Origin of the sequence: Emticicia sp. 17c (assembly GCF_037153985.1) — a bacterium.
Classification (GTDB): domain Bacteria; phylum Bacteroidota; class Bacteroidia; order Cytophagales; family Spirosomataceae; genus Emticicia.
The window spans coordinates 403,699-461,369 of sequence record NZ_JBBAYI010000003.1 but is presented as its reverse complement, the minus strand read 5'-3'; the positions used below and the strand labels follow the sequence as shown (position 1 = coordinate 461,369).

Sequence of the window (57,671 nt, the reverse complement as noted above, 5' to 3'; positions counted from 1 at the left end):
TAACTGAGGCAGGCTATGTGGGCGAAGATGTAGAAAGTATTTTAAGCCGATTGCTTCAGGCAGCCGACTTCAATACTGAACTGGCCGAAAAAGGAATTGTATACATTGATGAAATTGATAAAATTGCCCGTAAAAGTGATAATCCTTCTATCACCCGCGACGTAAGCGGCGAAGGCGTGCAACAAGGGCTTTTAAAACTACTTGAAGGATCAATCGTGAATGTGCCACCACAAGGTGGACGAAAACACCCTGAACAAAAACTGATGCAGATTAATACTGAGAATATCCTGTTTATCTGCGGCGGTGCTTTCGATGGTATTGACCGACACATTGCCAAACGTATTAACACACGCCCGATTGGTTTTTCAAATGATGCCAAAATGATGGACCTCTGGGATAACACCAGCCTCTTACGGTTTGTTACTCAGCAGGATTTAAAATCTTATGGGCTTATTCCTGAATTGATAGGTCGTTTGCCTTTGCTTACCTACCTCAATCCGCTTGACCGCGATGCCTTGAGACGTATCCTGACGGACCCTAAGAATGCCTTGATAAAACAATATAAAAAACTCTTTGCTATGGAAGACGTAGTGCTTGACTTTGCACCAGAGGTATTGGAATATATTGTTGACCGAGCAATGGAATATAAACTCGGCGCGCGTGGTTTACGCTCAATATGTGAGGCTATCATGACCGATATTATGTATGAATTGCCTTCTAATAAAGATATTAAGACTTTTACCGTAACACTTGATTACGCACAAAATAAATTCGAACGCTCGGCGTTCTATCAATTAAAACTGGTAGCGTAAGTGCTTAGGAACAAAACACAAGCCCTATAAATCTGCTTCGGTTTATAGGGCTTGTGTTTTTTATGCTGCTCAAACTTATTTGTGCCATTCACAGGATAACGACCAAAATGCTTAAAACCTTAAAGTTTGCTTGTATACTGTTGGTAGCAATGGGCTGCCGACGTGAGTATGCGTATTTTCAAAAAACTACCGCCGAAAACTTTAGCCAACCTAAGCCAAAAGCTACCGCTCAAAAACAGCCAATAGCGCAAGAAATGCCTGCAAACAATATGGCTGAAAATGAGCATATAGCAATACCTGCCGAACCGTTAATGGCTGATATGATAGCTACTAACGAAACGGAAGTGCTGGTTAATAATGGCTTGGGTAACGACCCTGTCGATTTGTTTCCGAAGGGGCTATTTAAGAAAAAAAGTAAAGTAAGTGCTAAAACCGAGCGAACAGGCGTTTTCAAAAAAGATGAAAACAGGCTTTTTCCTAAGAAGAAAGCTAAAAAAAGACGAGATAGTTTTGGTCACAAATTTAATGAGCGGCTAAAAATTGGGCTGGTTCTGTTAGGAATTGCTATAATTTTTGCTTTGCTTCACATTACTGTTCTGACAATTATTTTCGGCATTTTAGCGGCATTTATGATAATAAGAGGACTTCGAAAATTATTTTAAGAAATAGTTATACCTAACTAAACACCATAGGATATGAATATTATATTGATACACGGCTTTGGAGAAGACCATTTCGTATGGACCCAGTTCATGACTTTATTACCTGCAAAACATACTTATTACACACCTGATTATGCCACTTTTACGGATTGTGAATCGATTGATGACTATACCAAATGGTTGAAACAGTTCCTGAAAGAACGTGACGTCGACAAGTGTGTCCTTGTTGGCCATTCAATGGGTGGTTATATCGCTTTATCGTTTGCAGAGCAAAATCCTGAAATGGTTCAGGGCTTAGGGCTTTTCCACTCATCGGCCTATGCCGATGACGAAGAAAGAAAGGCTTCCAGATTAAAAACAATTGATTTTATAGATAGGCACGGGGCAGAGGAGTTTATAAAGGATTTTTATCCTAAAATGTTTACGACTCACTTTAAAGATTCTCATAAAGAGCTTATCGATAGCCAGATTAAACGATACAGCTCACTCTCTAAAAGGTCGTTAAAAAATGCCCAACTGGCCATGAGAAACAGGAAGGATACAACTCAGGTGCTGAAAAACGCTAATTATCCGATTATGATTATTGCGGGTGAGGAAGATAAGTTTGTGCCGCTTGAGGCTTCTAAAGAGCAGATAAAACTTTTAAAGAAAGGCCATACCAAGATTCTAAGCGGGGTAGCTCATGCTGGTATGTTTGAACAACCCGAGGTATGTGCTAAAGTGGTGGAAGACTTCATTGGGGCTTGTAAAGCGTAACACGGATTGGTAATCCGTGGGTTATTAACATAGCAATGGGCAATAGCCACAACTATTGCCCATTGCTATAAACGCCTATCATAATAGCTTATTTTACTACTTTCAGAACCCCCTGCATAACAGTATAATGCCCCGGATACGTACATACAAAAGTATAATCGCCTGGGGTTGTAGGAGCAATAAAATAGATTGACTCCTGTGTTTCTGGCTGCATCAACGACGTATGAAATAATACTTCGCTCAACTCAGGTACATAGGCTTTGCTTTCACCTTCAAGTCCCATTTTAAAGGCTGCTTCGCCAACTTTACCCACAGTACCCGGTTTCACAATTACCAGATTATGCAGCATATCGTCGTTATTATTAAATACCAGACGAATCTTGCTACCTGCTTTTATCTGTACTTTATTAATATCAAATTTCAAACCCGGCTTGGTAGCAATAGAAATCGATTGGTCTACTTGTCCGTTCCAACTGGCAGGCATTTCGGTTACTCTTTTTGCACTTGCTTTTAACTCGGTTTTAGGCATATTCGTCATCGAATGTCCGGCGTGTTCGTCTGTTTTTTTCTCAACTACTGCGTATTTGCTTATATCCATCAAAGGAGCTGCATCATTAATATTATTTAGCGTATAGTAGCCGAAATTATGCAAGAGTGGCCTGTCTTCGTTGTTTTTTATGCCTTCAAGGCGTAACTCATGAATATACCCCAATCGTAAAGAGTCTATCGCTAAACGCACGCTCATGCCATCAGCGGCTACCTCAATAGCCTTTATCTTTAACGCTTTTGCATTAATAATGGGGCTACCATAATTGTGATGATACTTGTAGGTAAAACTGTTAATTTTATAAGAGCTAACATCTTGTGCTGTTTCTTTATTCACGGGCTGTGTAAACTCTACCAGAAAACCATCTGGCATTGATTTAATCGTTTTCATTTCAAATGGAGTCCTGCCTGTCCATTCTAGCCTTTGTAAGCCAAATTCATCTTTTCCGGTTGATGCCCACCCACGACTGGTCATCCCCACAAACATAGAGGCATCAAGCCCCCAGCGCATACGTAAAATACCTGATTGAAACCCTTCACGAAACGGAAAACAAACGCCCTGACTCTTTCCTTTAACTTTTTCCAGAAAAACCCGCATGATTTTGCTGTGGCCCTGGTCACCCACAAAAAGCTGACCTTCAAATGGTCCGAATTTCCCATTCGATAAATCCTCTACAATGTCGGAGGTCGAAATCCCCATTAATGTGTGAGGGAACCAAACCGCCGGAATTTTAAAATTAGGTACACGCTTGGCTACTTCATACATAGGTTCACCGGTATCAGGTACATCCGATGCTTTTATTTTCAATGGCGAATTTGCTTCCGAAGTCCAGATTAAACCTTCTGGATTACCCGCAAAATCGCCTTTTTCCAGTTGTGTCATCCGTCCTGAACCTACCCAGTCACCTTGATTTTCAGTATAATAAATATCTCCGTTTTTTAACACGCCAAAGCCCGCCGGAGAACGCAAACCCGTTGCCCATGGTGTCATTTTGCCATCAGGCGTTAAACGGAGCATCCATCCACGCCATTTCGACAAACTGGCTCCATGACCAATCCACCCAAGATTCAAAGTAATAAGCATATCGTTATCAGGCAATAAAACAGGCCCATACGAATACTCATGGTAATTACCCGAAAGCGGAAACTTGTAAAATGCTGTATAGTCATCGGCTACTCCATTCCCATCATTATCTTTCAGGATGGTTACTTCTCCGCGTTGGGTAGCCCATAAATTACCATTAATGTAATTTAGCCCCAGAGGCTCGTGCAAACCCGAAGCAAAGCGTTTATAAGTAGGAGTAGTACCGTTTTTCATATAAGGGTTGGCTATTAGCCATACATCGCCGCGTCTGGTACAAACACCCAAGCGTCCATCTGGTAAAACGGCCAATCCACCTACTTCCAGCTGAATTCCCTCAGGCACAGGCAGGGTTACAATGCGATAAAAATCTTCTTCGGTTAAAGGGCGGTTCTGTGCAAATACTCCCGAAAAAGTAACGAGTAATAAAATGAATATTTTTTTCATTTTTAATATTTTGGTTGAATATATGCTGGCTTTACCAGTAATTCTATGATTAATTTATTGTATAACTATTACCACAAAACAGCGTAAGTAAGGCTTCCGGTACTAGGCACAATTAGCTCTTGTCCGGCTTTACTATTTCTGATAAGTGGCTTTGTTTTTTCATCAAGACGCACATAGCTGGCGTTTCCATCATTATTATCCAGCAAATAAAACCCTTTGTTAATCATGGTAATACTTTTAGCTTCACCTAGTTTGGTATATAAGCCTGTTGTACCGTTGGCCGTAATAGTAATATTTATACCGCCGTCATTGGCAGGTACAATTTTCTGGGTAATGTCTGCACCTTTGTATTGATATTTATAAGTAGGTAAGCCTTCTGGCCCCAACGTGTAGCCCTTAAAAATAAGGTCGTTATAATCATCAAGCGAATCAGGCATGGCCGCGTTTACATCGCTAAGGCTAGCTACAACTGGTTTCCCTGAAAAACTCACCTTTACACCTTTCGGCTTAAGTAACTGAGGCTCGCCACGTTCATGAAACATCTCTGTTACATCGGCAAACTCACCTCGCCAAGCATAAAGTAAAGCTCCCTGATCTAAATCGAAAGAATAATGCGTGCCTGCCGGAGTACCCACCGAAATAGCATGTGTACGTTTTTTGCCATTAAACATTACAAATGAACGAATCAATTCTACGTCGCTTCTAGGGGTAATGTCTATTTCCCCCACTGCTTGTGGCGAAGGCAACGATGTTTCTGCATGCAAAGCGTAAGGTCTTATTTCGGGGCCAGCAGCAAACAGACCTAACTCGGCTTTCCACCATACTTTATTGTAACGAAGCTCGAATGGATGTTTACCTTTTTTAAGGTCGATATAAGCCGTTCGGGGCTTTCTGTAACTTTCTCCTTCCATAGGCAATATTTCTTTCCCATCTACTTTTAACGAGCCTTTGCCTGCATAGTCGGCAATGAGCGAGTAACTACCATCTTTTTCAACATCAATATTACCTCTGAATATCAGCAAAAAACGATTAAAACCTGCGCCAAAGTCTTTGGTGATAGTGGCAGTAGTACCTTTGTCGTTCGGAGTCTCACTTTTAGGCGCAAACTGCTGATTCCAGTCGTAAGTTTCATACATTTCATAGCTTAAATCACTCACTTTTAGTGGCTTTTCTTTGCTATATTTCAGATATGCCACATTTTTTACGGCTATGGTGCCTGTTTTGTTTTCAAATACCAGTGGCCCTTCATTTTTGCCATCGGTAGGTAACACATATCCCTGATGAATAACTACATCGTTTAAAATAATTTTCTCTATGGTTAACGCATTTCCGAATGACGCATCCGAAAAAGTTACTTCCAGCTTTTGCCATAGCCCAACGGCCTTTCCTGCTTGTTGTTCGGGTAATTGTAATGAGCCATCGGTTTTGATAATAGCCCCTATGGGCCTTGTGTTACTCAGTACAATCCCGTGCCGCCCTTGTATATAAAAAACGCCATCACTATTATTACCAAGCATAAACTCAAAACTCACTTTGGCATCAGCAGTTGTGAGTTTTGATGTCATTTTTCCTGGTGTGTTCGAAAACAACATTTTGTTGCCGACCGTAAAACCTGCTTTTTTCTGAAACGGATTAGTAACATTTTCTGCCTGTTTCCAGTTGTTTAAATCCCAATTATCGACTGCCAACTGATTTAAAGGAAACTCTTGTGCAAACGATTGAAAACAAAGAAAAAATGCCCAAAATACAGACAATAAACGTAGATACATGGTTGAATAAATTAGAGTTTCTACAAAACTAGCCGATTAATTGTATTTTATACAATTAAAATCGAAAAAACTTTTTGATGAGTACCGAAACAGTTTTGTACTTTTGTTGAGAAAATTAAGAAACTAAATAATTTATGTCAAAACCAACTTTATTGATTTTAGCAGCCGGAATGGGTAGCCGTTATGGTGGAATAAAACAGCTAGATAAATTCGGCCCGAACGGCGAAACAATCATTGACTATTCTATTTATGATGCCATTAAAGCTGGCTTCGGAAAAATAGTGTTTATTATCAGAGAAGAACTTAAAGCAGATTTTCAGGAAATATTCGGCCCTAAACTTGAAGGGAAAATCGACTATGATTTTGCTATTCAGAGCGTTCAGAGCTATGTGCCTGCCGACTTAGGTACCGTTGAACGTACCAAGCCATGGGGTACAGGTCATGCAGTTTTATGCGCATGGGAGCAAACCTCAACACCTTTTGCCGTTATCAACGCCGATGATTTTTATGGCTATGAAGGCTTTCAGATAATGGCTGATTTTCTGGCTAATAATCAGGACCCAACCTGCCATGCAATGGTGGGCTACCAGATTAAAAATACCTTGTCAGAAAACGGCTCGGTTTCGAGAGGGGTTTGTGAACTGGATAAGGATGGTTTTCTGGAAGTAGTAACCGAACGCACAAAGATTTACCGCCAGCCTGAGGGGCAAATTGTATTTGAAGAAGGAGATACCTTGACTAATCTTGACGATAACACTATTGTATCGATGAATTTCTGGGGTTTTATGCCTAACGTATTTCCGGTTATACATGAAATGTTTAAAGAATATGCCACAAAGAACCTGCATTCTCCGAAAGCAGAATTTTACATTCCAACAGTCATGACACACCTCATTCAACATAATTTAGGCAAATGTAAGGTGTTTTCTAACGAATCAGAGTGGTTTGGCGTTACATACCCTGAAGACAAACCAACAGTAACCGAAGCACTCAGAAAACTTTCTGAGCAAGGTAAATACTCTGCTTAATTTGTGCATTTATAAGCAAGATAAGATAAAAATATTTCTTGAACCTCGTCGCTTTCATCTGAAAGGGCGAGGTTTTTATAATTGTATTTTTGCCACACAAAAAAGTACCGCAAAACCTAGTCATATTTTTGGAGTAGATTTTGTATTTATTCGGTAAAATAGGCAGATTTGTGACTAGTTTTAAACAATTCGTCTTTAGTATGCTTACCAATATTGTATGCTGAAAAACTGGTATTGAAACCCACCCTGACTATGAATGTAGCTTACCGCCGCGCCACCCTTGCCGATATCGACGACCTTACCAAATTAAGAATTGCTTTCTTGAAAGAAGTGCAAAGCCCTGAAACACATTTAATTGATGAAAATGGGCTAGCTGAAATATTAAGAGCCTACTTTCAGACTCATCTGGCTAATGAAGAATTTGTGGCATGGCTAGCCATTGTCGATGGCCGCGTTGTAGCTACCAGCGGCCTTTGCTTTTTTAAAATTTGTCCCGGGTTTACGCTACTCGATGGCCGCGTTGCCTACATTATGAATATTTATACACTTACCGAATGGCGAAAAAAAGGTATCGGAAAGCAGGTGTTTATGCATATTCTGGAAGAAGCTAAAAGCAGAGGTTACAAACGGGTTTCATTACATGCAACGGAAGATGGCCGACCTGTCTACGAAAAATTTGGTTTTCGTTTTACTAATGACGAAATGGAGTTAAGACTCAGTTAAAAAATCAATTATCCATTTATTTACCTAAAATTACAGATGATAATTATAGATGCCCACCTTGATATGGCCATGAACGCGATTGAATGGAATCGTGATTACAGACGAACAGTTGAGGAAATCCGCTCAATGGAAGCAGGAATGACTGATAAAATTGACCGAGGCAAAGGTGTGGTTTCGTTGCCAGAACTTAGAAAAGGAAAAATAGCCGTAATAGTGGCTACTCAGCTAGCCCGATACAGCGAACATAATGGTAATATGCCCGGTTCGGGTTGGAATTCGCCTCATCAGGCATGGGCCATGACACAGGCCCAACTAGCATGGTATCAGGCAATGGTTGAGGCAGGCGAAATGGTGCAGATTACTACTGCCAGCCAATTGGATAAACATATTGCCCTTTGGGAAGATACCTCGCAGGATGATACTAAAAAACCTATCGGTTTTATTCTGAGTCTGGAAGGGGCTGATTCGTTGGTTAACCTTTCTTACCTCGAAAAAGCATATAACTATGGATTAAGAGCTATTGGCCCTGCCCATTATGGCCCGGGTCGGTATGCGCCCGGTACAGGTATGACTGGCGGACTAACTCAGGCCGGACGTGAACTGGTAAAAGAAATGGATAGGCTAGGCATGGTACTGGATGCCACGCACCTGACCGATGAGGGCTTTGACGAAGCACTTGATTTATTTCAGGGGCAGGTATGGGCAAGTCATCATAACTGCCGTAGTCTGGTGCCGCATCAACGGCAGTTAAACGACGAGCAAATTAAACGTCTGGTTGAACGCGGGGCCGTAATAGGTGGCTGCCTTGATGTCTGGATGTTAAAACCGGGCCTTATTCAAAGACAAATAAACCCTGAGGCCATAGGGGCTAATCTGGAAGTGCTGATTGACCATTACGACCACATCTGCCAGATTACCGGCAATAGTTTACATATTGCTATCGGCAGCGACCTCGATGGTACTTTTGGTCAGGAACAATCTCCGTATGATTTGGACACCATTGCCGACTTGCAGAAATACCAGCATTTATTGGCTAAAAGAGGCTATACAAATGCCGATATTGAAAACATTTTTCATAAAAACTGGCTACGTATTATGCGTAAAGCGTTGGCCTGATTCCGGATTATATCCTCCTACTTTTTACTTTTCAAAAGAATTTTATTGAGTAGGGCCAACTACGCTTGGTACTTAGCGCCATCTTTATTCTAAAGCAAAGTAATGTTTTCAAGAAAATACAATTATATTTGATAAAATTATTATTAAGAAATATGACAAAATGGGTAAAGGTTTTTGAAACCCCCAATGTTTTTAAAGCCGAAATACTCAAAAATGAGTTGTTATCGCACGAGGTAGCGGCAGTAGTTTTAAATAAAAAAGACCGTAACTATCTTATAGGATGGTGCGAAGTGCATGTGCCTGACAATCAGGAAAATATTGCAAAAGTGATTATCGATATATTTAACCAAAATGACCCGGAAACTGAATCAACTCTCTAACCTGAGCCAACGAATTATTGCTGCTGTAATCGGAGTATCTATTATCCTTGTAGGAGTATTATATAATGAATGGACATCATGGGTTTTGTTTCTTACAATAAGCGTTCTAACTCAATGGGAGTTTTATAAACTGTTGAAGCTCGATGCTAACTCGCCGCTCGCATTTTACGGAACTTTCTGTGGTGTGGTTTTAAATGTACTTACCTTTTTTATAGAAAAAGACCTGATTCCTTTTAAATTTTATTATCTGGTAGTACCTTTATTAACGGCAACATTTTTTATTAAATTATACAAAAAGAAAGATTCAAAGCCATTCGCTAATCTGGGCTATACCTTTTTGGGTATAATTTATGTAGCTGTACCATTTGCCCTTATTAATGAACTTGTACTGACCGATACAGGCTATGAACCTAAATTAATTCTGGGGTGCCTCTTTATTTTATGGTCAAGCGATACCGGTGCTTACTTTGCCGGAAGGTTTCTCGGGAAACGCAAACTCTTTGAACGTGTATCTCCAAAAAAGACTTGGGAGGGCTTTTTCGGAGGGGCAATATTATCATTAATTGTAGCGTTTATTTTAACAAAGTATTTCAATTGCATTTTGCCATGGCAATGGTATATAGTTGCTGTTATTATTGCCATCACAGGAACACTCGGCGATTTGGTAGAATCACTATTTAAGCGTAGTATTGCTATAAAAGATTCGGGAAGTTTAATTCCGGGCCATGGTGGATTCATGGACAGATTCGACGGGCTTTTACTTTCAATGCCTTTTATCGTAACTTTTCTGAAGATATTTGGCTGATTTTTTTGAACCTACTTGACACAAAAAAATGTTTTAAAAACAGCGAGTCTGTACCTTTACTAACGAGACAATGAAAAAAAATATTACATATCTGTTTATTTTTATATGCTTGATAATTAGCCACTTAGCGCATTCTCAAGGCGAAATAAAGTATATTACATTTTCGGGGTTAGTAATCGATAGCCAGACCAAAGAGCCTCTGCCCGGGGCTTACATTACCATTCCACAAGCGGGTAGGGGAACCCTCTCAAACAATAAAGGATACTTTGTGTTAGGAGTCTTTCCGGGTGATACGGTAGTGTTTAGTTATGTAGGTTTTAAGAAACAGTTCCATATTATTCCGAAGAAAACAGATGTTGATTATTCGGTATTTGTAGAGTTACAGGTAGATGCCAAAATGTTAAAAGAAGTTAAAGTTTACCCGTTCAATACCGAAGAAGAGTTTAAGCAGGCACTTGTTGATATGAAACTGCCCGATGAACGCGAACGGCAGATTTTGCAGGAAACATACAGCCCCGAAAATATTGCTAAAATGGCCTCAGTGCATGGCATGAGTGCCGATGCCAATTTCAGGTATGCCAATAACCAGTTTGTAAAACAGATAGAAAGTAGAGGCTCAGTTACTACAAACCCGTTGTTGAATCCGTTTTCATGGGTGAATTTTGTAAAATCAATCAAAAGCGGGGCATGGAAAGACAAATCTTGGAAGGCAGGAGCAGAGGCTGCGCCGAGGGATAACGTCACGCGGGACCAGTATTTTAGAGATAACATGAAAAAGAATGATTAAGCCTCCACAGGCTTAATCAGATGTTTATATAACTTTATTTGATTATAATTGCATTTTTAAAAGAAAACAGTCTTAACGTTCGATATTCTACTTAACGTATCTGTTTTTTTCCTAACTTTGTTCTCCGATACTGTGCTTGAACCAATTGCCCTCAGGTAATAATTCAAGCGGTTTTTTAAATATTTATCGGAAAACAACATTCTTCTTTCAATGACTCATACACCTTCTGACGCCATTTTACTCCTTGAAGATGGTACTTATTTCAAAGGTAAAGCTCTTGGTAAAATTGGTACTTCGGCTGGCGAAATCTGTTTCAATACAGGCATGACTGGCTACCAGGAAATTTACACGGATCCTTCTTATTTCGGTCAAATTATTGTAAATACTACCTCCCATATCGGAAACTATGGCGTAGTACTTGATGACGAAGAAGAATCGAAAAGTGTAACAATAAGTGGTATGGTTTGTAATGCGTATGCGAATCATTATTACTCACGCACAACTGCCGATTTCTCTTTGCAGGAATACTTTGAACGTGCCGGTATTGTAGGTATCTGTGATGTAGATACCCGCCAGATTGTAAGACACATCCGCAATGCAGGAGTAATGAACTGTATTATTTCTTCTGAGATTCTTGACCCAGAGGAACTAATGGCAGAATTGAAAAAATGCCCTTCGATGGAAGGTCTTGAGCTTTCGTCGGTGGTAAGTACTCCAGAACCTTATGCCATGGGTGAAGAAAACGCTAAATACAAAGTTGCCGTACTTGATTTTGGCGTGAAGAAAAGTATCCTTAAAAACTTTACTTCAAGAGACTGTTACTGTAAGGTTTTTAATGCCAAAACCAGTTTTGAAGAACTAAAAGCGTTTAATCCAGATGGCTTCTTCCTATCGAATGGCCCGGGTGACCCCGCCGCCATGCCGTATGCCGTAGAAACCATTAAAGAGGTAGTTGAAACAGGCAAACCCGTATTTGGTATTTGTCTGGGGCATCAGTTACTGGCTTTGGCTAGTGGCATTGATACCTATAAAATGAAGAATGGGCATCGTGGCCTGAACCATCCGGTTAAAAACCTTATTACTGGCTACTGCGAGGTTACATCTCAGAACCACGGTTTTGCCGTAAGACCTGAACAGGTAAAAAATAATGAAAATATAGAACTGACACACGTGAATCTGAACGATGATACCATTGAGGGTATCCGCCGGAAAGATAAGCCTGCATTCTCGGTGCAATACCACCCTGAGGCTTCACCAGGCCCACACGATTCAAGATATTTGTTTGATGATTTCGTGAAAATGCTCGAAAAATAATAGGTTTATCGCCTGTTATTAACGACCAGAAGATAAATTGATAGGACGGTTTTTTTTAATCGTCCTATATTTATAAAATACGGATGATACATTAATCTATCTTTCGTAAAGTATCTCATTTAGTCGTGCGCTACATCAACTAGCGAGGTATTTAAGGATTACAGTTAACCGAATGAAACGGTTGTGCCTAGTTTAAAAAAATCTGACGACCATTCTTATGCAGCTATATAGTACCAGACACCAAAGCCCCGATGTATCTTTAGAGGAAGCTATTTTTCGTGGGTTACCACCCGATAATGGCTTGTACATGCCAACCTTTATTCCAAAACTACCAGAGTCTTTCTGGGAGAATGTCGAGAATCTGAGCTTGCAGGAAATAGCCTTCGAGATTGCTCATGCCCTGATAGGGGAAGATGTACCTGCCAACGACTTAAAGGCACTAGTTGAGAAAGCCATTGATTTTCCGGCACCTTTGGTAGAAGTTGAAGACGATACTTATTGTCTCGAATTGTTTCATGGCCCGTCAATGGCATTCAAGGATTTTGGAGCCAGATTTATGGCCGCACTGATGTCATACTTCCTGCAAAAATCAGAGAAACAGATTCATATTCTGGTTGCTACTTCGGGCGATACCGGAGGGGCAGTCGCACAAGGATTCTACCAGACGCCCAACATTGACGTAACCATACTTTACCCTAGTGGCAAAGTAAGCGATATTCAGGAAAAACAGTTAACAACACTCGGCAAAAATGTAAGCGCACTGGAAGTAGAAGGTACTTTTGACGATTGTCAGAAACTGGTAAAGCAGGCGTTTCTGGATAAAGACCTGACGGCACAGTTTTCACTGGCTTCGGCCAATTCTATCAATATAGCCCGCTTGATTCCACAGGCGTTTTACTATGTAAACGCTTATGCCCAACTAAAGAAAAAAGGATTAGGTGAAAATATAGTGATTGCAGTACCAAGTGGAAACTTTGGTAATTTAAGTGCCGGAATTATTGCATGGCGTATGGGTATGCCTGTAAAACAGTTTATAGCAGCCACTAATGTAAATAAAGTGGTACCAGTTTACCTTGAGTCGGGGGTTTATGAGCCAATCAGCCCATCATTATCAACTATTTCCAATGCGATGGATGTAGGAAACCCAAGCAATTTTCCACGTATGCAAGCATTGTTCGATAATGATTTGACACAAATGCAAAAAATGGTTACGGGCTGTTTCTATACCGATACCGAAACCCGTACAGCTATGCGCACAGTTTATGAACGTACTGGTTATGTGATGTGCCCACACACTGCTGTGGCGTATTTAGGGCTGAAAGATTACACAAAATCGCTCGAAGAGCCTGTGGCTGGGGTATTTTTATCAACGGCACATTATGCCAAGTTTCTGGATGTGGTAGAAGAAGTAATAGGCGAGCAAACAATTCCTGAAAGGCTTTCGGTATTATTAGATAAGGGAAAGCAGGCTACCAAAATAAGCACTGATTACGAAGAGTTTAAGCAGACAATTACAACGGCTTATGCAAAAGCCTGACGTGGAATGTCAAATAAATATCAGAAAAAAGCCTTGTTGTATTCTTGCAGCAAGGCTTTTTTATTTAATTTAGCCCATCATTTATAACCTTTCTTTATTAAACTACCATGATTAACGTAGCCTTAGTAGGTTTCGGACTATCGGGCAGATACCTGCAAGCTCCTTTCTTTGAAGCTTATCCGAATTTCCGTTTAAAGACCGTCGTTTGCAACAGCCAGAATCCTCAGGCTATTTTTCCAAATGTAGGAGTAGCAAAACATATAGATGAAGTGCTGGCCGACGATGAAATTGATTTAGTAAGTATTTGTTCGCCAAGTTCAACTCACCATGAGCTAGCCATCAAGAGCCTGCAAGCCAACAAACATATTCTGGTCGAAAAACCCTTTACCTCTACCGTGGCTGAGGCAGAAGAAATAATTGCATTAGCTAAAGAGAAAAATAAAGTGGTGTATATATTTCAGAACAGGCGTTTCGACGGAGATTTCAGAACAGTAAGAAAAGTGGTAGAAAGTGGTGTATTAGGTGAGTTAATCAGTTATGAAGCACATTATGACAGATACAAGCCTGTTTTAAACCCTAAGAAATGGAAAGAAGCCGTTAGCCCTGCTAATGGTATTCTGTATGATTTAGGTGCTCATATCATTGACCAGACCATTACACTTTTTGGCGCACCCAAAAATATATGGGGTGAAACCTATACCCAGCGCGAAGGCTCCGAGATAGACGACGCTTTTGATATAAGACTAGATTACGGAAAACTGAAGGTTACCCTTAAGTCGAGCCTTTTAGTGCGGGAAGAAGGGCCAAGATACGTACTACATGGTACAAAAGGTTCATTTGTTAAATATGGGCTTGATGTACAGGAAGATAACCTGAAAGCCGGATTAATGCCCGGTATGGAAGGTTTCGGAGTAGAATCAAAAGCAAATAGTGGCCTACTGAATGCCGAAATCAATGGTGTATCGTTCAGGGGGCATGTCGATACAGAACCCGGCAATTGGGGTATTTTATTTCAGAATCTCTATGAAGTAATAGCCGAAGGCAAAGAGCAATTTATTAAACCCGAACAAATAGTAGAGCAAATGAAAATCATTGAGGCTGTTAAGAGAAGCTAACTGGTAAAACACTAAGAATAAAAAAGGTTAACAAGTGCTAGATTTTCTGTTAGAACAACTAAAACACTCGTTAACCTTTTATTTATTTGCCAATTTGATTTCTATCAAGGTAAGCCTAACAAGAAACCAATAGTAAAGTTAGCATCCCAGTCAAAAACAAATTGTTCACAGCCCGTAGCATCTTTAATAGCTTTGTAAATGTTTACTCCTGCTTTGTCTTTTGCATCTTTCAGATCTTTGTAGAAAGCTGGTTCTTTAAGAACGGTATAGCGTTCTTTCCCCACTCTCACTTTCTTAGCCATTGAAAATGGCACACCGCCAATAATAAAACAGGTTTTACGTTTCATGCTTGGTACAGACGAGGCTTTTGCTTTTACTTCGTCATAGACTTTGCCGTCGTCAACGCCATTCTGGAAATATTTTGCACCGTAAGTTTCCAGCGCAGAAACGCTGCCATTTGTCGACCACGATATTTTAGTATTTCCTGAGCCGATATCAGTTACAAATCCTTCATCTTCAAAATCTTCTGGCAACACACATTTTAGAGCCAAAGCACCTTCCTGTTCTGGGGTAACAGTATTAACAAAATAGTTTAAAGCCTTCAGGTTTTTAATGATTTTCTGGGTAACATCAGCTTTAACAGCTCCTGAGCTTACTACAAAGTGAATATCGCGGCCACTAACTCCAAAATCGAGCATACTACCGATATATTTTTTTAATCCGGCTCTGATGTCTTCATCGGTAGCCATATTTTCAGTAACAAGGCTATTTCCAAATTCCGATTTTTCCAGTTTCCAGTTTTTGTCCTTATCAATTCTAACAATAAAAGAATTAAAACCACTGGCACCTAATTCAACAACCCCTTTTAACTTGCCATTAATAGGTTCTTTGGCAACATAATTAAAAGAAGATGAACCTGTTGCAGTAGCTTCGTTGTCGCTGCTCGACGAAGTGCTACCCGATGATTCAGAGGTAGGCCCTGGCTCTGGAGCTTTTGTATTAGTTGTATCTTCGCTTTGCGCGCTTTTATTCATTAAAGATTTTCCCCAGCTTGTATTATCCAGAATATATTTGCCGCCAAAGAATAATCCTGCCAGAATAGCAAGCGTAATCAGGAATCTGGCAAATGGTGTGAGTGTTGTTTTCATTTTTTGTCAGTTTATAACCTATTAAGTTTTGTGTAAATATTAGATGCTTGATACCTATGCAGGCTTTGCCTGCGGGTGTTTTATTCAAAAAGTTTATCGTACTGGTTACCCGACGGTTTACTTGAAGAAACTTGTTTGCCTGCAATAAGGGCTTTTTTATCGTCTCCCAAAAGAAGTGATACGCCTTCTGTTTCCCATTTTTCAAGCATTTTCAGACCTTCTTCTTCAAATACGCCATTTTGCAGGTCAATAGAATCCATAAAGTTAGACGACATCTCCATGAAGCGTTCCATTTCTCCTACTTTCTGGCTTACATCATCTGCTATTGATTCCATAGCCATGTCAAACATCTGGCGTTGGTCTTTATTTCCGCTCAGAATATTCATAGCCGAACGCATAGCCGAATGGCTGGCACGAATGGCTTTTCTTTCTTGTTCTTTTACGGTTACTTGGTCTTTAATATCTTCGAGCATTATTTCAGAGTTCTCATACATTTTGCCTAAAACTCTGTATAAAATCTCCATTTTTTTATAGAGGTCTTCCAGTTTGATGTTCGATTCCTGCAAACGGCCAGCTTTACGGGCTTTCAGTACCATCATGGCCTGTTTGTCGGTTTCTTTGGCTTTGCTGGCAAGGTTGAGGTCGTTCTGAATTTGTTTTTTATTGTTTTCAATAATGGTTTTCAGGTTATACATCTGCCCCTTGAGTGTCGAAATTTGTTGATTCATTTTGCTCAGGTTATTTCTTAACTCATCAACATAGGTTTTAAGAATACCAATTGGGTCAAGCTGCACAAAAAGACCAGTAATCCACCGCATGATACTTTTATAAATGTAGAAAATGAGATTTCTCATTTTAGGGTCAAGTATCATATAAATAAGGGCTGCCAGAGCAATAAGCAAGCCAGCCAGATATAAGGTGTTTTGGGCTAAAGAAATTAAAACAGGTAGAGCTTTGTATAAAAGATACCCACCACCTAGCAATATACCTGCGGCGAATAGAGTCCCTGTTTTGCCTTCTGGGCGTTCCCAAAACGATTTGGGTTTTGATTCTTGAAGTTCCATTGGTTATTTGGGTATTCCCTCTGCCCCCGCGAGGAATTTGATAAAATTTATAATGTATGTTTATTATTCTATCAGAGTAAAGGGGCTTTCTCTTTTAGAATCAGGGTTTATTTACTTTAAGTATTTACTGATGTTTTCCATGTCTTTCCCTATTTGGCCTGTTAGCTCTTCGTAGGTAGCATGAAAATCACTCAACGTTGTTTCAATTTTTACTACGGCATCAGATATCTCTGCTTTCATTTGTTCCATATCATTCTGGTGTGCCTGAATTTCTTCGGTTAGTCGGGCTATTTGTTCGCCTTTAGCTTTAATGGTGGCTTCCATGTCGGCAATGGCTTTTTCCTTGTTACCAATTTGCTTCTGGCGTTGGGTGTTTACAGATTCCTGAAACTTGGTATCTTCTGATTGCAAAACTTTCAGGTAAAAACCAGCCGACTCGCTTAGCTTCTGAGGTGTAACACCCATAGCCTGTGCCGCAGCAAACGCCGAAAGATAACGCGTTTGTTCATCCATGGGCATTTTGGCTAGGGTCTGCAAAGATTTTTTATATTCCAGATAATCAAAACCTTCCTGATTGTTGGTCTCCATTGCTCCTAGCAGAATATCATAAAATTTCTCTGATGCTTTTCCGGCAGGAACGCTGACGGTTGGCGTAGGAGTGGGTGCAGGAGCAGGCTTGCTGCCCGATGTTTCAGACTTGGCTGTTGCATCGGCTTCGGTTGCTTGCCCATCGGTAGGGGATTCTACGATAAAAATACCCTTTAGTTTTTTTAGAAAATCGCTCATTTTTAATTCTAAGCTATGGTTTTAGCGTGAATAAAATTAAAATTAGGTTTATGTGAAATAATTTCGATTCAAATTTTGAGGTATTATCAAGAATCTACAAATGATAATCATACAATACAAGCAAACGGAGTGTCGAATGGTTAAATTTAGTGATGATTTTTGAAAACTTACAAATCTGGTCAGATTTTTATGTAAATATCTTATCTGATAAAAACCAATGCTATTCTAATGAATTTATTCGCTAAAAAATAAGGCTGTAAAAATTCTAATGTATAAATTTGTAAAGAATATATGTTGTATAGACAAGTTTATGACAAATACCGTTAAGATTTCCATAGCCGGACTAGCAGCCTTAGGTATTGCAGGCATGATGGCATTCAGCTTTAATCCTTTTTCAAGTCAGGTCGATTTCAATACCGAAATCAAACCGATTTTGAACAAGCATTGTGTGTCGTGCCATGGAGGTGTAAAAAAAGCAGGAGATGTTAGTTTTCTGTTTTCGCACGAGGCAATCAATACCAAAGGGAAATCAGGTAAAGTGGCTATTTTACCCGGCGATGCCGAACACTCGGAGTTCTACAAACGACTTGTTACAAAAGATACCGAAGAGCGTATGCCTAAAGGCAAAGACCCTTTAAGCCATGAAGAAATAACGCTCTTGAAAAAATGGATTGACCAAGGCGCGCCTTGGGGAGACCATTGGGCTTATAAAAAGCCAGCAAAACCAGATGTGCCTTCGGTAGGTGGTTTTTTTGCGCGTTTAGGTCTTTATAAAGATGATGAAACCCGATTTGCCAAAAACGAGATAGATAACTTTGTGTTACATAAACTCAAAGAAGAAGGCTTGCGCCACTCGCCACAGGCTGATAAGGGTACCTTGTTACGGCGCGTGTATTTAGACCTCACGGGCCTGCCTCCCACAGAACAACAATTACAGGCATTTCTGCAAGATAATTCTGAAAATGCTTACGAAAAAGTAGTCGACCAGCTACTGGCTTCATCGGCTTATGGTGAGCGTTGGGCCGCCATGTGGCTTGACCTTGCCCGATATGCCGACACAAAAGGATATGAACGGGATGTATACAGAAATATCTGGCGATACCGTGATTATGTCATTGAAGCCTTTAATAAAGACAAGCCATTCGACGAGTTTACAATTGAGCAATTAGCCGGCGATTTACTCCCAAACCCAACCAAAAACCAACTGATAGCTACGGGGTTTCATCGTAATACCATGAATAACGATGAAGGCGGTACCGTTGATGAGGAGTTCAGGGTGGCGGCAACTATCGACCGCGTAAATACTACTTTTGACGTATGGCAAGGCACTACCATGGGGTGTGTGCAGTGTCATACGCATCCGTACGACCCCTTTGTGCATGAAGAATATTACAAAGTAATGGCGTTTTTTAATAATGCCCGCGACGAAGACGTTGTTAGCGACACTCCTTATTTAAGATTCTATAAACCAGAAGATTCTATAAAAATAGAAGAAGTAAAAAAATGGATTCTGGCGAAGGGAAGAAACGAAAAAGATTTTGAAAAATTTGTGGAGGTTCTTGAGCCTAAATTTAATTCTCATGCCATTGAACCCCTTTCAGAAGGAACCTCATCTTTGCTCGATGCCAAGTATCTTGGTTTACAGCATACAGGGTATGGCCGTCTGAAAGGAGTAACACTTACTGATAAAGACCGGCTGGTGATGAACTTTAATACAGGTACTGAAAAAGGAACCTTGTATATCAGAGACACTGACGTAAACGGTAAAAACATTCTGACTATTCCTATTCCGAAGGCAGGTGATACGGTTATGTTTTACCCTTTGCCCAAAATGGTGGGTAAACACGATCTATACTTCGTTTTTAATAATCCCAAAAAGCCTAAAGATTGGTTACAGATTAAATGGTTGTCGTTTCAGAAAACTTTCGGGGAAGGAAAAGAATACGAATCAGTTGAATTACAATATAAGCAGATATTAAACGCCAAAGCCGATTTTACGCCCATTATGAGTGAAGGAGAAGGCGATTTGGCTCGTGAGCAACACATTTTTGAACGCGGCAACTGGTTAGTACATGGAAAGGCAGTTAAACCAGATGTGCCGAAGTATTTATCAAAAATGCCCGAAAACTATCCTAAAAACCGTTTAGGTCTAGCAAAATGGTTGGTAGACGGCAATAATCCGCTTACGGCACGGGTGACTGTGAATCGGTTCTGGGAACAAATTTTCGGAACAGGTATTGTAGAAACCGTTGAAGACTTCGGTACACAAGGCTTTAGTGCAAGTAACCCCGAATTGCTCGATTATCTGGCAGTTAGCTTTCAGAATGATATGAAATGGAGCATTAAGAAGCTACTCAAAATGATTGTGATGTCGGGCACTTATCAACAATCGTCAGAAGTCAATAAAGAGCTTCTCGAGAAAGACCCTTACAATCGTTACTTGGCTCGTGGGCCACGTATCCGCCTCACAGCCGAACAGGTACGAGACCAAGCTCTTTTGGTAAGCGGGTTGCTATCAAAAAAAATGTATGGTAAAAGCGTAATGCCATACCAGCCTGAAGGGTTATGGCAGTCGCCGTGGAGTGGCGAATCTTGGAAACTTTCACAGGGTGAAGATAAATATCGTCGGGCTATTTACACTTTCTGGAAACGTACAGCACCGTACCCGTCAATGATGTCGTTCGATGCCCCAAGCCGCGAATTCTGTCAGCTGAGACGCTTGCGCACTAATACTCCCTTACAAGCTCTTGTAACCCTCAACGACCCCGTATATGTAGAGGCCGCGCAGGAATTGGCAAAAAATATGCTCAAAAAGGGCAAAACTCCCGAAGAACAGATACAGGCAGGTTTTAACCTGATTATGATGCACGACATCGACATTAAAAAATTACAGGTACTTGCAAAGCTTTATAAACAAACCGAAAAAGAATATAGCAAGAACCCTGTGGAAGCCTATAAATTCTTTGGGAGGTCAGACACCTCCCCTAAACTGGCAGCAATGGCCGTTACTGCCAATGCCATGCTGAATCTGGATGAAATTGTAACAAAAGAATAGAAAACGTATATTTCTGGGCGAAGCAACAAACACTTAATAAATTTTCAGGTTTAATTCAGGTCTGGAAATACTAATAATCAGGAATATTTGTTTATTAGAAGTGTCATTTAAAAATACATTAGAACCATGAAAAAAATATTTTCGATTCTTGTCGCGCTTACGCTTCTACTGAACTTCAATACAGCCTTTTCGCAAGATTGTGGCGGTTATTTCAATTTCAAGAAAGGAATGAAAGTTGAAATGACTTCTTACGACAAAAAAAATAAACCAACGCTTACTACTAGATATGAAGTGCTGGAGTATAGCCCCGATGCCGGAGGTATGTCGGTAAAATTTGCTCATGAAATATATGATGCAAAAAACAAACTACTTTCAAAAAGTGAATCGACAGGGAAATGTGTAGACGGCGATTATTACACAGATATTCGGAACATAAGTGCTGATATGATGCCTAAGTCGCCCGATATTAAAGTGAGTGTCACCGGCGACCAGATGGTATACCCCAGAGATTTAAAAGTGGGAGATACCCTAAAAGATGCCAGCGTAAATATTAAGTCAGGTTTTGAAGGAGGCATGACTATCATGAATATGAATGCCAACATTGCTAACCGTAAAGTTGAAGCCTACGAAACAATAGAGACTCCTGCCGGAAAATTTGAATGTGCAAAACTGACTTATGATTTGGCTATGAAATTCATGGGTAATCGTAAATTAAAATGTGTTGAATATCTGGCAAAAGGGGTAGGGCTGGTAAAATTGGAGCAGTTCGATGAAAAAGGCAATCGCCAGAGCTATATGGAATTAACTAAAATTGAGGGTCAATAAGTTAATTGTTAGTATAATAGTTTTACCACGAGGGTTTGCCAGATTTTCTATACGATTGTACTCCTCGGGGTGGTTATATATGAAATCTTGTGTTACGTCGTGGTAATTTGTTTTTCAGTGTTAACATAAAAAATATATCATCCTGTAAAGCGTTCTTTAACGACGATTTTGAAGAACGCTTGAAGTTCTTTGCTGATAAATCTGTAAATTGCGTAAAAATTCATCCCTGACATAACAATGCAACGACGAGCGGCCTTAAAAACATTTGCCCTGAGTATTGGTAGTACTCTTGTTTTACCTTCCTGGGCTAATGCCTGGAGTAAAGAAACCCTCCAGCAATCTTCTATTATTCTTACACCTTTACAAGAAACCCTGTTAGCCGAAGTAGTAGGAACCATTATTCCGAAAACAGATACCCCTGGTGCCAAAGACCTGAACGTAGATAAATTCGTTACCCTTATGGTTGCTGATTGCTACGACACCAAAGCGCAGGATACCTTTGCCAAAGGGCTGGTAGCAGTTGACGAAATAGCCAGAAAAGAATATAATAAAACTTTTATTTCTTGCGAACCCACACAAAAACTGGCAGTATTAAACAAAATGGATAAGGCTGGCAATGATACCGAGAAAGGGTTTATCAGGTTGGTAAAAAATCTTACTATTCAAGGCTATCTGAACTCAGAGTATGTCATGACTAACCTACGTGTGTACGAGTTTATTCCGGGGCGTTATCATGGTTGTGTGCCTGCCAAAACGCAGGCTGGTAAGTAAAAAATCCTAACTGTTATTAAATTTAATTTACAAATTATGTCATATTTTAATATAGATGCTGTTGCGGCACAAACTTTCGATGCCATTGTTATTGGTTCGGGCATTAGCGGAGGTTGGGCTGCCAAAGAATTAACCGGAAAAGGGCTTCGTACGTTGGTACTGGAACGTGGCCGTGAAGTAAAACACGTAACTGATTACCCAACAACCATGATGCAACCTTGGGAGTTTGAGCATCGCGGGCAATTGAAAAAAGAAGTAAGAGATGCTAACCCGATTGTGAGTAAATGTTATGCTTTTTATGAGGGAACAGAGCAGTTCTTTGTGAAAGATGCCGAACACCCGTATGTACAGGAAAAACCTTTCGACTGGATTCGCGGCTATCAGACGGGTGGTAAGTCTTTGCTTTGGGCCAGACAAACCCAACGATGGTCAAAATATGATTTTGAAGGCCCTGCCCGTGACGGTTTCGCGGTAGAATGGCCTATTGGTTATGATGATATTGCTCCGTGGTATAGCTATGTTGAGAAATTCGCGGGTATTTCAGGCAATAAAGATGGCTTGGCAAGTTTGCCTGACGGAGAGTTTCTACCACCTCATGAAATGAACTGTGTCGAAAAGTATTTCAGCCAACAGGTTGCTAAAAACTATACCGACCGCCATATTATTATGGGCCGTTGTGCGCACATTACTGACCCTAAACCAGTTCATCTTGCGCAAGGGAGAGCCAAATGCCAACACCGTACCATTTGCGAACGTGGCTGTCCGTTTGGTGGTTATTTCAGCAGTAATGCCTCTACATTGCCGTGGGCGGCTAAAACCGGAAAAATGACACTTCGCCCTGACTCGGTGGTGCATTCAATCATTTATGATGAAAAGAAAGGCAAAGCCACAGGCGTAAGAGTAATTGATGCCAATACCAAACAAATGACCGAGTATTATGCCCGCATTATTTTTGTAAACGCCGCAGCATTAAACTCAAATCTGATTCTGTTAAATTCTGTTTCGAGTCGTTTCCCGAATGGTTTGGGTAATGATAATGGTTTGTTGGGTAAATACATAGCTTTTCATAATTATACAGCTACCATCAGTGCTGACTACGAAGGTTATCTGGATAGTACAACCGATGGTCGCCGTCCGAACTCCCCTTATATTCCACGTTTTCGTAATGTATTCAAGCAAGAAACTGATTTCTTGCGTGGGTATGCTTCTGGTTTTCAGGCAGGCAGATATATGCGTGATGATAGAAGCGGTATGGGCGAAGATTTGAAAAAAGGTTTATTGAACCCATATTTGAATAATGTATGGAATGTAGGTTCGCACATGATGGGAGAGACCATTCCGAAAGAAAGTAACTATGTAAGATTAGATAAATCGAAACTTGACCCTTGGGGTATTCCACAATTGAGCATTTCGGTTGATTATGATGATAACGACCGTAAAATGGTGAAAGATTTCTTTGAGCAACTCACAGAAATGTATACCAAAGCAGGTTTCAAAAATATTCGTACCAATGATTCAAACCGTACTCCCGGGCTTGATATTCACGAAATGGGTGGCGTAAGAATGGGTAAAGACCCTAAAACTTCCTTACTCAATAAATGGAATGCCCTGCACGAATGCAAAAACGTATTCGTAACCGATGGTGCTTGCATGACCTCAACCTCAACCCAAAACCCATCGCTCACTTACATGGCCCTAACAGCCCGCGCTGCTGATTATGCTGTGAAGGAATTGAAGAAAGGGAATTTGTAGGATGGATTTTGAATGTATAAGTGGGCCTTGTAGGTGAGAACCTTCAAGGCTTTGCTTTTGGAATTTAATTAATCACTTATATACCTTAAATATAAATGATTGCTGTTAAGCTGACTAAAGAAGAAGTTATTAAAGCCTATGCTTCTCATACCAAAGAGAAAACCAGAGTATTATTGCTAATAAAATTTAAAGACGAAACTTAAAGCCTAATTATTGGTCTCAATACCCATACCACTCAGCCCACCACGCCTGCAATTGCCTACGAATTTCGTTCTCACGGGCATTGTTGCTGGGTTCGTAAAGTTTGGTGCCTTTCAGGTCGTCGGGCAAAAAGTTGAGTTTCGTAAAATTACCCTCGTAATTGTGGGCATATTTATAATCTTTACCATAGCCAATTTGCTTCATTAGTTTGGTAGGCGCATTGCGCAGAGCTAATGGCACGGGTAGGTGTGAGGTCTTTTCTGCCAGTGCAATAGCATTTTCAATAGCCATATAAGACGCATTCGATTTGGGCGAAGTGGCCAGATAAATAGCCGTCTGCGACAAAATAATTCTACTTTCAGGGTAGCCAATGGTCTTAACTGCCTGCATACAGTTATTTGCCATAATTACCGCAGTAGGGTTAGCATTGCCAATATCTTCCGAGGCCAGAATCAGCATCCGTCGGGCTATAAATTCCACATCTTCTCCGGCTATAATCATACGAGCCATCCAGTATAAAGCTGCGTTAGGGTCTGAACCCCGCAATGATTTTATAAAGGCCGAAATAATATCATAATGCTGCTCGCCCGATTTATCATAGCGGGCTATGTTGCGTTGTGCTACTTCTTCCACCAAGTCATCAGTAATCACAATGGGCGCATCAGGCGGGAAAGAAAAAGTGATAATTTCGAGCAAATTTAAAAGTTTACGACCATCACCTCCCGAAAGACGCATCAGCGCGTCGTAAGAGTCTACTTTTATGTCTCTTTCTTTTAAAACTATGTCTTCCCTTATAGCCCTGTCGGTAAGTTCTTTTAATTCTTTTTCTCCGAAAGATTCCAGCACATATACCTGACAGCGCGAAAGCACCGCACTATTAATTTCAAAAGAAGGATTTTCGGTAGTCGCCCCAATAAGGGTAATCTGCCCTTTTTCTACGGCTGCCAGTAGTGAATCCTGTTGAGATTTGTTATAACGATGAATCTCATCAATAAATACAATTGGGGGAAATAACCCCGATGGCCTTCCGATTACTTCGCGCAGTTCCTTAACACCAGAGCTTACAGCATTGAGTTGATGAAACTGCCTTTTGGTCGTTTCGGCAATTAGTAGGGCTAAAGTAGTTTTTCCGGTACCGGGTGGGCCCCACAAAATCATTGAAGGCACAAGGTTTGCCTCAATAGCCTTACGGAGAGGCTTGTTTTTGCCCAGAATATGTTCTTGCCCGATATAATCATCTAATTTCTTTGGGCGTAATCGTTCGGCGAGGGGTGCAGTCATCAGGTAAATGTTATGAGATTTTGCAATAAAGTATTCGTAGCGTTATTCTGACAGAAAGAAATATTTTCAATGACAAATATAGTTGGCTTCTTGGAATTGTAGAACCACTCTTCTATTTTTACCAATCGGAAAAAACAAAACCTGATTTACTTCGACCTATGGCAAAGAAAACTACTTCTACCAAGCACCAAGAAGAAACTCAACCAAGCATTCCTACTTTCAAAAACGTCGAACCCTTTAGTTTATTCACTGATTTTGACATTAATCTTTTCAAAGCTGGTAAACACTACCGCCTTTATGAAAAGATGGGGTCTCATGTGATCGAGAATCAGGGCGTTGTAGGAACTTATTTTGCCGTATGGGCGCCTAATGCGCGTTATGTAGCGGTTATTGGAGACTTTAATGGCTGGACTCGCGGCGCGCACCCTTTAGCTTCTCGTTGGGATGGCTCGGGTATCTGGGAGGGCTGGATTCCGAATATTGGAAATGGCGAAGTATATAAATATTTTATTTCATCCAATACAGGTGCTGATATTGAAAAAGGTGACCCCTACGCTCTGCATTGGGAGCACCCACCCAAAACGGCATCAATCATTTGGGATACTTGGTATGAATGGAAAGATAAGGAGTGGATGCAAACCCGCCGCCAGAAAAATGCTTTAAATGCGCCAATTTCGGTGTATGAAGTTCATTTAGGCTCATGGCAACGCGACCCCTCAGACCCTGAACGCAGGTTAACTTATCGTGAGATAGCTAATTCGTTAGTGCCTTACGTAAAAGAAATGGGCTTCACGCACGTAGAATTTATGCCCATCATGCAACACCCTTACGAACCATCATGGGGGTATCAGATTACAGGTTATTTTTCGACTAGCAGCCGTTTTGGAACACCTCAGGACTTTATGTATCTGGTTGAGCAACTCCATATAAATGGTATAGGTGTATTGCTCGACTGGGTTCCTTCTCATTATCCTGGCGATGCACACGGGTTATTCAGGTTTGATGGCACCGCTTTATATGAACATGAAGACCCACGTCAGGGTTACCACCCAGACTGGAAAAGCTATATCTTTAATTATGGACGTTATGAAGTGCGCTCTTTTTTGATTAGTAATGCACTTTTCTGGCTTGACAGGTTTCATGCTGATGGCTTACGCGTTGATGCGGTGGCCTCGATGCTCTACCGAGATTACTCACGTAATGCAGGCGAATGGGTGCCAAATATATTTGGCGGTCGCGAGAATCTGGAAGTTATTTCGCTTTTTAAAGAACTTAACGAAGAAATATACAGAAGTTTCCCTGATACCCAAACTATTGCCGAGGAGTCAACGGCATTTCCGGGGGTCTCACGCCCTGTTTATACAGGGGGGCTAGGCTTTGGAATGAAATGGATGATGGGTTGGATGAATGATACTTTACGATACTTTGCTAAAGACCCAATGTATCGTAAATGGCACCAGAATGACATTACCTTCAGTCTGGTATATGCTTTTTCAGAAAACTTTATGTTGCCGCTTTCGCACGATGAAGTAGTGTACGGAAAAGGCTCATTGATAGAAAAAATGCCGGGCGACCAATGGCGTAAGTTTGCTAATCTGCGCTTGTTGTTTACTTATATGTTTACGCATCCGGGTGCTAAACTTTTGTTTATGGGTGGCGAATTTGCACAATATGCTGAATGGAACTTTGAAAAAAGCCTCGACTGGCATCTGTTAGAACAAAAACCAAACAGAGGGATTAACGAACTAATAAAGGGGCTTAATAAACTTTATAGTAACGAAGGGGCTTTGTTTGATAAACAGTTTTCGGCCGATGGCTTTGAATGGATTGATACCAGCGACCGCGAAAATGCCGTGATAGTATATGCCCGCAAAGGATTCAACGAAAAAGAAAACATTATAGTTGTCTTAAACTTTACTCCGATTCCGCAAAGTCGTTACAGAATAGGTGTACTTGGGGCTGGTACTTATGAAGAAATATTTAACAGCGATGCCCTTGAGTATTGGGGTACAGGCGTGCTAAATGGGGAAGTGAATACTGAGAAAATCAGTTCTCATGGAAAAGAAAACTCTATGGAAATCATGCTTCCGCCATTAGGGGGAGTTGTGTTCAGACTGAAAGCCTAAACAAAAGGCCCTGAAAATAGTCAGGGCCTTTTGTTTAATATATAAATTAATGTCTTCAATGGTTCTTTGCTACTAAAAACTAATTCAATGAAGGATTTTGTGGGGTTTTAGGCATTGTTGATTTTGAGGTGAATACCAGCATTAAAATGATTGTTCCCAAAACGAATAATATACTAAGCTCGAATTGTGTGTCAGACGCTGACCCTAACACAATTTTCTGGGATGTTTTATTGAGTTTTTCTCCTTCCGAAATCTGAATATTAGAAAGCAGATTCAGGTTATTTAATAAACTATAAAAAGACTCATCGAGAACTTGTCTGGCTGTATGGGCATTCATCATAAAGTCAGACTCATAAATATGTTTTTGCTCAAGTTCTAACCCTTTACTAACGTTCTTCTTAAAATCCTTGAATAAAACCTCTTCGGTAGGGGTTAATCTGGTTTTTTCATAAGAAACCACTAATTGTTGAATAGCATTATTATGAAGTTTTAATTTTTCTTTTATCTGCCCAATGTTCTCATGCGTTGAGCAGTCGTCAACAAGTAGTTTTTTGGCAGATAAATGGTTAGAAAGTTCATAAATGTAGCTTTCGGCTAATAGGCGGTCTTCATATACTGCCGAAAAGCTATCACCTAACTGATTAAAATGGTGTTTATCAGATACATTCTTTATAAATAAAAAAACAAAAATTACTGTCAGAATAATAGCTGCCTTTATTTTCTGCTCGATACTATAAGCCCATTTCATGATAAAATACTGAGTTGATTTAATACAAATATAAGTAAAAATAACTATATTTTATGCAATAGCAACTCATTAAAGCAGCCATATTACTTTACTATATGAGGTCTTTAATTATTTTGACTGAGATACTAATCTACGTACTTTGTAAGCAATGACTTAAAGTCATCATAGGGGCTTGGGTCACCTATTGCTCTGAATTTCCATGTGTTGTCTTTACGATATATTTCTGCAAAGGTCATCGAACACATTACGTTATAGGTGCTATCATTTGATAGGCTATAACGGGCTATTTCTTTACCTTTTGCATCAATTGCTCTTATAAAAGCATTATTAAGCATTCCAAAATGCTGGTTATTTGCCTTTCCCTGATAAATGGTCACTAAAAATACAATACTCTGATATTGATGGCTTAATGAATCTAGCAATACAACAATTTGTTCATCATCGCCATCACCGGCTCCAGTACGGTTGTCTCCCGTTGATTTTATATGGCCAGAAGGATGCTTCTGGTTGTTGTAGAAAACAATAAAAAAAGCTAATTAGAACGACAATACGATGATAAAAAAAATATTTATCGGTTATTTTACTGACTTTAGCTTCTTTAAAGTATTCCTTTATGAATTTTGGTCTCTATGGGTTACATTACGTTTTGAGCTATACGTTTTATTGATAATCCTTTTCTTAATATATACTAAGTACTAACTAGAGTAGTCAATTAGGCTCAGGTATTATTTAAAGTTAATCTTCGTCTGAGTCGCCAATAAAGTTTTTGAACCGCTGAACCGCAGCGTTGATAATAGAATTTTCATGCTCGCTAAATTCATAATAAGGCGCAATTTCTACCTCTATGCTTTTATTTCTAATAGTACATTGCCATGAGCCTACAATTTTGCCATCCAGAACAATTACCCGGCTGAATGGAAAAGTTTCACCCATATTCTGTACTATTTTTTCCTTTGGAAGAAATAAGGCATCTCGATTTTTATAAGCGATACCGTATTCGTCGTAATAAGGCAATAATAAAGAATGGTTCGGATGATTAACCGCTTCAGGATTTATGGGCGCATAGATATATTCTTGTCCCTCAACTTTTTTATGAATAAAGTACGGAGCCAGATTTGACACCCCAACTCTGGCTTCTTTCATTGTTAGACCAGACCACCAGACAAAATCCTGAATGGTTGCGGGGCCTCTGCTGGTAAAATATCTATGGGCCATTTCACTTAGGGCTTCTTCTTTACTAAGTGGGCTGGCATGAGGTACCCTCTCATCAATTAACGCATAGGTAAACTGTTTACCTTCGCGGGGGCCACTACAAATAATGCCGTCAAGTTCGGCTTGCATCATAATACAGCTTAAACCAATGGTGTCAGTTATTATACCTTGTTGTTGTAAAGCCACATTAAGGGCTGTGCGTGTTAGGTGCTTTCTGCCTTCTAACTGCCTGATAATTATGTCATTGCATTTGGTAAACACATGGCTGTCTAACCCATATTTACGATACTGATACGCATTAAAGGCATGTACGCGCGGAGCAGTCAAAGCTAAAAGCCACCGGATGTCGGCAGGGCTTACAAAATGCCATGTAGGCCGCATCACATGAGTACGAAGAATAGCACCTTCGTTGAAAGCCTTTTCTACATCGCTATCTTTAGCGTTTATAAGACGTAACCCGATAGACCAACGAGCCATGGCATATTCTTGTGCTTGCATGGCTAGCATTGAGGTAACTACTTCTTGCGGAGTGTTAAACTTAGGCACACTAATATGCTGGTTATAGAGCCTTTGCGTAATAATTTCGGTATCGGTCATAATAGTTGCTGTTATGTGTTTGCGGAGTAGTACGAAAGCTATTGGCTTAATTTGTGGTAGTCGAACCACCTTTTTATACGTAAATTTATAAATCTTTTCAGATAAACATCATTAATAAATACGTTCGACCAGTTATTGAATCTCTGGCATTGAACGCCCAGATAAAATAAATAAAGACTAACCCCTAGCATAGGCAAAATTCTACGCTCTTCGTTACTTATAGGTGTAACAGACTCATAGCCCTCCAAAAAACTATTGAGTTTACTCTTGTATTCATTTTCATCTGTTTCGGTACTATGTATCTGCATCATATAATAGGCTATGTCGTAGCATTGCCAGCCATTTCCACAAAAATCGAAATCAAAAATAGTTATTTCTTTTTCCTGATAAATATTGAGGTTGTCAAACCAGATGTCAAGATGTACAACGCCTTTTCTTAGTTCAGCCGAATTAACCTGACTTAGTTCTTTCAATAAATATTGCTGTGCATAGCTGATAAAGGTTACTTCTGGGCTATCTTCCGGCAAAAAATGCCAGAAGTTTACCAATGTACTCACTAAAACGGTTTCAGGAGTATAAGTGATTCGCTCTAGTGTGAAATTATGTGTAATCTGATGAAAACGTGCCATTATTTCCCCAATACGGTAGTGTAGTTCTGCTGAAAAATTAAGTGTTTTAGCTCCTTTGGCATAAGAAAACATAACCCCTTGCTTCATTCCTTCAGGGGCATTTAGCTCTTGAATGTAATTTTGCTGGGTGTCGGCAATAGCATAAGAAACAGGCAAGTCATTATCTTTTAACAAATTCAGAAGCCTTATTTCTTCCTGAATTTCTTTATTGCTTCGCCAGTTAAGGCTGTAAACCCTGAAAACAAACTTTGCTGCGTTGTCGGTTACTAAATAAATATGGTTAATTCCGGTCTTTATAAGCCTACAAATAGTTTTTGAACTGAGTCCGTATTGTTTTTGTAAAAATATACTCAAGTGATTTTCTGAAAGTGTTGAAGTAATTACAGGAAAGTATGCCATAGCTTAAATACAGTAGTTGATTTAAATTTATTATCATAATGGCCTTTTTAGTAAGGCATTGATTCGGATACGGTTATATTGTTGTAAAAAAATAGGGTAAACATTAAAAATAATATTACTAGCTGTCATAATAATGCCGTCATAGATAAATCCATGGATAAAAGCATAAATAGTTGCAAGTAAAAAGAAAACAAAAACCATATAGTGGAATCTTTCATTAACATAAGACCTCCCAACTACTTTTTTAAAAGATTGTTTGTTGTCTACGTATTTATAGGCAGGGTACCGGCTTCTGATAAATTTGTTAATGAGGTCTCCATCCTGAGTATATTTTTTAATGAACCTTATGCCTATTTTATGGTAGATGTGGGTATTGTGGCTCAACTGTATTTTATGAAGAAAAGCCGTAGGGATAAACATTGTAGGCAAGCTGATACCGATAAACAGATAAAGTATTTTTAACGACATATAGCAGTAGCAGAAATAAACAACCGGAGCAAAACACAGAATAGCCCAAAAAAAATTGACTATTTGGTTATACACACCCACTTTTTGCTTAATGTTGCTCGCTTTCATACGTTTAAATAATGTAACTGTTAAACACAGAAAAACCCATTCGCAGGAACGGGTTTTTCAATATTTGCTTCAAATCGTTGTATTTAAAGCCTATGTCTTTATCAAAAATCAGAACCTAGCGAAATATACAATTTAGGTTTGCCTACTTCTTTATCTTCAAGCCCCCAAGCGTAATCGACCTTTACAAAATAACCCAAAATGGTGCTTCTTGCGCCTACGCCATAACCAATAAGGAATGGGTTTTTGAAATTGGTTACAGTAGCTCTGAATGGGTTAGTGCCACCGCCGATAACCTCGGTGTTAAGGCTATTCTGACGATTAAACGGCCCCTTATTACCAAACCATGCTGTGCCAATGTCGCTAAAGCCTACAAATTGCATATTTCTTAAGAAATTAGATGTAAGGGAGCCTTTAGAAAAGTACTGAGCCAATGGTAAGCGTAATTCCAGGTTAGTAAGCAAATGGCTGGTGCCGTACAACTTGCCAAAATTAAAACCTCTTAAGCTACCTGCAAAATCATAAAATAAAACATCTCTTAAGTCGCGGGGTACACCTACATTTTGCCCGTTAGGGAGTTCAACACTACGATTAATGGCATTTTCTACACCACCCAGAAATGTTACTTTTGGTGCGCTGCCTAGTGAGCGACTGTACGACAGGCGAGCAGCAAAAATAAAGGTTTTCAGAATTCGCTGATAATGACGGGCATCAACCACCATCCGGCTGAAATTTTCGGTGCTAGATGTTAAACTATAAGAGCGTTCAAAACGAACTTTGGCCCGTGAGCCTAATAAAACCTTGCTGAATAAAGGTGTGGTATTATCAAAAACAAGTTCGGCTTTATAGCCCACATAATACGAGTTCAGATTTTTGCGCCCAACTTCGCCCAAGTCAATGTCAGTAGTAGTTACAAGAAAAGGCGATATACCCAAACGCATATTTTTATTGAAAGGATAATTGGCATATCCTGAAAACTTGTTGTAATAGAGGCGTCTGTCAACAGCAAACAAGGCTCCGGCAGGGGCATTGATATTAAGCGGACGGAACAGAAATAATGTGCGGTTATCAATTTCACCAAATGATAGCGAACGGCGCATAATACCTAGTCCCCAGTCAATACGTTTGGCGTTGTTGTTATATTCCAGAAAAATATCATGGTTTTTAAGCACAGGTGTAGCAAAAACTCCGATTTTAATATTATGATTTTCGAGCAAATCGTTTAAAACCAGTGTAGCTCTCAAACCCATTCTTCTCACGGGGTCCATCAGGAAATCGGTCTTTACATCATTGCCAACCATAATATTTTCGTAAGCAAATGGCCCTTTTATTTTTAGGGTTTCTTTGTAACGTCCAAGTCTTGTTGGGAGTTTGTCGAGGTTATCCGTTTTATTTTTGGCTGTTTCATTAGCCAACGACTTTATGATATTTTCTGCATCAAATTCATAATTATCGGTATCTACTTCTCCTTTTTCAAGTACAAGTTTTTCTTTAGGTTTTGAAAGGTCTATCTTGGGCGATACCGTAGATTTTTTGTCGGGCTCTTCCAGTTTTTCGTTGTTACCGGCATAAGCACTATTGATGTAGAACTCTTTCCATTCTCTCATAAAACGGTTGTACGAAATCCCCAATGTGCTTGTGATACTCGATTCTTCGGTACGGATAATACGTGTAAGATTAAGAATATTCGAGATATTATCTTTCCCATAACGCATAGCAATGTAGTTCCAGATAGATTGTCCCACCAATTCGGCATCTTTTCCTTCCAGATTCGCTATTTTTTTATCCTTGTTTTTCATAACAGCCACACGCATACGATCGAGCATGGTAGGGTCTTCATTGTTTTCTGAAATGTAGGCCGAAATCCCTGCCATGTACCATTCCGGTACGGTTAGTAGCAATGAGCTTTGCAAAACTTCTTTCAGCGAGCCTCCGTAAAGCATATCATATACAAACAGGCGGGCAATTTGCCGGATAAGTTCTTTCTTGAAGGTCTCTTCGTTGCCTGTGTAGGCAATCTGCACGCGTGATTTAGTAAGATTAAGCACACTGCCATCTAAATCAATAGGAGCAGTAAGGCCAATATTACTCTGTGCGAGGTCTTTGGGCGAGTTGTACAGAAAAATCTTCATAGTTGTGAAAGGCGTATAGCCCAACAACTCTGTAATTCGGTCATATTCGCCTTCCGAGAGCTTGGCGGCATTCTGTGCAATTTTGTCACCACCTCTGTAATAATTAAATTCAAAATTATTACTTCTGATAGTAAGCCATTCAAACCTTTTTTGCTGAATACGATTCTTCCCGAATTCTTCCTGTGAGGCAGCAAAATAGTTCTGAGCAGAGGCCGTATGTATTCCTATGAAAATAAGAGCACTAGCAATAAATAAGCGTATACCGCTTCGACGATAAGTAGAGAATTCTTTCATAGCCCTCTGTATATATTTGCCGACAATAAGGCGGCTCAAACACTGAATTTCTTGGATTATGGGTTTTGCTTTATCCTATAACGAATATAACGAATAAAATCGTCGAATGTTAGAATCGGGCATTAAATCTTTATTTTTTTCCAGATGAAGCAATAGCTCATGTGCAAAGTAAGGTGCTAATGATACTCCTTTAGTGCCTAACCCGTTAAAAACATAGACGTTTAAATGAGATGGATGGTTGCCTAAAAATGGGCGACGGTCTTTTGTGGTAGGGCGTATGCCTGCCTGTTGCGTAATTACCTGATAGGGTTTAAGAAGAAATTTATCAATTTTTGATAAAATTGCTTCTTTACTTTCGTTGGTAGCTTGCCAGTCTAACTGATTCCAGACATAAGTTGAGCCGAATCTGTGTAGCTGATTACCAAGTGGAATAATCCATGAACCCTGATTCACAATTTCCTTGATGTTGTAGTCTGCAATTGCTGCAATAAGGGTTTCGCCTTTGGCCGGATTAAAAGGTAACCATTGAAACAAAGGATTCTGCGACGCATAATAGCCCTCACAGAAAATGATTTTATCTGCCTGCAAGTTTTTATAAGTAACCTTTTCGGCTGAAATACTTAGTGCCTGATATTCAAATTTTTCTGCTTGATAAGCCTCTGCTTCAAGAAAGAGTTCTTGTAAAACTTGTAGCATGAGCGGTACATCAACCCAGCCTGCTGAGGTAGTATAAAGGCCCCCCAGCGGGTTACTGATGCCGTCGTATTGGTTAGGAGCTATTAGCTGAATATATTTTCCTAAGTCAAACTCGTCGGTTAATTGTAAAAAGTGCCGGCGTTGTTGTTCATTGGCATAAGGCCGGAACAAATTTGTTTCGTGGTAAAAATGAGTATGAGTTTCTTGCTCCAGCGCAAGATAAAAATGTTTGGAATAAGGAAAAATAGTATCTGCCAGCCATGTTTTATCCAGATTTTTACCAGTAATGGGGTTAAAGATACCACCAGCCACTGCCGACGAAGTCGGAATGGATTCATCATTGAGTATCAATACTTTCCGGTTAGCTTTTAATAGTTCATAAGCTAGTAATGAGCCGGCTAGACCTTGCCCTACAATGATGTAATCGAGCTTTTGCATACTTATGAAGAAACTTTTTTCATGGCTTCCTGAGCCAACAAACAAACAACCTCTACCTGTTCGTCGAGTGTCATATAAGAGGTATCTACTTCAACAGCATCTTCGGCTTTTCTTAGTGGGCTTTCTTTTCGGGTAGTATCAATAAAATCCCTTTTTTTGATATTCTCGATAATTTCTTCCAAATCAACCAAGTCACCTCGCTCGTTGAGTTCTATCTGTCTACGGTTTGCCCTGATTAAAGGGTCGGCAGTCATAAAAACTTTTAGTTCTGCATCCGGAAAAACCACCGTGCCTATATCGCGCCCATCCATTACAACTCCTTTCTTTTTACCCATTCGTCTTTGTTGGGCTACCATTGCGTGTCTTACGGCGGCAATAGCACTTACTTCGCTTACCTGATTGGCAATATATAATTTTCTGATTTCGTCTTCTACATTCAACCCGTTCAGATAGGTTTCGTTTTTCCCGTCTTTAGGATTCATCCGAAACTCAATATGAATGTTTTCAAGGGCTTTCTCGACTTCTTTATCATTGGTGAGTGTTATCAGGTGCTGATGAAAATAAAGCGTTACGGAACGATACATGGCACCTGTATCAATATAAGTATAGCCTAGTTTTTTTGCCACCCTTTTGGCTGTCGTGCTTTTTCCACAACTCGAATAGCCATCAATGGCAATTGTAATTTTTTGCATTCAATCCTAAAGTTTTTGCAAAGAAAAATCTAATTTGCGAGAGTAACAATTGGTATATGCAGGATTTAACGAAATAGATTGTATAATCTTAAAAATATTCAGGAAATCAGCCAACTACTGCAAAGCCTTTAATAAACACAGTATCATGAGAACCGTAGGTATTCTGATTTTTGATGAGGTAGAAGTACTAGATTTTACTGGTCCTTACGAAATATTTGGCGTAGCCGGAAAACAAGGGGGAAAGGAAGGGTATTTTAAAGTATTTACGGTGGCCGAAACCTCCAGAATAAGTGCCAGAAATAATCTGGTAGTGATTCCTGATTATACCTTGAGCGATTGTCCGGTGCCTGATATTCTGCTTGTACCCGGTGGAGGTGGATACAGACCCGATGGAACGCCCTTTGGTACCAGACGCGAAATGAATAACGACAAGCTACTGGCATGGCTAAACGAGATGAACGAAAAGGTTGAACTCCTGTTGTCGGTTTGTACGGGTTCGCTGATTCTGGCTAAAGCAGGTTTGCTTGAAGGACTGGCAGCTACTACTCATTTTAAGGCCGTTGAACAAATGCGTGAGGTTGCACCAAATACGACCCTATACCCCGACCAGCGATGGGTTGATAACGGGCGAATTATTTTGTCGGCCGGAGTATCGGCTGGAATAGATATGTCATTATACGTAGTGGCAAAACTACTGGGCAAACAAATCGCCAACGAAACGGCCGAGTATATTCAGTATGATTACTGGCGAATGTAATTTAAACAAACCCACAGAGGGAGTTATCCTGAAATTATATGTGAACGGAAGCCTGAATAAATGCCCTGATAGCATCAAAATCCTGAGCATTAAACCATCGGAAATCATCCTGATTCTTAAACCATGTCATCTGACGTTTGGCATATCTTCTTGAGTTACGTTTCAGAAGCTCAACCATAGTTTTGTAATCATAGTTTCCATCTAGATAGTCGAATATTTCTTTGTAGCCTACGGTTTGCAAAGCATTATGGTGCCTGTATTGAAGTAAACTTTGAGCTTCTGCTTCTAAGCCACTGGCTAGCATCAGGTCCATGCGCTGATTAATACGCTCATAGAGTTCTTCACGGGGGCGTTCAATGCCTATTTTGATAAAATTGAAACTCCGCTGAACTTTACTTTTTTTATGAAACTCCGAAAAAGGCAAGCCTGTACTAAGGCATACTTCTAATGCTCTTATAACACGTTGTGAATTTTGTAAATCGGCAGTGGAGGCGTATACAGGGTCAAGCTGTTGTAACTGGTTTGCCAAAGGCGTAAGTCCCTCGGTTTCGAGCCTTTTCATTAATTGTTCACGCAGGGCTAACGGAGCTTCAGGCATTTCGTCGAGGCCGTCGGTAAGTGCTTTTACAAAAAGCCCTGAGCCTCCTGTAATGATTACAACATCTTTTCGTTTAAAAATATCTTCTTCCAGTAATTTAACTACATCTCTCTCAAAATCACCGGCACTATAATAACTGGTAATACTATGAGAGTCAATGAAATGGTGTTTTACGCCTTCCATCTCGTCCTGAGTAGGTTTAGCTGTTCCGATAGTTAATTCACGGTAAAACTGCCTTGAGTCGGCCGATATTATCTCAGTATCGAGCAGGTGGGCTAATTGTATGGATAACGCTGTTTTTCCTACCGCGGTAGGGCCTACAATAAGAATAGCGTATTTAGTAGATGCTGTTGCCAAAGTACTTCTGAAACCTTAATTAAACAGCAAAAATAAACAAAATAATTAGCTTATTGGTCATTAACTATGTCTGGATTAGTAGCGGGAATGTGTCGTATTAGTATTATAAACCTGACAACGTTTTATATTTTAGCCTGTAAACTCAGATAAAAGCTACGTCCGTCGGATGGTAAAATACCCGGCCCCGGATATCCGGTTGCCCTACGTGTAAAATACATACGGTTTGACAAATTATTGATATTCCCTTCGATTTTAAACTTTTTAAACTGATAAGATACACTTACATCCATCACATCATAAGCCGGAATTAGGCCCACTACGGCTGATACACCACCGTCTTTGGCGTTGGTAGCCTCAGAATACTGGTCAGACAAATAAGTATACTGGAAAGATGCCTTCAGATTTTTATAACCAAGCCGAACGCCTGTTTTGAGATTAACATCTGGCACAAACTCAACTTTATTGCCTTTAATACCCGGTATCTGGCTGGCTTTATAAACCGAATGAATAAAGGCAACATTGCCAAATAAAACACCACTCAGGTGCTGGTTGGCTGGTTTACCAAGTTTGAGTAAATCGGCTTCAGCATAAGATTCCAGCCCCATAATTACGGCTTGCCCAATATTACCGCGGCGGCGTAATACGCGGTTGCTTTCGTCATAAAACTGAACCTCTCCAATACGATTATCGTAGTTCAGATAAAACATACTTACATCGAAATTATAAAGGCTAGTCTGGTGAGTACGTACACCTAAATCAATAGAATACCCTCTTTCGTCTTTCATGTTCGGGTCAATTACTGCCGACGGGTTGGCTGTACGCATATCGCTAAAGGTAATAGAACGGTAGTTCTGAGATATATTACTGTAAATGTCAATTTCAGCAATAGGCTTGTAGCTTAGCCCGACTCCTGCCAGTACAAACTGCCTTCCGTTGGTACGGGTTTCATTGGTACGGGTTGCACTAATAATATTACCCGCCAAATCGAACTGAATGTTTCCATAAAACCCATCGGCTTTTGTATGAATATATTCGTATCGTATACCCGGAGTAACCGAAAATTTGTCGTTCAGGTAAAATATGTTTTCAATAAACAAAGATGCATTGTTATTCGGGAAGCGGTAATCGTTGGCAATGCCTTCTTCATAATTAATAAAATTGAAATCGGCATCTTTTCCTCTGCTGCCTAAACCCTGAATGCTATGATTAAAACCATGATAATAGCGGCTTCCACCCAAAAAAATCAATAGCTTATCGCCAATAAAATAGCGTTTTAGGTAACGTGCTTCGGCTCCCCAGTTGTTAAAGTCGCCTTTAATCAGGTCACGTTCGCTGTTATCGTCAATTGTAGCTACACGATTAGGCCGAAAACCTAATGAATAACGGTACGCCGACAACCCAAATACTCGTAGATTAAACTCGTTTAGGGAGTTAAACTTATGGTCAAGATGTGCTGCCCATAAATTCCAGTTAACCTTAAACCAGTTACGTTCCCGATTGGTTTGCCGTGGGTTTTCAGCAAACATGGCATCGGTTAAGCCACCGGGTTGTTGTGACAGGTAACTCATGTGGGTGAGGTCGATGCCTATTGTAGTTTTTTCAGATAGTTTGTAGTCGAGGTCGGCATAAAAATTATAGCTGTCAAACCCTGAGTTTGCCCGCCAGCCATCGGCTCTTTTATATTGAAAAAAAGTATAATAGCTTAATTTATTAAGTGTGCCGCTTGCACTGGTAAAGGCATTGTAAAAGCCGAACGACCCCACGCTCTGGCGTGCGGTTAGCTCAAGTTTGCGGTCGGTAACGGGTTTTTTCATAACAAAGTTAATTAACCCCCCGAACTGTGTACCATATTGCAGCGAAGCGGCCCCCCGCACTATCTGAATACGCCCGACGGCTTCAATAGGGGGGGTATAGTAACTTTCAGGATAACCGAGGGCATCGGCACTTATATCATATCCGTTTTGCCGCACATTAAAATTTGCCGTACGGTTGGGGTCAAGGCCACGGCCTCCAATACTTAATTGCAGGCCTGCACCATCGTTTTCCCAGATATTTAAGCCTGCTACTCTTGAATATACCTGCCGCGCATTATTGGTAGCAAGGTTGGCCACTAGTTGTTCAGGCAAAATTACTTCTGATTTTTTGCCTTCATAAATACCCATGCTTTCAACGGCACGCATACGTGTAAAGCCGAAATCGGTCTGCTTGTCGGTTACCACTACTTCATTGAGTGTAGCATGGATTGAATCCAGAAAAATTTTCAGGTCAAGGTCTTTGTCAGTTAACCTGATTTCTTGTTGAGATGACTGGAAATCTTCGGCATAAGTTTGAACTTTGTAGGTGCCTGCTGCCAGATTTTTAAAGACAAAAATGCCTTTTTCGTTAGTCAGAGCCGTAGGAGAGCCTGTATTGAGTATAATTTTACAATTTTTAATGGCGTTACCGTCTTTGCGCGAATAAACAGTGCCGCTCAATTTATGCTGAGCCAGCGCAAATGTGCTAATCAGGCAAAAAATAAGTGTATTATAAACCTTCGATAGTGTCATGGAATGGTAAAATCCAAGTTTTGTGTTTAAAAGAATCTGTCTCTTTAGCCAAATCTGTTGTAGGGCTTATGAGCGGCCGCCCCATGCGACCGTTAAGTGCCACGTATGAATCGACATATACTTGCGGCTTTTGGAAACCCCGCAGCGCGTAATAGTCGCGTAATAGGTGGGCATACTGTAAAATCATGTCGGGTTGGGTCGACATCATTTTTTCCTGTAAAGTGCTCAGGAAGTCATTATTATTCACCACAACCTGCTTGCCTGTGCTATCTTTTACAGTAAATTGAGCGTATCCGGCTTTTTCCATAAGCATCACCCGCCACGAAAACCGATAACCTTCCTCGGTCCAGAACAACTCACCCGGGTAAAGCAAATACCTGAACGGGAAAAGTAGTTGAAACGTAAAAAACAGGATAAACAGCGGTTTAATATAAAAAGCCGGAAAATAGCTTTTAGTGGTTTCAATAAAATCGCTGGGCAGCCTGAACCAGTAACTGATACGGCGAATAAGATTTTTATGAAATACAGGAGAGAAAAAAATGAGTGCGGCTACCATCATAATATGCGGAAAAACCCCAATCGGAAATAGTAGAGCCGTCAGTACATGGAAAGTAACAACGGCTACATAAGCAAACATTCGTGTGGGAGCTCTCCATAGCAGGAAAGGAATACTCAAATCATAAATACAGCCAAACCAGCTAAAGGCGTAGGGTATCCAGCGTTTATTAAACCATTCGCCAATAATGGGCATATCATTACGAGCGGGTAACCAGATTTTCAGAGGTTGTGCCTGTAACAGCCAGTCGCTGTTTACTTTGGCCAGACCTGCATAAAAATACAAGATACACAGCATAAGTTTAAGAGAATCAATGCACCAGTTCGGAATATACTGCGCCAGTAGTCTTTTATTCCGGTACGCATCAACCGAAAAATAGGTGTGCGCAGGTAAGAAAATCATTAGAAAACTAACCAGACTAATAAAATAGTAGTGGTTCAGATAGGTAGATTTATCGATGAGTTCGATGTATGAAAAACTGGCAAACAAGCCAATAATGCTTAGGCGATAAAACAAGCCAATGGCTACTAAAAATGCACAAAGCCCACAGAAAGCAAAAAGAAAATACGTGTATTGCCCCAGCGGTTTAACGAACTCAAAGCCGAAAAATGGGAAAAAGAATTTTGGTTGGATATACAAATCGTTTATCCAGCCTTTGCTCCAGAAACGAATAATGCTGCCAAGCAACATAAGTCCGAAGCATATTCTGAAAACCGCTAAAGGAGCCGCAGAAACCTTTTTTCCGAAATAATTAGACATACCCACTGATTAATCGCCGTCGTTATCGGTATAAGTAATGGTAATACTCATGGCTGAGGTCATGTCTACCTTCAACATTCTGACAGCCTTTTGCATTTCGTTATATACTTCTTTTACAGCCTGATTATTAGTCTTGATTTCTTCATATAAAGGTAGTTTCAGGGCGTCAATTTTGTTTTTGCTTGCAGTGAACTGAGTGTTTATCAGTTCGGCTAGCGATAAACCCGTGGCACTATCTTTAGCACCGAGTGCATTCAGGTAAGTTTTAAAAGAAGGGCCTTCTGTGACTGTTTTAATACTTTTGCCATTGAAAAAGTCAACCACAGCCTGATGTGCCGTTTGGGCTAACACCAGCGATAAATCTTTTTTATAATAAGCCTCAACCTTTTCAGGAGCTACTACGCCATTAAGCATTGCGCCTGAAGGAATACCAAATTTACCAGAACGGATAAAACGCTCATAGTGTAGTACAAAACCATTAACCATTAAGGAGGTAGACGAACTAATGTCAAGCCCTGTTTTGGTAATAAATGTTTCACGATAGGTGCCGTTCCAGTCAGTCATTACTTTTGTTAGTAAAGAATTCATGCGGCTCACCAGTAACTTTACATAGGCAATTCGTTTAGCGGCGTCAGGCGCAGTTGTATAGAATGATAAAATGGCGGAATCGGTACTGCCCAGCCCATTTATCAGGTAGTCGAGTGCCGGAAAACCCTGTTGTGAATAAGCCGCGGGTACGTCCATATTAACAGCAGGGTCGGCTATGTTAGTGGCAATAGCTTTTTCATTGACCGGATATATATTGAAAAAATTTCTGAGTGTTTGTTTTTCTGCCGGTCCAAAATCAAACAATTCTACTTTTTGCCATTCTGTATAGGCATCAACCCATGCCGTCCGAAATCCAGTCAGGCTTGTGTTGTCGGGCTTACTAGTAAATGCCTCTGACTTCGCTACCATCTGGTCGAACTTTACTTTAAAATTTGCATAGGCCGGAATAATAATATTATCAGCCAGATTCGTAAGTATTGCTTTTCTGTCTTTACCTTCATCTACCGGAGTTGGTGGGTTGTCAGTGTTATTGGTTCCCCCACAAGCCCATAATATACCTACTGATAAAGCCAACAGGTATTTCTTTTTTAAGTGAAAAATTGTCATAAGTCGTAGAAATAAAACAGTGGATTGGTAATGTTAACCACCAATCCACTCTGATATATTAAAATAGCGTCGTTACAGTTTGAATTTGGCAGTAATGGTATCAGCTGCTGCATTTATTTTCTCGTTGGTTAAATCCCAGAAACCATTAGTTGAACCAATAAGGTTATTCAGGATATCGTCTGAGAATTTTGCATCCGCACCATTCAGTTTGCAATATCTTAGTGAATAAATAAAGCCTAACCCTTCGCCCATAGCATGTGCTCTTGCTGCATCGGTAGTGCCGGTTTTCCATTTACCCAGATACCCCACTGCTGCTGCTGCAATAGCTTTTTCCATTTCTGTTCTTATAAAATTAGCCTGTGCTTTTACCTCGGTCAGGTCGTTATTTACAATAGCTACGCGTCCTTTCAGAAAAGCCGGATAAATTTTTGCATAACTGGCTTTGTTGTACTCCCAGATATATGAACCCAGAAAAGATTCTGTTGTGCCTCTGGTTGCGTCGGTCGAATTAGCCAGATAAATAGGACTTAATGTTAATATGCCGTAGGCTTCGTCCCAGTTATGTTCTAATTGTGAATATTTTTTGCCTGATACAAGTGTGGTGTTGTCGGCTTCGAGCCCTTTATTTAGCAATACATTGCTGATATAATCTAGTTGTAAGGCTCCAATCAACGACTTCTGAATAATCTGTGCTATTTCGATACCTTTGGCATCAACCAGATAAGTACCTGTTTTTCCGGCTACTCCTTTCGAGGCGTTTGCTCCAACCGATTTACTTACATTAGCCATTTCTGTAAATAAACCCTCCATCCTTGTACGTGCGGCTTCTGCCTCTGTGGCTGACAGAGAAGAGGCCGTCAGGCTTCTAAGCTGAACACCAGAATTATTAAGCGAAGTGCCTGAAATATTTAAAGAAGGAATATCAGTAAACGGGTTGCCCGAATTGGCATACATATTTTTCATGACGTTGGCGTCAAGGGTCTTGTTATCTCTTACAGCTGCACCAGTATAATAGTTTAGGGCCTGAAAAATTCTGTAACGGTCATTGCCAGATTTTAAGTCAACTGTGGTATCTCCTTGTGCATCTACGAAAAGACTTTTGTATGGAGTGCTAGAGGTAGCCTTGGCATAGTCGATTTTAGTTCGTAATGGACTTACTTCTTCGTCTTTACAGGCTGTTAAGCCCGCCATAATTACTGAAACAAAAAGAATTTGAGTTTTACCGATACGTTTAAACATGGTGGCTTTTTATTTTTAATGGATTTAAATTTCGATGCAAATATATTGTATTTAGACTTAATCTAAATAAAATTTAGCGTAATTTTTTTTTAATTTTTTTGTAAATATCTGATAATAAGGTGATTATTTTTCGAACTAATGCCTTTGGTAGCTAAATCGGTATCAAGTTTGCAATTACGTGTAATCATATTCTATCTTTGTTGTAGAATGGTTTAACGTTTACATTAATTAAATGAAACTTTTTTTTAGAAAGACAGGTGAGGGCAAGCCCGTTATTATTCTGCATGGAGTTTTTGGCTCATCAGATAACTGGTTTACCATTAGTAAAATGATAGCAGAAAAAGGATTTGCTGTATATGCACTTGATGCCCGAAATCATGGGCAATCGCCACGTAGTGAGGAATTTAGCTATGAACTCATGGCCGAAGACCTGAACGAATTTATCGATGATAATCAGTTGGATAAACCTGTAATTATCGGCCATTCGATGGGTGGCAAAACTGTGATGCACTTTGCCATGAAACATGAAGGTAAATTCAGTAAACTAATAATTGTTGACATCGCACCTAAATATTATCCGTCGCACCATGGGCATATTATTCAGGGGCTTAATTCTATTGATTTAGATACCCTCACTAACCGTAAAGAAGCAGAGTTACAGCTAGACAGATACGTAACCAGCGTAGGAGAGAGGCAGTTTTTATTAAAAAACCTATATCGGAACGACTTGGGTAAATTCGATTGGCGTATTAACCTACCTGTTTTGAGCCGTGAAATTTACCAGATTGGTGGCGACTTTACCGATACGCACGAAATATCGGAACCTGTATTGTTTCTGAGAGGTGGTGAGTCGGGTTATATTTATGATGAAGACATACCAGCTATAAAGAAAATATTTCCGAATGCTACTGTTGAAACTATCGAAGGAGCAGGGCACTGGCTGCAAGCCGATAAACCTAACGAGTTTGTAGAGGCTGTAATTAAGTTTATGGCATAAAATACTCGGATTCTTCTGAAAACGTCAATTATTAAATAGAATGTCGATAGATGATTCTATTAATGATTGACGTTTTACATGACTATCTTACACAGATTAGGCTTCTGCGAGCATTTCGCCCACAATTCTGGCCGACGATAGTGCCAGAGGTATACCACCACCCGGATGCACACTGCCGCCAACAAAATATAAATTCTTAATACGAGACGAAAAATTGGCGTGTCGTAAAAATGCAGCAAACTTATTATTTGAGCTATTGCCATAAAGCGCGCCTTGCGCCGAAGAAGTTTTTAATTCTATGCTTCTGGGGTCAAGAATAGCCTCTGTTTCAATCAGGGCCGCAATATCTGTTTGCAGATTCCGGCTTAATTTCTGAATAACATTCTGACGCGCCTCATTAATAATGGTATCCCAGTCTTGTCCTTCATTGGCAGGGGCGTTGAGTAGAATAAACCAGTTCTCGCAGCCCGCCGGAGCGTCATCTTTTTTATATTTTGATGTAATATTCAAGTAAATAGTCGGGTCATGATAAATGTTTTTTTTCTGGAACTGATGTTCAAATTCCACTTTATAATTATCCGAAAAGAAAATATTATGTAAGCCTAGTTCGGGAAATTCTTTACCAATACCCCAGTAAAAAATCAGGCCAGAGCCACTTTTGGGTTGCCGCAGAAGTTTTTCAGGGTGTTTTTCGGTAGGTAAAAGTTTTCGGTAAGTGGGGCTAATATCCATGTTACTTACAACAACGTCAAACGGTAAAAAATCTTTCTCGGCGTTTTCAAGCCTGATGCCTTTTATTTTTTTATCTGCTACGCATATTTCTTTTACCCTTGTGTTAAAGTGGAACTTTACGCCTAAATCTTCGGCAAGTTTTACGAGACTCTGTGTAATGCCATACATTCCGTTTTTCGGAAAGAAAGCCCCTACGTTATATTCTAAATGCGGAATAATATTCATCGTGGCAGGTGTTTGATAAGGGTCCGAACCATTGTAAGTAGCATAACGGTTAAACAACTGCACAGCTTTGGCGGTCGAAAAGAAACGTTCGTTAGCGGCGTTCATGGTATCAAAAATACCTAGTTTAGGCAGGTTTATATAGCCCCTCAAGGCTTTTTTTGAGACCCAAGTAGAAAACTTATGTAGGGAGTCTTCCAGAAAAAGCCCGCTCAATATTTCATATTTAAAGGCACTATCTTGTAATATCCTGATAATTTTCTCGGCGGGTTCACCCAATTGTTTTTCGGCTTCCTGAGCAAAAAGACGCGTATCGGCTGGTACCGTCAGGCGGGTATTATCTTCCCAGAAATAACGACACACTTCGGGCAAGCGAAAGTACTCAAAGTAATCAATTACCTTTTTACCCGACATTGTAAAAAGTTCTTCAACCAAATGTGGCATGGTAAATAAAGAAGGCCCCGCATCAAAACGATACCCGGCCTGTTCAAAACTACTTAATTTCCCTCCGGCGTATGCATTTGCCTCAAAAACATCTACATCATACCCCTTATTTTTTAAACGGATAGCAGTGGCAATGCCTCCGATACCTGCCCCAATAATACCAACTGTCATAAACTGTTTAGATTAAAAACTTTTTATTAATAAACCAACGAGCAATCTTAATTGTTAGCTTATCAGAAAAATAAAGTCAAAGCGGGCGAAAATCTATTTTTTAAAAGAATTTTCTAAATATTTTTGTTATTTTTTCATTATTTTGCGTCATAAAAAAATTATAGTGGCGGTATAAGTTAAACTACTCTCCTTAATAAACCCATAATGGCTAGATTATTAATAGTTGATGATGAAAAGAGTATTCGGGATGCATTAAGAGACATCTTGGAATATGAAGAGTATGAAGTAGATGAAGCAAAGGACGGTGAGGAAGGATTAGAAATGGTATTAAAAACACCTTATGATGTAGCTTTATGTGATATAAAGATGCCTAAACTTGATGGCCTTGAAATGTTACTGAAAGCAAAAGAAGAAGGGGTTTTAACACAATTTGTAATGATTTCTGCCTTCGGAAACGTTGAAAATGCCGTAGAAGCAACCAAACGTGGTGCCTTTGACTTTATCACTAAACCACCAGATTTGAATCGCCTGTTGGTAACTGTACGAAACGCCATTGAGAAAAGCAAAGATGTAGAGGTAATTAAAACGCTCAAGCGGAGAATTTACAAAATCAACGAAATTGTCGGAGAGTCGGAGCCTATAAAGAAAGTAAAAGATACCATTGACCGTGTAGCCCCTACTGAAGCGCGTGTGCTAATTACCGGCCCCAATGGTTCGGGTAAAGAAATGGTTGCCAAACAGATTCATGAAAAAAGTAACCGCTGCAACCAACCCCTGATAGAAGTAAACTGTGCGGCTATACCGTCTGAACTGATTGAGAGTGAGCTATTTGGTCATGAAAAAGGAGCCTTTACTTCGGCTATTAAGCAACGAATCGGTAAGTTTGAACAAGCCGATGGAGGTACACTTTTTCTGGATGAAATTGGCGATATGAGCCTTTCGGCACAAGCTAAAGTGCTAAGAGCCTTGCAGGAAAGTAAAATTACACGTGTCGGTGGCGACAAAGAAATAAAAGTAAACGTACGTGTAATTGCCGCTACCAACAAAGACCTGAAAAAAGAAATTGCTGAAGGAAACTTCCGCGAAGACTTATACCACCGCCTGAACGTAATTCCTATTCATGTGCCTGCACTGGTTGACCGTAAGGGCGATATTCCGCTTTTGGCCGATAAATTCCTGCACGATGTAGCCGACGAATACGGCGACGCTGTAAAAGAGTTTGAACCCGAAGCAATGGAATATATGAAGAGCTTGCCATGGACAGGTAACGTGCGTGAGTTACGCAACGTAGTTGAACGCCTCGTAATTATGTGCGGCGCAAACATTACATTAGATGACGTAAAATTATATGCCGGTATAGGATACTAATACTTTTACTATATTTCATATTACAGAATCCAGCAGATGAGGTCTTTATAACAGATTTCACCTGCTGGATTTTACTTGTAGTACATCAAGGTAAGAAACAGATTTTTTTGAAAACGCTTCTAAAACCGCTAATATTGCTGCGGTTTTTAAATACCCAAGCCTCAGAATTAATTATTGACCTTTTATGTCTAAACTTTTTTCTTTTCTTAGTAAGTATCAGAAACTACTTTTATTGCTTGGGTTAATTCCTGTCTTGTTTTATTGCTACGTTGTTTTGCGTTTTTCGTCTGATGTGCCATTCTATGATGATTTTTTCTGGGGATTTGATTATCTGGAACTTTACCTTCAGAAAAATACATTTTTTGAGAAAGTAAAAATGCTGTTTATGCAGCATAATCAACATCGGCTTATTTATTTCAGAAGCGTACTGTTAAGCCTTTTCTATCTGGAAGGAACCCTCAATATAAAACACCTGATTTTGGCAGGTAACCTTAGTATTTTTGGTGTTTTAATTACTTATTGGCTGGTTTTTAGGCGTATGGCCATTTCTTTGGTATATTTTCTGCCTGTACCGTTTTTGCTTTTGCCGTATCAGTTTATGTTTAATAGTATTGTAAGTTACGGGGTGCCTAACATGAGTATTATATTTCTGGCTACGCTTACACTCTATTTTACTTGTTTTGCTGCTCCAAAAAATATCTATCTGGTTTGGATAGTTGGTTTTCTGGCTACTTTTTCGAATGGCAATGGCATTGTAGTACTGTTAATAGCCACTTTTTTATTGTTTCTACAAGGGCGTACTCGTCAGGCAATTTATACTGCTGTTATCTATGCTGCAAGTATGGCTGTTTATTTTAGTGGCTTTCACATGAAATCGGGTGAAGCAACTTTCAATGCTAATACTTTTTTATATGTTTTCAGATTTTTAGGAGCTGCTTTTTTTACTAATATCAATACTGTTTCAGTAGTTTTGAGTGCCTTGGCAATACTTGCCATAGTAGTGTATTTTCTTTATTTCTTTCTGAAATTCATCCAAAACAAGTACAGGCCTATCAACGATAAAGTAATATTATTCTGTTTAGGTATATTTATGTTTCTGGGCTGTACAGCCTTAATGACGGCCATCGTCAGAGCTATACATAAAGTCGATATTCCTGACTGGTATAAAAACTATTCTATTCTTTTCGTGGTAAGTATCTATGCTTTTTTGCTAGCTGCTAATAAAAAACAGTGGCTTCAACAGGCTTTTTTGGGTGTATTTATTATTTACGGGGCCGGAATATGGTACAAGTCGGCTGAAAAAAATCTGCCAAGCTACCAGTACCTTAAGTCAACATTCGATGCAGATGTGGCTAATTATCATAAAAATAAATACTGGTCGTTCCTGACAGCACAAGAAGGAATCCATTTTTATGAAAGACATAACCAGCAAACCGCTCAGTTTATCAGCAAAGGCTGGTATCAACTGCCGCAGTCTCCTTTATTAAATCAAAAATTTGATGAAAGTAAGTGCCTTAAAACAAATTTCAGGATAGAAGATTTTCCAGAACGTTTTGCCAAAATAATACAATATGACCCTGTTACGCTGGATGCTGACAGCCGTGGTTACAAAGAACGCTTCGGGTTTATTATAAATGACTCAACCAAACGCATATATTTTTTTGGAATAGTACCAACATTTAATGGTATCAGGGGAATAATTAAATATAAAAGTTTGTTCTACGATAAAGCCGAATTTAGTGTAAACTACAACTATTTCGGAAACGCTATTCCTTCGGGCAATTATCGTGTTGGAATGGTATTTATAGATGCACAAAAGCAGGCTATCTGGCGAATATCAGACCAGACCATCAGCGTAAATAATTTTGAATCAGATAATAATGTCAACAAAGAATAAATACTCAATCTAATGCAATACGACGTTACAGTGATAGGCTCCGGCCCCGGAGGATACGTAGCAGCTATCAGAGCTGCTCAACTTGGTATGAAAACCGCCATTATTGAAAAATACAATGTTTTAGGAGGAACCTGTTTAAATGTGGGCTGTATTCCGTCTAAGGCGTTGCTCGACTCATCGGAGCATTTTTATAATGCTGCGCATCATTTTGCTGAGCATGGAATTGAAATAGCTGCACCAAAGGTAAATCTGGAGCAGATGATGGCACGTAAAAGAGGCGTGGTTGAAAAAATGAATAATGGAATTAATTTCCTGATGAAGAAAAACAAAATCACAGTTTATAACGGTTTTGGTTCGTTTGTTGATAAAAACACCATTAATATTAAAAAAACTGATGGTTCGGAAGAGCAAATAAGTACGGGTAAAGTAATTATTGCTACGGGTTCAAAACCTACTATTCTGCCTTTCATGAACTACGACAGGAAAAGAATTATTACAAGCACCGAAGCACTTGCATTGACTGAAATCCCTAAACACCTGATAGTGATAGGCGCGGGGGTAATCGGAGCCGAACTAGGCTCGGTTTATGCGCGTTTAGGGGCTAAAGTAACATTTGTTGAGTTCGCAGATTCGATGATTCCGACAATGGATAAAACCATGGGTAAAGAATTGCAGAAATCAGTAAAAAAACTTGGAGCTGACTTTTACTTCAATACTAAAGTAACAAAAATCGAGAATCTTGGTGAAGAGGTACTGGTATCGGCTGACGGAGCCGACGGCAAACCTGTGGAAATAAAAGGAGATTACTGTCTGGTATGTATTGGCCGACGGGCGTATACCGACGGCCTAAATCTGGAAGCAGTGGGGGTTACTACCGACAGAGGCAAAATAGTAGTTGATGAGCATACGCTCGAAACCAACGTAAAAGGTATTTATGCCATTGGCGACGTAGTCAGAGGTGCTATGTTGGCCCACAAGGCAGAAGAAGAGGGGGTATTGGTTGCTGAAATCATGAACGGACAAAAACCGCATATTCATTATAACCTCATACCCGGTGTAGTTTATACTTGGCCAGAGGTGGCATCTGTGGGGCAAACAGAAGAAGAACTAAAAGCAAAAGGTGTTAACTATAAAACAGGTCAGTTTCCGTTTAAGGCTTTAGGCCGTGCTACTGCCAGCGGCGATACCGACGGGCTAGTGAAAATTCTGGCTAACAAAGATACCGATGAAGTACTAGGGGTGCATATTATAGGTGCAAGAGCCGCCGATATGATTGCTGAGGCCGTTACTGCTATGGAGTTCAGGGCTAGTGCCGAGGACATCGCACGGATTTCGCACGCGCACCCAACTTATATGGAGGCCGTTAAAGAAGCTGCGTTGGCAGCTACCGATAACAGAGCTATTCATTCATAGTAAGTGTTTCCCGATAGAAACAGCATATATAGGCCCGAATAGTTTTGTACTAAGCGGGCTTATTTATTTTTGATAATTAAAGCCTTGTGAATTAATCAGAAGAAGTGAGCGGCTGGGTGGAAGACGATTGTCTGGATGAAAAATAATCAACCATACCAATAATCAGGATACATCTGGCTATGATTACGATTAACCGTGGTATAAAACCTAGCCATGGAAGTGGCTCAACAAAAAAGCTGTAAAACACGAGCAGATTGGCAAAGGCCATTAATACTACGCTCCAGCTTATCCAGAACCTTTCGACATCTTTTATAGGTAAAAAAGACGATAAAGTGGCTGTATAGATATAAAGTAGTGTGTAGCAAAGCAACATTATCTTCTGCGAAACAGGAAGAGCCGGATGCAAAGTAATAATATAAAAAAGAATAGGAAACAGGGCATAGACCGGAATTATCCTTATGAATTTATAGAATGCGCCCTGAAACTTTATTTTTGCCCCCATCAACTTAAAAATACATGCCCATAAACACAAAATAAAAGCATGAATAATTAAATTAATATTTTTGATAAGTGCGGGAGAAATCATGACACCCACTGATATAAGCACGGGTAAAATAAGCGTTGTAATAAAGAGCTTATCAATATTGGTAGATAAGGGTTTCCGGTGCTGATAATACCACAAAGAAAGCACAAGAGCAGCAATAATTCTTATAAAGGCTATCCAGAATTCGCTTTGCTGCGGAGGTAACCCAATAAAAAAGAATTCTGATATTAATAAAAAAGCAGTAAGTAGTAGGTATCTTATATTCATCTTAAATTTTAGATTTGAGCCTATACCTACATATAGGCTCATGCTTGATGAGTTTGACTAATGTGACTCTCTCTTTACCTCATGCCCTGATGTACCCATCAGAAAATCGAGGTCAGCTCCTTTATCGGCCTGATTAACCGTGTTGATGTATAACTGTACATAACCCCGATTATAGCCTAAGTCAAGAGGTTGCCAGTTTTTACGTCTTTCAGCTAATTCTTCGTCCGACACATGCAGCCATATTTTTCGATTAGGCACATCTACTTCTATCAGGTCGCCGTTCTGTACCAGGCCCAATGTTCCACCCACAGCCGACTCAGGCGAGGCGTGCAGAAATACAGTGCCATAGGCTGTTCCGCTCATACGTGCATCTGAAATACGCACCATATCGGTAATCCCTTTTTCAAGAATTTTCTTAGGCAACTGCATATTTCCTACTTCGGGCATTCCCGGGTATCCTTTAGGGCCTACATTTTTTAGTACCATTACACAGGTTTCATCAATTTCCAAATCGGGGTCATCAATGCGGGCGTGGTAGTCTTCAATGGTCTCAAAAACTACGGCTTTGCCTGTGTGTTGCATCAGGTGAGGCGAAGCCGCCGAGGGTTTAATAACAGCTCCATTTTCGCACAGATTCCCTTTCACTACTGCAATACCACCTTCTTTTAACAACGGGCTATCAATTCGGCTAATAACTTCTTCGTTCCAGATTTTGGCTCCTTTCGAGTTTTCTATCAGGCTTTTGCCATTAGCTGTAATGGCATTAGGGTGTAAAAAGCCCGACATCTCTTTAATTACTGCCGGAAGCCCACCCGCATAATAAAAATCTTCCATCAGATACTTACCCGAAGGCATCAGATTAAGCAAGAATGGCATTTTACTACCAATTCTGTCGAAATCTTCCAGTTTTATATCTACACCAATACGGCCGGCAATGGCTAGTAAATGCAATACCAGATTAGTTGACCCCCCAACGGCGGCGTTCATCATAATAGCATTTTCGAAAGCCTCTCGGGTTAAAAGTTTCGATAACGTCAGTTCTTCTTTTACCATTTCTACAATTCGCATTCCTGACATGTGTGCTAGAACTTTTTTTCTTGAGTCGGCTGCCGGAATAGCTGATGCTCCCGGAAGCGTAAGCCCTAGTGCCTCAACCATTACGGCCATGGTAGATGCCGTACCCATTGTTGAACAATGGCCAATACTTCTACTCATACAGGCTTCTGCTTCTTCAAATTCTTCGGCTGTCATTTTGCCTGTTTTCAGGTCATCGGCAAATCGCCACACATCTGTACCCGACCCAATCGCACGGCCCTGAAAGCGTCCGCTAAGCATAGGGCCGCCGGGTACCACAATAGTAGGAATATCAACACTGGCGGCTCCCATTACCAACGAGGGTGTAGTTTTATCGCATCCTGTTAATAAAACTACGGCATCGAAAGGGTTCCCCCTGATGCTTTCTTCGACTGTCATGGCGGCCAGATTTCTGTAAAGCATAGCCGTTGGGCGGATAATTGTTTCGCCTAGTGACATAACCGGAAACTCAAGCGGAAACCCACCCGCTTCATATACACCATTTTTAACAACCTGAGCTAATTCTCTGAAATGTCCGTTACAAGGGGTAGCTTCTGACCATGTATTACAAATACCTATTACGGGTTTGCCTTTAAATTGATGTGCCGGATAACCCTGGTTTTTTATCCAGCTTCTATATATAAAACCATCTTTTCCGTCTTTGCCGAACCAGTCTTGGCTACGTAATTTACTGTTATTTTTGGATGTCATAATTTAAGTTAGAGAAAAAGGCAAAAAAATTTATCAATAATCCTTATTTTTGTGTTGTTTTGCAACCAAATTAAGAATATTTGTTGTAAATAATTGTGAAAGATTTAAAATTATAAAATACCATGAACTTATTTGATACGTTGAACGAGGCATTGACTGACGAAGTTGTATCAAAAATTGCCAAGTTGACTGACGAAGAGCCCTCGAAAACTAAAAAAGCACTGGATGGAATTATTTGCACGTTAGTGGCTGGACTGGTGCGTAGGACGGGAAGTACCATGAGCGTGAATATGCTCTACAATCAAATTCAAAAGGGGAATCAGGGCGGTGAACTTATTGGTGACGTAATGTCTTATCTCAACAAGAAAGATAAGCTCGATGCTATACTTAAAAGTGGCGATGCACTGGTAAGCCAGATATTTCCGGCTTATAAAAGTCCGTTGATTAGTATGATAGGTACTTATGCAGGCATCAAAAAGAACTCGTCAACGATGTATTCGAGTTTGGCAACGCCTATTCTGATTGATGCTGTAAGCAGAGAAGTGAACAACAACAAAATGGATGTAGATGCGCTGACTACTTTTCTGGCCGAGCATCATGAGCCATTGTTTAAACGTGTTCCTGAAGAATTGTTGGAAAAAATGATTCCACAGTTAGGTTTGCAGGAGTTACTTTCTCCGAAATTTACCTCATCAAAAAGAATCATAGCACCCAAGCCAGCTTCGGTTAAGCCTAAGCCAGCACCTAATACGCCGTCTCAGCCAGTAGCCGAAACCGAAGAAGAGGAAGAATCAAGCGAAAGCTCGGCTTTTCCTGTTAAATGGTTACTGATTGTACTGGTTGTTTTAGCCCTAGCAGCAGGTGGTTATTACTGGTATCAGAATTACTACCAGCCCTCTCAGGTTTCGGAAACTGAAATAGACGAAACTACGCTTGTTGCTGACTCATTGAATACCAGCGATTCGACCAATACGCCTACTGACTCGGCCGCTGTTAAAGACACTACCAATGCCGCGGCTAGCAATATAGCACCAGCTACTACTAGTGGAGCATTGACACAGGCTTTAGAGCCTTATTTGTCTGATAACACAAAACCTGCCGGACAAGTATTCCCGATGACGGGAGTAAGTTTCCTGAAAGGTTCACAGGCTTTAGATAATAAATCGGAGGCTTCTATTACTGAACTGGCCGAACTATTAAAGAAATATCCTAAAATGCAGGTAAGGATTCAAGGCCATTCGACCGACGCCGTGGGTGTTGATAATAAATCGATGGCAACCAAGAGAGCCTTTGCTATTAAGAAGAGACTGTTAGTGGCAGGTATAACCGATACACGCATTGATGCAATTGGTATTCAGGGTAGTGGAGATAAAGCCGACTTGAAAATTGTATCAAAATAAAATTGAAATCACATTCTTAGATAAAAAAAACACCTTGCTTGCAAGGTGTTTTTTTATGGTATTTACTTATTATTTGAATGCTTTCATTTTACCGCCCGTTTGCATCTGATTTACTTTTTTCATCATTGAGCGCATCTGGTCGAACTGTTTAAGTAAGTTGTTCACTTGTAAAATCTGAGTGCCGCTACCTGCTGCAATTCTTTTCTTACGGCTACCATCAATAATATCGGGTTTTTCACGCTCTTTAGGTGTCATTGAGCGAATAATGGCTTCAATTGGTTTGAAAGAATCGTTGCTGATATCTAGGTCTTTAATTTGCGAGCCTACCCCCGGAATCATCCCCATTAGGTCTTTGATATTACCCATTTTTTTAATCTGCTCCAATTGCGTCAGGAAGTCGTTTAAGTCAAACTTGTTCTCACGCATTTTTTTGTTCAGACGCTTCGCTTCATCTTCATCGAAGGCTTGTTGCGCACGTTCTACCAATGAGATAACGTCACCCATACCCAAAATACGGCTAGCCATACGGTCGGGGTAGAACACGTCTAATGCTTCCATTTTCTCACCGGTCGAAATAAACTTGATTGGTTTATTAACAATGGTTTTAATAGAAAGTGCGGCACCACCACGGGCATCGCCATCAAGTTTGGTTAATACAACGCCATCAAAGTCCAGACGCTCGTTAAAGGTTTTGGCAGTATTTACGGCATCTTGCCCCGTCATGGAGTCAACCACAAACAGGATTTCGCTAGGATTAACGGCTTTCTTGATGTTTTCAACCTCCTGCATCATGGCCTCATCAACAGCCAAACGACCGGCGGTATCTATAATTACTATATTTTTGCCTTTGGTTTTGGCATAAGCCAAGGCATTTTTAGCAATATCAACGGCATTTTTACTTTCAGGCTCGGCATATACTTCAACGCCTATTTGTTCGCCTAATACTTGTAATTGGGTTATCGCTGCAGGGCGATAAATATCACAGGCTACCAGTAATATCTGGCGTCCTTGTTTTTTTAGGTAATTAGCAAATTTACCTGAAAAAGTGGTTTTACCAGAACCTTGCAACCCTGCAATAAGTACAATTGCCGGAGAACCCTTCAGATTTACGCTCTGAGCCTGACCGCCCATAAGCTCCGAGAGTTCTTCCTGAATAATTTTGACAAATAACTGACCTGGCTCAACGGCAATCATCACTTTGCGGTCAATGGCCTTTTCTCTTACGCGGTCGGTTACGTCTTTGGCAACTTTGTAGTTTACGTCGGCATCCATTAAAGCTCGGCGAACTTCTTTAACGGTCGAAGCAATGTTAATATCAGAAATCCTGCCTTGCCCTTTTAAGGTTTTGACAGCTTTATTGAGTTTATCACTTAAATTTTCAAACATCTTTCGGATTGTTAATAAGTATTCCTTTGCGAAACATCAGATGCTAAAGGAATAGAATGCGTAATAATTTGCAAAGTTAAGATTTTAGCAATAAAAGCGTAATAGTTTTTGTGAAGGTTTTTGTTTCATAAGTACTTTACTAGGTTATATAATTTTTTGCAGCATAGATTGTATATATTTGCCTGTCGAAAAAACAGCTTTATAGAACAACAACAAGCGTATGAAACTGCATATCATGGGGGCATCTTGTAGCGGAGTGACAACTCTGGGTATGGCTCTGGCAAAACAGTTAGGTATTATTTATCTGGATAGTGATGATTATTTCTGGGAAAAGACCGAACCACCTTTTACTACGAGGCGGAATCCGGCATTGAGAAATAAAATGATAGGTATTGATGCTAATAAATACGATAACTGCATAATAGGTGGCTCCTTATTAAAATGGGATTTGGATATTAATTTCGACCTGATTGTATTTCTTTATATTCCGCATGAAATTAGGATGGAACGGCTAAAAAAACGGGAGCTGGAGCGTTACGGAGATATTATTTTTACCGACCCTGACAGAAATGAGCAGTATATAAATTTCCTGAATTGGGCAAAAGGTTATGATGATAATACCACGCAGGGCAGAACATTAGCTGCGCATGAAAAATGGTTATCTGAGCAAACTTGTCCGGTTTTGGAAATCAGAGGAGATTATACAGTAGAAGAAAGAGTAAAACAGATTCTTGAGAGAGTTACTTCCCAAAAATCCGTTTTCTATGTTCAGCCCCCCATT

At 40.1% G+C, this 57,671-nt stretch carries 48 protein-coding genes (3 of these 48 cut by a window edge); 24 read left to right on the top strand and 24 right to left on the bottom strand.

Features of this window, described 5'->3' with window-relative positions; translation table 11 throughout:
• The 3 genes from clpX to WAA15_RS09695 all read left to right on the top strand — a co-directional run.
• Positions 1-812, top strand: the 3' portion of a protein-coding gene (gene clpX, locus WAA15_RS09705; protein WP_337042536.1) for an ATP-dependent Clp protease ATP-binding subunit ClpX. Its footprint begins 445 nt before the window's first position; 812 of the gene's 1,257 nt are visible here — the last part of the coding sequence; its start codon lies off the left edge, out of view; its stop codon occupies positions 810-812.
• Between the two features lie 107 nt (positions 813-919).
• On the top strand, positions 920-1,474 hold the full coding sequence (locus tag WAA15_RS09700; RefSeq protein WP_337042535.1) for a hypothetical protein: 555 nt from the start codon (positions 920-922) through the stop codon (positions 1,472-1,474).
• 33 nt (positions 1,475-1,507) lie between these two features.
• Positions 1,508-2,230, top strand: coding sequence for an alpha/beta fold hydrolase (locus tag WAA15_RS09695; protein ID WP_337042534.1), 723 nt, complete (start codon positions 1,508-1,510; stop codon positions 2,228-2,230).
• A gap of 88 nt (positions 2,231-2,318) precedes the next feature.
• On the opposite strand, the gene WAA15_RS09690 is transcribed toward WAA15_RS09695, so the two are convergent.
• The gene (locus WAA15_RS09690; protein WP_337042533.1) at positions 2,319-4,304 is read right to left on the bottom strand and encodes a plastocyanin/azurin family copper-binding protein; all 1,986 of its coding nucleotides are present in this window, start codon (positions 4,302-4,304) and stop codon (positions 2,319-2,321) included.
• 68 nt (positions 4,305-4,372) lie between these two features.
• Positions 4,373-6,073, bottom strand: a complete 1,701-nt coding sequence (locus WAA15_RS09685) for a family 16 glycoside hydrolase (RefSeq protein ID WP_337042532.1) — start codon at positions 6,071-6,073, stop codon at positions 4,373-4,375.
• A 134-nt stretch (positions 6,074-6,207) separates the two neighbouring features.
• Here WAA15_RS09685 and WAA15_RS09680 point away from each other — a divergent pair, with 134 nt between their 5' ends.
• The 9 genes from WAA15_RS09680 to WAA15_RS09640 all read left to right on the top strand — a co-directional run bounded on the left by WAA15_RS09680 (position 6,208) and on the right by WAA15_RS09640 (position 14,878).
• Positions 6,208-7,101, top strand: a complete 894-nt coding sequence (locus WAA15_RS09680) for a nucleotidyltransferase family protein (protein ID WP_337042531.1) — start codon at positions 6,208-6,210, stop codon at positions 7,099-7,101.
• 252 nt (positions 7,102-7,353) lie between these two features.
• Positions 7,354-7,824, top strand: a complete 471-nt coding sequence (locus tag WAA15_RS09675) for a GNAT family N-acetyltransferase (RefSeq protein WP_337042530.1) — start codon at positions 7,354-7,356, stop codon at positions 7,822-7,824.
• Positions 7,825-7,860: 36 nt separating this feature from the next.
• On the top strand, positions 7,861-8,940 hold the full coding sequence (locus WAA15_RS09670; RefSeq protein WP_337042529.1) for a dipeptidase: 1,080 nt from the start codon (positions 7,861-7,863) through the stop codon (positions 8,938-8,940).
• Positions 8,941-9,092: 152 nt separating this feature from the next.
• Positions 9,093-9,320 (top strand): putative signal transducing protein, encoded by a 228-nt coding sequence (locus WAA15_RS09665; RefSeq protein ID WP_337042528.1) that lies wholly within the window; start codon positions 9,093-9,095, stop codon positions 9,318-9,320.
• Positions 9,292-10,125, top strand: a complete 834-nt coding sequence (locus WAA15_RS09660) for a phosphatidate cytidylyltransferase (RefSeq protein ID WP_337042527.1) — start codon at positions 9,292-9,294, stop codon at positions 10,123-10,125. The genes WAA15_RS09665 and WAA15_RS09660 overlap by 29 nt, the downstream gene beginning before the upstream one ends.
• A 70-nt stretch (positions 10,126-10,195) precedes the next feature.
• Positions 10,196-10,912: a carboxypeptidase-like regulatory domain-containing protein gene (locus WAA15_RS09655; RefSeq protein WP_337042526.1), complete on the top strand. Its 717-nt coding sequence runs from the start codon at positions 10,196-10,198 to the stop codon at positions 10,910-10,912.
• A 210-nt stretch (positions 10,913-11,122) separates the two neighbouring features.
• Positions 11,123-12,226 carry a glutamine-hydrolyzing carbamoyl-phosphate synthase small subunit gene (carA, locus tag WAA15_RS09650; RefSeq protein WP_337042525.1) on the top strand — a complete coding sequence of 368 codons (1,104 nt, stop codon included), beginning with the start codon at positions 11,123-11,125 and terminating at the stop codon, positions 12,224-12,226.
• Positions 12,227-12,443: 217 nt separating this feature from the next.
• Positions 12,444-13,763 (top strand): threonine synthase, encoded by a 1,320-nt coding sequence (gene thrC, locus WAA15_RS09645; protein ID WP_337042524.1) that lies wholly within the window; start codon positions 12,444-12,446, stop codon positions 13,761-13,763.
• Between the two features lie 107 nt (positions 13,764-13,870).
• Positions 13,871-14,878, top strand: a complete 1,008-nt coding sequence (locus WAA15_RS09640; RefSeq protein ID WP_337042523.1) for a Gfo/Idh/MocA family oxidoreductase — start codon at positions 13,871-13,873, stop codon at positions 14,876-14,878.
• A gap of 104 nt (positions 14,879-14,982) precedes the next feature.
• Here the strand turns inward: WAA15_RS09640 and WAA15_RS09635 are convergent, their stop codons facing one another.
• From WAA15_RS09635 to WAA15_RS09625, 3 genes are all read right to left on the bottom strand, one after another.
• Positions 14,983-16,026, bottom strand: coding sequence for a hypothetical protein (locus WAA15_RS09635; protein WP_337042522.1), 1,044 nt, complete (start codon positions 16,024-16,026; stop codon positions 14,983-14,985).
• An 80-nt stretch (positions 16,027-16,106) separates the two neighbouring features.
• Positions 16,107-17,090, bottom strand: coding sequence for a hypothetical protein (locus WAA15_RS09630; protein ID WP_337042521.1), 984 nt, complete (start codon positions 17,088-17,090; stop codon positions 16,107-16,109).
• Positions 17,091-17,201: 111 nt separating this feature from the next.
• Positions 17,202-17,876 carry a hypothetical protein gene (locus WAA15_RS09625; RefSeq protein WP_337042520.1) on the bottom strand — a complete coding sequence of 225 codons (675 nt, stop codon included), beginning with the start codon at positions 17,874-17,876 and terminating at the stop codon, positions 17,202-17,204.
• 310 nt (positions 17,877-18,186) lie between these two features.
• Between WAA15_RS09625 and WAA15_RS09620 the strand changes: the two genes are divergently transcribed.
• The 4 genes from WAA15_RS09620 (at position 18,187) to WAA15_RS09605 (ending at position 24,279) form a co-directional block, all read left to right on the top strand.
• Positions 18,187-20,931: a DUF1553 domain-containing protein gene (locus WAA15_RS09620; RefSeq protein WP_337042519.1), complete on the top strand. Its 2,745-nt coding sequence runs from the start codon at positions 18,187-18,189 to the stop codon at positions 20,929-20,931.
• Positions 20,932-21,057: 126 nt separating this feature from the next.
• Positions 21,058-21,756, top strand: a complete 699-nt coding sequence (locus WAA15_RS09615; protein WP_337042518.1) for a TapB family protein — start codon at positions 21,058-21,060, stop codon at positions 21,754-21,756.
• Positions 21,757-21,993: 237 nt separating this feature from the next.
• Positions 21,994-22,527: a gluconate 2-dehydrogenase subunit 3 family protein gene (locus WAA15_RS09610; RefSeq protein ID WP_337042517.1), complete on the top strand. Its 534-nt coding sequence runs from the start codon at positions 21,994-21,996 to the stop codon at positions 22,525-22,527.
• A gap of 36 nt (positions 22,528-22,563) precedes the next feature.
• A complete protein-coding gene (locus tag WAA15_RS09605) occupies positions 22,564-24,279 on the top strand; it encodes a GMC family oxidoreductase (protein WP_337042516.1) in 1,716 nt (571 codons plus the stop codon).
• A gap of 219 nt (positions 24,280-24,498) precedes the next feature.
• Here the strand turns inward: WAA15_RS09605 and WAA15_RS09600 are convergent, their stop codons facing one another.
• Entirely contained in the window at positions 24,499-25,761 is a 1,263-nt protein-coding gene (locus tag WAA15_RS09600; RefSeq protein WP_337042515.1) for a replication-associated recombination protein A, read from the bottom strand.
• Between the two features lie 158 nt (positions 25,762-25,919).
• Between WAA15_RS09600 and glgB the strand changes: the two genes are divergently transcribed.
• Positions 25,920-27,887 carry a 1,4-alpha-glucan branching protein GlgB gene (gene glgB, locus WAA15_RS09595; protein ID WP_337042514.1) on the top strand — a complete coding sequence of 656 codons (1,968 nt, stop codon included), beginning with the start codon at positions 25,920-25,922 and terminating at the stop codon, positions 27,885-27,887.
• 79 nt (positions 27,888-27,966) lie between these two features.
• Here the strand turns inward: glgB and WAA15_RS09590 are convergent, their stop codons facing one another.
• The 8 genes from WAA15_RS09590 to cmk all read right to left on the bottom strand — a co-directional run bounded on the left by WAA15_RS09590 (position 27,967) and on the right by cmk (position 36,297).
• A complete protein-coding gene (locus WAA15_RS09590; protein WP_337042513.1) occupies positions 27,967-28,635 on the bottom strand; it encodes an MCP four helix bundle domain-containing protein in 669 nt (222 codons plus the stop codon).
• A gap of 125 nt (positions 28,636-28,760) precedes the next feature.
• Positions 28,761-29,159: a TerD family protein gene (locus tag WAA15_RS09585; RefSeq protein WP_337042543.1), complete on the bottom strand. Its 399-nt coding sequence runs from the start codon at positions 29,157-29,159 to the stop codon at positions 28,761-28,763.
• Between the two features lie 211 nt (positions 29,160-29,370).
• The gene (locus tag WAA15_RS09580; protein WP_337042512.1) at positions 29,371-30,444 is read right to left on the bottom strand and encodes a winged helix DNA-binding domain-containing protein; all 1,074 of its coding nucleotides are present in this window, start codon (positions 30,442-30,444) and stop codon (positions 29,371-29,373) included.
• Positions 30,445-30,482: 38 nt separating this feature from the next.
• Positions 30,483-31,472 (bottom strand): phosphotransferase enzyme family protein, encoded by a 990-nt coding sequence (locus WAA15_RS09575; RefSeq protein WP_337042511.1) that lies wholly within the window; start codon positions 31,470-31,472, stop codon positions 30,483-30,485.
• 33 nt (positions 31,473-31,505) lie between these two features.
• Positions 31,506-32,048: a hypothetical protein gene (locus WAA15_RS09570; protein ID WP_337042510.1), complete on the bottom strand. Its 543-nt coding sequence runs from the start codon at positions 32,046-32,048 to the stop codon at positions 31,506-31,508.
• Between the two features lie 101 nt (positions 32,049-32,149).
• Entirely contained in the window at positions 32,150-34,471 is a 2,322-nt protein-coding gene (locus WAA15_RS09565) for a hypothetical protein (RefSeq protein ID WP_337042509.1), read from the bottom strand.
• A 75-nt stretch (positions 34,472-34,546) separates the two neighbouring features.
• Positions 34,547-35,605, bottom strand: a complete 1,059-nt coding sequence (locus tag WAA15_RS09560) for an NAD(P)/FAD-dependent oxidoreductase (protein WP_337042508.1) — start codon at positions 35,603-35,605, stop codon at positions 34,547-34,549.
• A 2-nt stretch (positions 35,606-35,607) separates the two neighbouring features.
• Positions 35,608-36,297, bottom strand: coding sequence for a (d)CMP kinase (cmk, locus tag WAA15_RS09555; protein ID WP_337042507.1), 690 nt, complete (start codon positions 36,295-36,297; stop codon positions 35,608-35,610).
• A gap of 145 nt (positions 36,298-36,442) precedes the next feature.
• Between cmk and WAA15_RS09550 the strand changes: the two genes are divergently transcribed.
• Complete coding sequence (locus WAA15_RS09550) at positions 36,443-37,054, top strand: DJ-1/PfpI family protein (RefSeq protein ID WP_337042506.1); 612 nt, start codon at positions 36,443-36,445, stop codon at positions 37,052-37,054.
• Between the two features lie 34 nt (positions 37,055-37,088).
• On the opposite strand, the gene miaA is transcribed toward WAA15_RS09550, so the two are convergent.
• The 5 genes from miaA to WAA15_RS09525 form a co-directional block, all read right to left on the bottom strand.
• Complete coding sequence (gene miaA / locus WAA15_RS09545) at positions 37,089-38,009, bottom strand: tRNA (adenosine(37)-N6)-dimethylallyltransferase MiaA (protein WP_337042505.1); 921 nt, start codon at positions 38,007-38,009, stop codon at positions 37,089-37,091.
• 122 nt (positions 38,010-38,131) lie between these two features.
• Positions 38,132-40,555, bottom strand: coding sequence for a TonB-dependent receptor domain-containing protein (locus WAA15_RS09540; protein ID WP_337042504.1), 2,424 nt, complete (start codon positions 40,553-40,555; stop codon positions 38,132-38,134).
• A complete protein-coding gene (locus WAA15_RS09535) occupies positions 40,533-41,870 on the bottom strand; it encodes an HTTM domain-containing protein (RefSeq protein ID WP_337042503.1) in 1,338 nt (445 codons plus the stop codon). The genes WAA15_RS09540 and WAA15_RS09535 overlap by 23 nt, the downstream gene beginning before the upstream one ends.
• Before the next feature lie 9 nt (positions 41,871-41,879).
• Positions 41,880-43,025: an imelysin family protein gene (locus tag WAA15_RS09530; RefSeq protein WP_337042502.1), complete on the bottom strand. Its 1,146-nt coding sequence runs from the start codon at positions 43,023-43,025 to the stop codon at positions 41,880-41,882.
• Between the two features lie 72 nt (positions 43,026-43,097).
• Entirely contained in the window at positions 43,098-44,264 is a 1,167-nt protein-coding gene (locus WAA15_RS09525) for a DUF4856 domain-containing protein (RefSeq protein WP_337042501.1), read from the bottom strand.
• Positions 44,265-44,496: 232 nt separating this feature from the next.
• On the opposite strand from WAA15_RS09525, the gene WAA15_RS09520 reads away from it, so the two are divergent.
• Positions 44,497-45,261 (top strand): alpha/beta fold hydrolase, encoded by a 765-nt coding sequence (locus WAA15_RS09520; RefSeq protein WP_337042500.1) that lies wholly within the window; start codon positions 44,497-44,499, stop codon positions 45,259-45,261.
• A 96-nt stretch (positions 45,262-45,357) separates the two neighbouring features.
• On the opposite strand, the gene crtD is transcribed toward WAA15_RS09520, so the two are convergent.
• Positions 45,358-46,830, bottom strand: a complete 1,473-nt coding sequence (gene crtD, locus WAA15_RS09515) for a 1-hydroxycarotenoid 3,4-desaturase CrtD (protein ID WP_337042499.1) — start codon at positions 46,828-46,830, stop codon at positions 45,358-45,360.
• Positions 46,831-47,034: 204 nt separating this feature from the next.
• On the opposite strand from crtD, the gene WAA15_RS09510 reads away from it, so the two are divergent.
• The 3 genes from WAA15_RS09510 (at position 47,035) to lpdA (ending at position 51,508) form a co-directional block, all read left to right on the top strand.
• The gene (locus WAA15_RS09510) at positions 47,035-48,198 is read left to right on the top strand and encodes a sigma-54-dependent transcriptional regulator (RefSeq protein WP_337042498.1); all 1,164 of its coding nucleotides are present in this window, start codon (positions 47,035-47,037) and stop codon (positions 48,196-48,198) included.
• A 184-nt stretch (positions 48,199-48,382) separates the two neighbouring features.
• Positions 48,383-50,095, top strand: a complete 1,713-nt coding sequence (locus tag WAA15_RS09505; protein ID WP_337042497.1) for a hypothetical protein — start codon at positions 48,383-48,385, stop codon at positions 50,093-50,095.
• 12 nt (positions 50,096-50,107) lie between these two features.
• The gene (gene lpdA, locus WAA15_RS09500) at positions 50,108-51,508 is read left to right on the top strand and encodes a dihydrolipoyl dehydrogenase (protein ID WP_337042496.1); all 1,401 of its coding nucleotides are present in this window, start codon (positions 50,108-50,110) and stop codon (positions 51,506-51,508) included.
• A 91-nt stretch (positions 51,509-51,599) separates the two neighbouring features.
• On the opposite strand, the gene WAA15_RS09495 is transcribed toward lpdA, so the two are convergent.
• Together WAA15_RS09495 and WAA15_RS09490 are read right to left on the bottom strand one after the other, a co-directional pair.
• A complete protein-coding gene (locus tag WAA15_RS09495; RefSeq protein ID WP_337042495.1) occupies positions 51,600-52,319 on the bottom strand; it encodes a hypothetical protein in 720 nt (239 codons plus the stop codon).
• A 57-nt stretch (positions 52,320-52,376) separates the two neighbouring features.
• A complete protein-coding gene (locus WAA15_RS09490; RefSeq protein ID WP_337042494.1) occupies positions 52,377-54,104 on the bottom strand; it encodes an IlvD/Edd family dehydratase in 1,728 nt (575 codons plus the stop codon).
• Between the two features lie 122 nt (positions 54,105-54,226).
• On the opposite strand from WAA15_RS09490, the gene WAA15_RS09485 reads away from it, so the two are divergent.
• Complete coding sequence (locus tag WAA15_RS09485; protein ID WP_337042493.1) at positions 54,227-55,504, top strand: DUF937 domain-containing protein; 1,278 nt, start codon at positions 54,227-54,229, stop codon at positions 55,502-55,504.
• A 69-nt stretch (positions 55,505-55,573) separates the two neighbouring features.
• Here WAA15_RS09485 and ffh read toward each other — a convergent pair whose 3' ends face one another.
• The gene (gene ffh / locus WAA15_RS09480) at positions 55,574-56,890 is read right to left on the bottom strand and encodes a signal recognition particle protein (RefSeq protein ID WP_337042492.1); all 1,317 of its coding nucleotides are present in this window, start codon (positions 56,888-56,890) and stop codon (positions 55,574-55,576) included.
• Positions 56,891-57,110: 220 nt separating this feature from the next.
• Here ffh and WAA15_RS09475 point away from each other — a divergent pair, with 220 nt between their 5' ends.
• A protein-coding gene (locus WAA15_RS09475; protein WP_337042491.1) for an adenylate kinase crosses the window boundary here: on the top strand, positions 57,111-57,671 show its 5' portion. The gene runs 9 nt beyond the window's last position; 561 of the gene's 570 nt are visible here — the first part of the coding sequence; its start codon is at positions 57,111-57,113; its stop codon lies beyond the right edge, outside the window.
• On the bottom strand, positions 57,631-57,671 hold the final stretch of the coding sequence (locus WAA15_RS09470) for a winged helix-turn-helix transcriptional regulator (RefSeq protein WP_337042490.1). It continues 328 nt past the right edge of the window; only the last 41 of its 369 coding nucleotides appear in the window; its start codon lies off the right edge, out of view; it ends in the stop codon at positions 57,631-57,633. The two genes, WAA15_RS09475 and WAA15_RS09470, sit on opposite strands and share 50 nt — an antisense overlap.

Bases quoted from the DNA above. Each gene is read 5' to 3' on its own strand.
- lpdA (WP_337042496.1), top strand. From the start codon at position 50,108: ATGCAATACGACGTTACAGTGATAGGCTCCGGCCCCGGAGGATACGTA.
- WAA15_RS09660 (WP_337042527.1), top strand. From the start codon at position 9,292: ATGACCCGGAAACTGAATCAACTCTCTAACCTGAGCCAACGAATTATT.
- WAA15_RS09615 (WP_337042518.1), top strand. From the start codon at position 21,058: ATGAAAAAAATATTTTCGATTCTTGTCGCGCTTACGCTTCTACTGAAC.
- WAA15_RS09620 (WP_337042519.1), top strand. From the start codon at position 18,187: ATGACAAATACCGTTAAGATTTCCATAGCCGGACTAGCAGCCTTAGGT.
- WAA15_RS09675 (WP_337042530.1), top strand. From the start codon at position 7,354: ATGAATGTAGCTTACCGCCGCGCCACCCTTGCCGATATCGACGACCTT.
- WAA15_RS09510 (WP_337042498.1), top strand. From the start codon at position 47,035: ATGGCTAGATTATTAATAGTTGATGATGAAAAGAGTATTCGGGATGCA.
- WAA15_RS09590 (WP_337042513.1), bottom strand. From the start codon at position 28,635: ATGAAATGGGCTTATAGTATCGAGCAGAAAATAAAGGCAGCTATTATT.
- glgB (WP_337042514.1), top strand. From the start codon at position 25,920: ATGGCAAAGAAAACTACTTCTACCAAGCACCAAGAAGAAACTCAACCA.
- WAA15_RS09665 (WP_337042528.1), top strand. From the start codon at position 9,093: ATGACAAAATGGGTAAAGGTTTTTGAAACCCCCAATGTTTTTAAAGCC.
- WAA15_RS09490 (WP_337042494.1), bottom strand. From the start codon at position 54,104: ATGACATCCAAAAATAACAGTAAATTACGTAGCCAAGACTGGTTCGGC.
- WAA15_RS09695 (WP_337042534.1), top strand. From the start codon at position 1,508: ATGAATATTATATTGATACACGGCTTTGGAGAAGACCATTTCGTATGG.
- WAA15_RS09625 (WP_337042520.1), bottom strand. From the start codon at position 17,876: ATGAGCGATTTTCTAAAAAAACTAAAGGGTATTTTTATCGTAGAATCC.
- WAA15_RS09550 (WP_337042506.1), top strand. From the start codon at position 36,443: ATGAGAACCGTAGGTATTCTGATTTTTGATGAGGTAGAAGTACTAGAT.
- WAA15_RS09520 (WP_337042500.1), top strand. From the start codon at position 44,497: ATGAAACTTTTTTTTAGAAAGACAGGTGAGGGCAAGCCCGTTATTATT.
- thrC (WP_337042524.1), top strand. From the start codon at position 12,444: ATGCAGCTATATAGTACCAGACACCAAAGCCCCGATGTATCTTTAGAG.
- WAA15_RS09530 (WP_337042502.1), bottom strand. From the start codon at position 43,025: ATGACAATTTTTCACTTAAAAAAGAAATACCTGTTGGCTTTATCAGTA.
- WAA15_RS09495 (WP_337042495.1), bottom strand. From the start codon at position 52,319: ATGAATATAAGATACCTACTACTTACTGCTTTTTTATTAATATCAGAA.
- crtD (WP_337042499.1), bottom strand. From the start codon at position 46,830: ATGACAGTTGGTATTATTGGGGCAGGTATCGGAGGCATTGCCACTGCT.
- WAA15_RS09655 (WP_337042526.1), top strand. From the start codon at position 10,196: ATGAAAAAAAATATTACATATCTGTTTATTTTTATATGCTTGATAATT.
- WAA15_RS09670 (WP_337042529.1), top strand. From the start codon at position 7,861: ATGATAATTATAGATGCCCACCTTGATATGGCCATGAACGCGATTGAA.
- WAA15_RS09540 (WP_337042504.1), bottom strand. From the start codon at position 40,555: ATGACACTATCGAAGGTTTATAATACACTTATTTTTTGCCTGATTAGC.
- WAA15_RS09570 (WP_337042510.1), bottom strand. From the start codon at position 32,048: ATGAAAGCGAGCAACATTAAGCAAAAAGTGGGTGTGTATAACCAAATA.
- WAA15_RS09610 (WP_337042517.1), top strand. From the start codon at position 21,994: ATGCAACGACGAGCGGCCTTAAAAACATTTGCCCTGAGTATTGGTAGT.
- WAA15_RS09690 (WP_337042533.1), bottom strand. From the start codon at position 4,304: ATGAAAAAAATATTCATTTTATTACTCGTTACTTTTTCGGGAGTATTT.
- WAA15_RS09635 (WP_337042522.1), bottom strand. From the start codon at position 16,026: ATGAAAACAACACTCACACCATTTGCCAGATTCCTGATTACGCTTGCT.
- WAA15_RS09575 (WP_337042511.1), bottom strand. From the start codon at position 31,472: ATGGCATACTTTCCTGTAATTACTTCAACACTTTCAGAAAATCACTTG.
- ffh (WP_337042492.1), bottom strand. From the start codon at position 56,890: ATGTTTGAAAATTTAAGTGATAAACTCAATAAAGCTGTCAAAACCTTA.
- WAA15_RS09535 (WP_337042503.1), bottom strand. From the start codon at position 41,870: ATGTCTAATTATTTCGGAAAAAAGGTTTCTGCGGCTCCTTTAGCGGTT.
- WAA15_RS09560 (WP_337042508.1), bottom strand. From the start codon at position 35,605: ATGCAAAAGCTCGATTACATCATTGTAGGGCAAGGTCTAGCCGGCTCA.
- WAA15_RS09630 (WP_337042521.1), bottom strand. From the start codon at position 17,090: ATGGAACTTCAAGAATCAAAACCCAAATCGTTTTGGGAACGCCCAGAA.
- WAA15_RS09485 (WP_337042493.1), top strand. From the start codon at position 54,227: ATGAACTTATTTGATACGTTGAACGAGGCATTGACTGACGAAGTTGTA.
- WAA15_RS09505 (WP_337042497.1), top strand. From the start codon at position 48,383: ATGTCTAAACTTTTTTCTTTTCTTAGTAAGTATCAGAAACTACTTTTA.
- WAA15_RS09700 (WP_337042535.1), top strand. From the start codon at position 920: ATGCTTAAAACCTTAAAGTTTGCTTGTATACTGTTGGTAGCAATGGGC.
- WAA15_RS09640 (WP_337042523.1), top strand. From the start codon at position 13,871: ATGATTAACGTAGCCTTAGTAGGTTTCGGACTATCGGGCAGATACCTG.
- WAA15_RS09605 (WP_337042516.1), top strand. From the start codon at position 22,564: ATGTCATATTTTAATATAGATGCTGTTGCGGCACAAACTTTCGATGCC.
- WAA15_RS09565 (WP_337042509.1), bottom strand. From the start codon at position 34,471: ATGAAAGAATTCTCTACTTATCGTCGAAGCGGTATACGCTTATTTATT.
- WAA15_RS09580 (WP_337042512.1), bottom strand. From the start codon at position 30,444: ATGACCGATACCGAAATTATTACGCAAAGGCTCTATAACCAGCATATT.
- cmk (WP_337042507.1), bottom strand. From the start codon at position 36,297: ATGCAAAAAATTACAATTGCCATTGATGGCTATTCGAGTTGTGGAAAA.
- carA (WP_337042525.1), top strand. From the start codon at position 11,123: ATGACTCATACACCTTCTGACGCCATTTTACTCCTTGAAGATGGTACT.
- WAA15_RS09600 (WP_337042515.1), bottom strand. From the start codon at position 25,761: ATGACTGCACCCCTCGCCGAACGATTACGCCCAAAGAAATTAGATGAT.
- WAA15_RS09680 (WP_337042531.1), top strand. From the start codon at position 6,208: ATGTCAAAACCAACTTTATTGATTTTAGCAGCCGGAATGGGTAGCCGT.
- WAA15_RS09685 (WP_337042532.1), bottom strand. From the start codon at position 6,073: ATGTATCTACGTTTATTGTCTGTATTTTGGGCATTTTTTCTTTGTTTT.
- WAA15_RS09525 (WP_337042501.1), bottom strand. From the start codon at position 44,264: ATGTTTAAACGTATCGGTAAAACTCAAATTCTTTTTGTTTCAGTAATT.